General features: G+C 65.3%; 46 protein-coding genes and 1 pseudogene (2 of these 47 running past the window's edge). 18 read left to right on the top strand and 29 right to left on the bottom strand.

Annotation, left to right across the window (positions count from 1 at the left end):
- A protein-coding gene (locus ABLE85_RS09325; RefSeq protein WP_348792431.1) for a peptide chain release factor 3 crosses the window boundary here: on the bottom strand, positions 1–1,239 show its 5' portion. Its footprint begins 354 nt before the window's first position; 1,239 of the gene's 1,593 nt are visible here — the first part of the coding sequence; it begins with the start codon at positions 1,237–1,239; its stop codon lies off the left edge, out of view.
- A 181-nt stretch (positions 1,240–1,420) separates the two neighbouring features.
- Here ABLE85_RS09325 and dut point away from each other — a divergent pair, with 181 nt between their 5' ends.
- A complete protein-coding gene (gene dut / locus ABLE85_RS09330) occupies positions 1,421–1,894 on the top strand; it encodes a dUTP diphosphatase (RefSeq protein ID WP_348792432.1) in 474 nt (157 codons plus the stop codon).
- 120 nt (positions 1,895–2,014) lie between these two features.
- Here dut and ABLE85_RS09335 read toward each other — a convergent pair whose 3' ends face one another.
- Complete coding sequence (locus ABLE85_RS09335; RefSeq protein WP_348792433.1) at positions 2,015–2,509, bottom strand: universal stress protein; 495 nt, start codon at positions 2,507–2,509, stop codon at positions 2,015–2,017.
- Positions 2,510–2,531: 22 nt separating this feature from the next.
- Positions 2,532–4,031 carry an APC family permease gene (locus ABLE85_RS09340; protein WP_348792434.1) on the bottom strand — a complete coding sequence of 500 codons (1,500 nt, stop codon included), beginning with the start codon at positions 4,029–4,031 and terminating at the stop codon, positions 2,532–2,534.
- A 1,001-nt stretch (positions 4,032–5,032) separates the two neighbouring features.
- On the opposite strand from ABLE85_RS09340, the pseudogene ABLE85_RS09345 reads away from it, so the two are divergent.
- Positions 5,033–5,835, top strand: a pseudogene (locus tag ABLE85_RS09345) (isocitrate lyase/phosphoenolpyruvate mutase family protein).
- Here the strand turns inward: ABLE85_RS09345 and ABLE85_RS09350 are convergent.
- The gene (locus ABLE85_RS09350; protein WP_348792435.1) at positions 5,825–6,580 is read right to left on the bottom strand and encodes a sulfate transporter family protein; all 756 of its coding nucleotides are present in this window, start codon (positions 6,578–6,580) and stop codon (positions 5,825–5,827) included. The pseudogene ABLE85_RS09345 and the gene ABLE85_RS09350 sit on opposite strands and share 11 nt — an antisense overlap.
- 166 nt (positions 6,581–6,746) lie before the next feature.
- Here ABLE85_RS09350 and ABLE85_RS09355 point away from each other — a divergent pair, with 166 nt between their 5' ends.
- Together ABLE85_RS09355 and ABLE85_RS09360 are read left to right on the top strand one after the other, a co-directional pair.
- The gene (locus ABLE85_RS09355) at positions 6,747–7,739 is read left to right on the top strand and encodes an adenosine kinase (protein ID WP_348792436.1); all 993 of its coding nucleotides are present in this window, start codon (positions 6,747–6,749) and stop codon (positions 7,737–7,739) included.
- A gap of 1,220 nt (positions 7,740–8,959) precedes the next feature.
- A complete protein-coding gene (locus ABLE85_RS09360; RefSeq protein ID WP_348792437.1) occupies positions 8,960–10,729 on the top strand; it encodes an AIPR family protein in 1,770 nt (589 codons plus the stop codon).
- Positions 10,730–10,842: 113 nt separating this feature from the next.
- Here the strand turns inward: ABLE85_RS09360 and ABLE85_RS09365 are convergent, their stop codons facing one another.
- On the bottom strand, positions 10,843–13,128 hold the full coding sequence (locus tag ABLE85_RS09365) for an NADP-dependent malic enzyme (protein WP_348792438.1): 2,286 nt from the start codon (positions 13,126–13,128) through the stop codon (positions 10,843–10,845).
- A 180-nt stretch (positions 13,129–13,308) separates the two neighbouring features.
- Here ABLE85_RS09365 and mutS point away from each other — a divergent pair, with 180 nt between their 5' ends.
- A complete protein-coding gene (gene mutS, locus ABLE85_RS09370) occupies positions 13,309–16,002 on the top strand; it encodes a DNA mismatch repair protein MutS (protein ID WP_348792507.1) in 2,694 nt (897 codons plus the stop codon).
- Positions 16,003–16,011: 9 nt separating this feature from the next.
- Here the strand turns inward: mutS and ABLE85_RS09375 are convergent, their stop codons facing one another.
- Complete coding sequence (locus tag ABLE85_RS09375; RefSeq protein WP_348792439.1) at positions 16,012–16,983, bottom strand: small ribosomal subunit Rsm22 family protein; 972 nt, start codon at positions 16,981–16,983, stop codon at positions 16,012–16,014.
- Between the two features lie 17 nt (positions 16,984–17,000).
- Positions 17,001–18,263, bottom strand: a complete 1,263-nt coding sequence (locus ABLE85_RS09380; protein WP_348792440.1) for an Hsp70 family protein — start codon at positions 18,261–18,263, stop codon at positions 17,001–17,003.
- A gap of 190 nt (positions 18,264–18,453) precedes the next feature.
- Between ABLE85_RS09380 and ABLE85_RS09385 the strand changes: the two genes are divergently transcribed.
- Both ABLE85_RS09385 and murJ read left to right on the top strand, forming a co-directional pair.
- Positions 18,454–21,252, top strand: a complete 2,799-nt coding sequence (locus tag ABLE85_RS09385) for a [protein-PII] uridylyltransferase (protein ID WP_348792441.1) — start codon at positions 18,454–18,456, stop codon at positions 21,250–21,252.
- Positions 21,253–21,445: 193 nt separating this feature from the next.
- Positions 21,446–23,032, top strand: coding sequence for a murein biosynthesis integral membrane protein MurJ (gene murJ, locus ABLE85_RS09390; protein WP_348792442.1), 1,587 nt, complete (start codon positions 21,446–21,448; stop codon positions 23,030–23,032).
- A gap of 10 nt (positions 23,033–23,042) precedes the next feature.
- On the opposite strand, the gene ABLE85_RS09395 is transcribed toward murJ, so the two are convergent.
- Together ABLE85_RS09395 and ABLE85_RS09400 are read right to left on the bottom strand one after the other, a co-directional pair.
- Positions 23,043–23,357 (bottom strand): HigA family addiction module antitoxin, encoded by a 315-nt coding sequence (locus ABLE85_RS09395; RefSeq protein WP_348792443.1) that lies wholly within the window; start codon positions 23,355–23,357, stop codon positions 23,043–23,045.
- The gene (locus ABLE85_RS09400; RefSeq protein WP_348792444.1) at positions 23,332–23,613 is read right to left on the bottom strand and encodes a type II toxin-antitoxin system RelE/ParE family toxin; all 282 of its coding nucleotides are present in this window, start codon (positions 23,611–23,613) and stop codon (positions 23,332–23,334) included. The genes ABLE85_RS09395 and ABLE85_RS09400 overlap by 26 nt, the downstream gene beginning before the upstream one ends.
- 140 nt (positions 23,614–23,753) lie before the next feature.
- Here ABLE85_RS09400 and trpS point away from each other — a divergent pair, with 140 nt between their 5' ends.
- From trpS to ABLE85_RS09415, 3 genes are all read left to right on the top strand, one after another.
- Positions 23,754–24,821: a tryptophan--tRNA ligase gene (gene trpS / locus ABLE85_RS09405; protein ID WP_348792445.1), complete on the top strand. Its 1,068-nt coding sequence runs from the start codon at positions 23,754–23,756 to the stop codon at positions 24,819–24,821.
- 84 nt (positions 24,822–24,905) lie between these two features.
- A complete protein-coding gene (locus ABLE85_RS09410; RefSeq protein WP_348792446.1) occupies positions 24,906–25,397 on the top strand; it encodes a universal stress protein in 492 nt (163 codons plus the stop codon).
- A 106-nt stretch (positions 25,398–25,503) separates the two neighbouring features.
- Complete coding sequence (locus ABLE85_RS09415) at positions 25,504–26,076, top strand: NifU family protein (RefSeq protein ID WP_348792447.1); 573 nt, start codon at positions 25,504–25,506, stop codon at positions 26,074–26,076.
- 139 nt (positions 26,077–26,215) lie between these two features.
- On the opposite strand, the gene ABLE85_RS09420 is transcribed toward ABLE85_RS09415, so the two are convergent.
- Complete coding sequence (locus tag ABLE85_RS09420) at positions 26,216–26,836, bottom strand: L,D-transpeptidase (RefSeq protein WP_348792448.1); 621 nt, start codon at positions 26,834–26,836, stop codon at positions 26,216–26,218.
- Between the two features lie 259 nt (positions 26,837–27,095).
- Between ABLE85_RS09420 and ABLE85_RS09425 the strand changes: the two genes are divergently transcribed.
- Positions 27,096–27,596: an MmcB family DNA repair protein gene (locus ABLE85_RS09425; protein WP_348792449.1), complete on the top strand. Its 501-nt coding sequence runs from the start codon at positions 27,096–27,098 to the stop codon at positions 27,594–27,596.
- A 229-nt stretch (positions 27,597–27,825) separates the two neighbouring features.
- Here ABLE85_RS09425 and ABLE85_RS09430 read toward each other — a convergent pair whose 3' ends face one another.
- The 6 genes from ABLE85_RS09430 to ABLE85_RS09455 form a co-directional block, all read right to left on the bottom strand.
- The gene (locus ABLE85_RS09430; RefSeq protein ID WP_348792450.1) at positions 27,826–28,389 is read right to left on the bottom strand and encodes an ActR/PrrA/RegA family redox response regulator transcription factor; all 564 of its coding nucleotides are present in this window, start codon (positions 28,387–28,389) and stop codon (positions 27,826–27,828) included.
- A 90-nt stretch (positions 28,390–28,479) separates the two neighbouring features.
- Positions 28,480–29,808: an ActS/PrrB/RegB family redox-sensitive histidine kinase gene (locus ABLE85_RS09435; RefSeq protein WP_348792451.1), complete on the bottom strand. Its 1,329-nt coding sequence runs from the start codon at positions 29,806–29,808 to the stop codon at positions 28,480–28,482.
- A 39-nt stretch (positions 29,809–29,847) separates the two neighbouring features.
- Entirely contained in the window at positions 29,848–32,307 is a 2,460-nt protein-coding gene (gene hrpB / locus ABLE85_RS09440; protein ID WP_348792452.1) for an ATP-dependent helicase HrpB, read from the bottom strand.
- Positions 32,307–32,951, bottom strand: a complete 645-nt coding sequence (locus ABLE85_RS09445) for an ATP-binding cassette domain-containing protein (RefSeq protein ID WP_348792453.1) — start codon at positions 32,949–32,951, stop codon at positions 32,307–32,309. The genes hrpB and ABLE85_RS09445 overlap by 1 nt, the downstream gene beginning before the upstream one ends.
- A gap of 44 nt (positions 32,952–32,995) precedes the next feature.
- Positions 32,996–34,675 carry an ABC transporter permease gene (locus ABLE85_RS09450; RefSeq protein ID WP_348792454.1) on the bottom strand — a complete coding sequence of 560 codons (1,680 nt, stop codon included), beginning with the start codon at positions 34,673–34,675 and terminating at the stop codon, positions 32,996–32,998.
- A 43-nt stretch (positions 34,676–34,718) separates the two neighbouring features.
- Complete coding sequence (locus ABLE85_RS09455; protein ID WP_348792455.1) at positions 34,719–35,939, bottom strand: ABC transporter substrate-binding protein; 1,221 nt, start codon at positions 35,937–35,939, stop codon at positions 34,719–34,721.
- Positions 35,940–36,197: 258 nt separating this feature from the next.
- Here ABLE85_RS09455 and ABLE85_RS09460 point away from each other — a divergent pair, with 258 nt between their 5' ends.
- From ABLE85_RS09460 to phnN, 3 genes are read left to right on the top strand one after another with little or no spacing between them, the layout of a single operon-like run.
- Complete coding sequence (locus tag ABLE85_RS09460) at positions 36,198–36,905, top strand: DUF1045 domain-containing protein (RefSeq protein ID WP_348792456.1); 708 nt, start codon at positions 36,198–36,200, stop codon at positions 36,903–36,905.
- Between the two features lies 1 nt (position 36,906).
- Positions 36,907–38,046: an alpha-D-ribose 1-methylphosphonate 5-triphosphate diphosphatase gene (locus ABLE85_RS09465; protein WP_348792457.1), complete on the top strand. Its 1,140-nt coding sequence runs from the start codon at positions 36,907–36,909 to the stop codon at positions 38,044–38,046.
- Positions 38,043–38,669: a phosphonate metabolism protein/1,5-bisphosphokinase (PRPP-forming) PhnN gene (phnN, locus tag ABLE85_RS09470; RefSeq protein WP_348792458.1), complete on the top strand. Its 627-nt coding sequence runs from the start codon at positions 38,043–38,045 to the stop codon at positions 38,667–38,669. Before ABLE85_RS09465 ends, phnN begins: the two co-directional genes overlap by 4 nt.
- 134 nt (positions 38,670–38,803) lie before the next feature.
- Here phnN and ABLE85_RS09475 read toward each other — a convergent pair whose 3' ends face one another.
- From ABLE85_RS09475 to ABLE85_RS09505, 7 genes are all read right to left on the bottom strand, one after another.
- Positions 38,804–39,361, bottom strand: a complete 558-nt coding sequence (locus ABLE85_RS09475) for a GNAT family N-acetyltransferase (RefSeq protein WP_348792459.1) — start codon at positions 39,359–39,361, stop codon at positions 38,804–38,806.
- A 208-nt stretch (positions 39,362–39,569) separates the two neighbouring features.
- Positions 39,570–40,667 carry a DUF1513 domain-containing protein gene (locus tag ABLE85_RS09480; protein ID WP_348792460.1) on the bottom strand — a complete coding sequence of 366 codons (1,098 nt, stop codon included), beginning with the start codon at positions 40,665–40,667 and terminating at the stop codon, positions 39,570–39,572.
- Positions 40,668–40,669: 2 nt separating this feature from the next.
- The gene (locus ABLE85_RS09485; RefSeq protein ID WP_348792461.1) at positions 40,670–41,743 is read right to left on the bottom strand and encodes an imelysin family protein; all 1,074 of its coding nucleotides are present in this window, start codon (positions 41,741–41,743) and stop codon (positions 40,670–40,672) included.
- The gene (locus tag ABLE85_RS09490) at positions 41,743–43,224 is read right to left on the bottom strand and encodes a di-heme oxidoredictase family protein (RefSeq protein WP_348792508.1); all 1,482 of its coding nucleotides are present in this window, start codon (positions 43,222–43,224) and stop codon (positions 41,743–41,745) included. The genes ABLE85_RS09485 and ABLE85_RS09490 overlap by 1 nt, the downstream gene beginning before the upstream one ends.
- Positions 43,225–43,315: 91 nt before the next feature.
- On the bottom strand, positions 43,316–43,801 hold the full coding sequence (gene bfr, locus ABLE85_RS09495) for a bacterioferritin (protein WP_348792462.1): 486 nt from the start codon (positions 43,799–43,801) through the stop codon (positions 43,316–43,318).
- On the bottom strand, positions 43,767–44,078 hold the full coding sequence (locus tag ABLE85_RS09500) for a (2Fe-2S)-binding protein (RefSeq protein ID WP_348792463.1): 312 nt from the start codon (positions 44,076–44,078) through the stop codon (positions 43,767–43,769). The genes bfr and ABLE85_RS09500 overlap by 35 nt, the downstream gene beginning before the upstream one ends.
- A gap of 68 nt (positions 44,079–44,146) precedes the next feature.
- Positions 44,147–45,424, bottom strand: coding sequence for an imelysin family protein (locus ABLE85_RS09505; protein ID WP_348792509.1), 1,278 nt, complete (start codon positions 45,422–45,424; stop codon positions 44,147–44,149).
- 531 nt (positions 45,425–45,955) lie between these two features.
- Here ABLE85_RS09505 and ABLE85_RS09510 point away from each other — a divergent pair.
- A complete protein-coding gene (locus ABLE85_RS09510) occupies positions 45,956–47,197 on the top strand; it encodes an FAD-dependent oxidoreductase (protein WP_348792464.1) in 1,242 nt (413 codons plus the stop codon).
- Between the two features lie 27 nt (positions 47,198–47,224).
- Positions 47,225–47,944, top strand: a complete 720-nt coding sequence (locus tag ABLE85_RS09515; protein ID WP_348792465.1) for an MBL fold metallo-hydrolase — start codon at positions 47,225–47,227, stop codon at positions 47,942–47,944.
- Between the two features lie 824 nt (positions 47,945–48,768).
- Here the strand turns inward: ABLE85_RS09515 and ABLE85_RS09520 are convergent.
- A complete protein-coding gene (locus tag ABLE85_RS09520; RefSeq protein WP_348792466.1) occupies positions 48,769–50,214 on the bottom strand; it encodes an aldehyde dehydrogenase family protein in 1,446 nt (481 codons plus the stop codon).
- 255 nt (positions 50,215–50,469) lie between these two features.
- Between ABLE85_RS09520 and ABLE85_RS09525 the strand changes: the two genes are divergently transcribed.
- Positions 50,470–51,717 carry a TCR/Tet family MFS transporter gene (locus tag ABLE85_RS09525; protein WP_348792467.1) on the top strand — a complete coding sequence of 416 codons (1,248 nt, stop codon included), beginning with the start codon at positions 50,470–50,472 and terminating at the stop codon, positions 51,715–51,717.
- Positions 51,718–52,088: 371 nt separating this feature from the next.
- Complete coding sequence (locus ABLE85_RS09530; RefSeq protein WP_348792468.1) at positions 52,089–52,448, top strand: septal ring lytic transglycosylase RlpA family protein; 360 nt, start codon at positions 52,089–52,091, stop codon at positions 52,446–52,448.
- On the opposite strand, the gene ABLE85_RS09535 is transcribed toward ABLE85_RS09530, so the two are convergent.
- The 5 genes from ABLE85_RS09535 to ABLE85_RS09555 all read right to left on the bottom strand — a co-directional run.
- Entirely contained in the window at positions 52,432–53,496 is a 1,065-nt protein-coding gene (locus ABLE85_RS09535; protein WP_348792469.1) for a D-alanine:D-lactate ligase-like protein, read from the bottom strand. The two genes, ABLE85_RS09530 and ABLE85_RS09535, sit on opposite strands and share 17 nt — an antisense overlap.
- Before the next feature lie 117 nt (positions 53,497–53,613).
- On the bottom strand, positions 53,614–55,587 hold the full coding sequence (locus tag ABLE85_RS09540; RefSeq protein WP_348792470.1) for a beta-galactosidase: 1,974 nt from the start codon (positions 55,585–55,587) through the stop codon (positions 53,614–53,616).
- Positions 55,588–55,599: 12 nt separating this feature from the next.
- A complete protein-coding gene (locus ABLE85_RS09545) occupies positions 55,600–56,475 on the bottom strand; it encodes an SMP-30/gluconolactonase/LRE family protein (protein WP_348792471.1) in 876 nt (291 codons plus the stop codon).
- A complete protein-coding gene (locus ABLE85_RS09550; protein WP_348792472.1) occupies positions 56,476–57,108 on the bottom strand; it encodes a 2-dehydro-3-deoxy-6-phosphogalactonate aldolase in 633 nt (210 codons plus the stop codon).
- Positions 57,105–57,671: the 3' portion of a 2-dehydro-3-deoxygalactonokinase gene (locus tag ABLE85_RS09555; protein ID WP_348792473.1), read on the bottom strand. The gene runs 390 nt beyond the window's last position; the window shows 567 of its 957 coding nt (coding positions 391–957); its start codon lies off the right edge, out of view; its stop codon occupies positions 57,105–57,107. Before ABLE85_RS09555 ends, ABLE85_RS09550 begins: the two co-directional genes overlap by 4 nt.

The following is a 57,671-nucleotide window of genomic DNA, read 5'->3' on the forward strand; positions in this document are numbered from 1 at the left end:
CATCTGCTGCAGAGCTTCCTTGAGCTTCTTGGCCTTCATGGCGTCGCCCAGCCGCACGCGGCGCAGGATTTCCGGCGCGAAGTTCGGCACGCCGCGGAACAGGATCTCCTCGCCCTCGGTCAGCGTGTCGCCGATGCGCAGCGTGCCGTGGTTGGGAATGCCGACCACGTCGCCGGCATAGGCCTCGTCGGCGGTGATGCGCGAGCGGGCGAAGAAGAACTGCGGCGCCGACAGGCTGATCGGCTTGCCGGTGCGTACCAGCTTGGCCTTCATGCCGCGCTGGAGCGTGCCGGAGCAGACGCGCACGAAGGCGATGCGGTCGCGGTGGTTGGGGTCCATGTTGGCCTGGATCTTGAAGACGAAGGAGGTCATCTTCTCTTCCGTCGCCTCGACCTTGCGCGTATCGGCCTCCTGCGCGCGCGGCGCCGGGCCATAGTCGCCCAAGGCCTCGATCAGGTCGCGCACGCCGAAATTGCGCAGCGCCGAGCCGAAATAGACCGGCGTCAGGTGGCCCTGGCGGAAGGCTTCGAGATCGAAGGGCCGGCAGGCCTCGCGCGCCAGCTCCAGCTCCTCGATGAAGGCCGGGCGATCGTTGTCGGGCAAAAGGCCTGCGGCGCGGTTGGAATCGGGCCCGTGGACCAGCGTGCGCTCCTTTTCCTCGTCGCTACGGCGCACCGCGTTTTCGGCGAGATGATAGGTGCCGGCAAACGTCTTGCCCTGGCCGATGGGCCAGGTGATGGGCGCGGTGTCGAGCGCCAGCTTCTGCTCGATCTCGTCCAGAATCTCGTAAGTGTCGCGCGCCTCGCGGTCCATCTTGTTGACGAAGGTGACGATGGGAATGTCGCGCAGGCGGCAGACCTCGAACAGTTTCAGCGTGCGCGGCTCGATACCCTTGGCGGCGTCGATGACCATGACGGCCGCGTCCACCGCCGACAGCGTGCGATAGGTGTCGTCGGCGAAGTCTTCGTGACCGGGCGTGTCGAGCAGGTTGAAAACGTTGTCGCCATATTCGAAGGTCATCACCGAGGTGACGACCGAGATGCCGCGCTCGCGCTCGATCTTCATCCAGTCCGAGCGGGTCTGTATGCGGTCCTTCTTTGCCTTCACTTCGCCGGCGAGCTGGATGGCGCCGCCGAACAGCAGCAGCTTTTCGGTGAGCGTGGTCTTGCCGGCGTCCGGGTGCGCGATGATCGCGAAGGTGCGGCGGCGCGCGACCGCCTTGGCTATGTCTTCGGCCATGTCGTGATGATCCTGTTGTTGGCCGGGCTTATAGCGGCGACGCGGCGTCAAGTCGAACAGAAATGGCACGGGCCGCCGCAGATGCGCCTCAGATGCCAGAATGGCTCGCCTAGCCAAAACCGCCGCCTATGCATAGCTTGCGAATTGACGAACGCCGAGAAGCGGAGGATAGAACGCCGCCATGAACACGCCCTCCCAAAACTCCCCCATCGTCGGCGTCGTCCGACTTCCCGAAGCCAACGGCCTCGACCTGCCCGCCTATGAGACGGCCGGCGCCGCCGGCATGGACCTGCGCGCGGCGGTGCCGGACGACCGGCCGCTGCTCATCCTTCCCGGCCGGCGCGCCCTGGTGCCGACCGGCCTGATCTTCGAAATCCCCGAGGGCTATGAGGGCCAGGTGCGGCCGCGCTCGGGCCTTGCCTTCAAGCACGGCATCACCTGCCTCAACACGCCCGGCACCATCGACAGCGACTATCGCGGCGAGGTGAAGGTGCTGCTGATCAACCATGGCGACGAGGATTTCTACGTCGAGCGCGGCATGCGCATCGCCCAGATCGTCTTCGCGCCGGTGACGCAGGTGAAGCTGGAAGAGCAGAGCCTCGCCGGCTCTACCGGCCGCGGCGCCAACGGCTTCGGCTCGACCGGCAGCGCCTGACCGCCAGCTCCAGGCTATCCAAGATAAAAAGACCGGCTCCGACAGCGTCGAAGCCGGCCAATTCGCCTTCCGTCCCCCGACGCGCTCCCCGGTTATGAGTGCGCCGGCGCGACGAAAAGCCTAGTGCTGCCCCGTGGGACAGACGAGATGCACCGGAATGCGTGTGCGCGCGAGTACCCGATACGGCTCCTGGCTCCACATCATACTACGGATGAGCCAGGGACGGCGCGGATCGGCGCCCATGATGATGGCCTCGCACTTCTGGCGCTTTGCCTCGTTCAGTATGCTTTTGCGGGGATTGCGGGTAGTGACGATGTGACCATCGGCACTCACCCCCGCATTCTCCAGTTGCTCGATGGCCCAGCTGACGTTGTCCTGCTGCTCGGCCATCTCGCGCTTGCTGGGGCGCAGACCCGGATTGGGCAGGCCGAAGCCCGTGCCCCAGAGCCGCGCGATGGTCAGGACCCGGGCATGGCCGCCCTGGGCCCGCACCATGCGCACGGCCAGGTCGATCACATCCTTGCTGAACCTTCGCCCTTCCGAGGCGATCAGCACGCTGTGCGCGACCTGGGCATCACCCGCCGGCTGCGATCGTCCGAAAAGATTCCGGATCATGCGCCTTGCTCCTCAGTTGCCGTTACGCGGCCATCTCGGTGGAGACGTACCCGTCCCGGCGGTCTTCCCACTTCCGGTACCAGTAGAGCGGCAGATACATGAACGTAGCGCCGATGCCGAGGAAGTAGTAGATCGCCTGGCCGCCGATGTAGGAGTAGATGATGCCGCCGACCAGCCAAACGAAGAAGTACAGCGCGGCCAGAGCGAGCGCGATATACTTGAAATACTCCGGCAGCCGGAACGGGCGATGCACGTTGGGCCGGTCCTTGCGCAGCAGGTAGTAGGCGATCAGCACCGGCACGAACGAGCCGAGATACCCCACGTTGGAGAAGGAGTAGATCTCGATCGCACCGCCCATGAAGGCGATGAGCAGGCTGGCGCCGACATTGGTCATCATCGCGCGATCCGGCACGTGGTGCTTGTTCAGATGCTGGTAGAAGCGGGGGAACTGCCCGTCCAGCGACATCTGGTAGAGCGACCGCGAACAGCCCATCAGCGAGTTCAGCGCCGAGAGCACCAGGGCGATGATCAGCATGATCGCCATCAGCCATTCCATCACCGCACCGGCCACGCCGGGGAAGATGTTGCTGGCGAAGGTGACGAACATCGTCTTGGGGTCGACAAGCGCGGGGTCGGAGATGGCCTGCGCGCCCAGCACGACCACGAAGGAGATCGGCAGCATCGTGTAGACGAACACGCCGTAGCCGCCCTCTAGCGTCATCGCGATCTTGGCATCGCGGCCGGGATGCTTGCACTCGCCGATGTAGCAGGCCGCCGCCTCATAGGCGATCACGGTCCACAGCAGCGGGAATGCGTAAGCAATGTACATGACCCAGGCTGGATAGCCCCCGACGGGATCGAAGAAGCTGGTTCCGTCGAGATGCGGGAAGCCGGCAAGCTCGCTCCAGTTGGCGGCGTCGAGATTGAAGATGAAGCCGATCGACAGGAAGGTGAGCGGGATCATCGACAGCACCGCCAGGATCGTCGCCATCGAGGTGCCGAAGCGGATGCCCAGATAGGCCGGGATCGACAGGACAATCAGGCCGACGGCCGTGATGCCCAGCGTCCAGTACGGGATGAAGGTGCTGACCGGCGTGATGCCATGCGTGGCGTCCAGCCCGAACAGGTGGGTGATGTAGAACGACGCCAGGATCATGTTGAGCGGCGCCACCGGCATCCAGCCGACCCAGTACATCCAGGCCGTGACGCCGTTGACATGCGGCGCCAGCCGCGGCCAGCGGTCCTTGTAGGCCGGATAGGCGTAGGACGGCGAACCGCCGGTGCGCCCGGGCATCATCGCCGACAGCTCCGCCAGGAGCAGGCACAGCACGACGCCCGTCAGTGTGAAGAAGGTGATGAATGGAATGTAGGATGCGCCAAACACCGTCAGAAACGCCGGCGCAGCCCCGGTTACGAGAATGGTTCCGGCCAGACCGATGACGAAGGCTCCCCACCAATTCGTCCCGGTTTGAAGATTGCCCTGCTCGTATTCAAGGACGTCAATAGCCCCTCCTTGGCTCATTGTACGCCCTCCCCTACCGTTCCGGCCTGCATTGACGGGTCGATTCCGACCCGGCGGCCAGGTGCCGCCATGCAAGCGGCACGTTTTTGTTCAGTAGAAGTCATCGAGTTTCCTCCTCCTCTTGACTTGTATGTTTGTTGGACCGGTTTGTTTTTTGTCTACCTGGTCTGGTGGATGCCCGGGCTCTGTTGGCCACCGCCCGGAACTCCGAAATCATCCTTGTGCGACCGCCAACCGCAGCCATCGCCCGGATTCAGAAACAGCCGAGCCCGCAGCGCCCCAACGTTGTTGCGAGCACTCGAGCCGGGTTCGAAATCCGGCATTCCCCACGCATTTGCGCGATATCTGGTCAGCTGTCAGGCGCGTCCTGCGCCCCGCCGACCGGGGCCCTGCCGATGTCGTGAATTGTGCGATCTGATGTGTGGCCAGCCAAGCTATATGCGCCATGCCTGACACGATCAAAGTGGGATTCCAGGAGCCCCCAAGGGGTCTTTTCCTGCTTTTCTTGCTCTTCGCGGCGGCACGCTGGCTAGTGCATGACAACCGGTTCCAGCAAGCTATGGATGCCCACTTTCAATCTGTCATCCATTTCTCTCCTTCGATTACCTACGAGCGATCAATCAAAGAGCCACAGTGCGCCAGGTGAAACGGATTTCTCCGCCTGCCATTCACATTAAGAAAAAATATTTCACCTGATGCAATCAGGCCACAAGGACATTTCTATGTCAACAGGATATTGCGGCGAGAGCGAGGGCCGCGATCACTTTTTGATCACTCAGTTTAACCGGCTGAATTATATAGGTATTCTCATACCGCCCGCATGGAGACCCCGTCGGCTCGATGCCGCCAGGCCAGGCGGGCCGTAACGAGACCCGGCGGCGACGCTTGGAGAACAGCATCGCTGGCAGCAATCAACCGCGTTCCGATCGAATCGGATTTGCCGCGCCACATTCCGCCCGCTAGAATTGGCACCATTCGGTTCGAGCTGGGGGAACGTTGCAATGGACAAGGGCGCGGTCTTTCGCAGGCTTCACGAGGCGCCGGGGGCCTTCGTGATCCCCAATCCCTGGGACGTCGGCACGGCGAAATTGCTCGCCGCGGCCGGCTTCAAGGCCCTGGCCACCACCAGCGCTGGCTTTGCCTTTTCGCGCGGCTTGCCCGACGGGGGCGTACCCTTTGACATGATGATCGCGCATTGCAGGGAGCTGGCCGCAGCGACCAGCCTGCCGGTTTCGGCCGATCTCGAAAAGGGCAGGGCGACAGCCCGGAAAGCGCTGCCGAGACCATTTTCGCGGCCGGCGCCGCCGGACTTGCCGGCTGCTCGATCGAGGATTTTTCCGGCGACCCGGACAAGCCCATCTACGAGTTCTCGCATGCCGCCGAGCGGGTGACGGCGGCGGTGGAAGCCGCGCGGGCGCTGCGGCGCGATTTCGTCTTCACCGCCCGGGCCGAGAATTTCCTGCACGACCGCCCGGACCTCGACGACACCATCGCGCGACTGCAGGCCTTCGAGCGGGCGGGCGCCGACGTGCTCTATGCGCCCGGCATCACCGACATCGAGACAGTGCGCAGGATCTGCTCGGCGGTGTCGAAGCCGGTCAACGTGCTCGCGGTGCCGGGCTTCAGCGTCACCGCGCTTGCCGACGCCGGCGCCAAGCGCATCTCGCTGGGCTCCAAGCTGACGACCTACGCCTTCGGCATGCTGCAGAAGGCTTCGCGCGAGATGCTGGAGGAAGGCACGTTCGAATTTTCGCGCGACGGCGTCCCATTTGGCACCATGCAGGCCATGTTCTCTAGCCGGTGAGCCCTACCCCGGCTCCCACCGCCACCCGCTCGGGCCGCGCCAGTGAAAGCTCGCGCGCAGCGACGGCCTTGTGCAGATGCACCATCATGGCGGCGGCGAAGAGCGGCGTCAGAAGGTTGAGCAGCGGCACTGCGAGAAATGCCGCGATCACCAGCCCGGCCATGAACACCGTGCCGGCATATTTGCGCCGCAGCGCCTTGGCGTCCGCTTCAGGCCGAAAGCGCATGGCGGCGAATTCGAAGAATTCGCGGCCGAGCAGATAGCCGTTGACCACGAAGAAGGCGCCGATGTTGATGCCCGGCACCAGAAGCAGAAACAGCGCCAAAATGTTGGCGACGATGACCACGCCCAGAAATTTCAGCGTCATGACGATCGCCGGCACGATGGGCAGGGCGCGGCCGGGTGGATCGGCCGGATAGTCGGTGCGCTCGACCACTTCGGCGATGTCGTCCAGAAACAGGCCCGCAACCAGCGCCGTCACCGGCGCGATCAGCAGGGCCAGCCCAAGGGCCAGCCCGACGCCGGCGAAGATCGCCGCGATCAGCCCGAGCCAGCCGGCCCAGGCGGGAAAGCCGGGCAGGAGCGCGTCGATCCACGGCAGGGCGAGCGCGTCGAACAGCTTGTAGAGCCCGAACCACGACGCCACCAGCGCGAGCAGCGTGATGCCCAGCGTCTTCAGGAACACGGCGCGGAATTCGGGCGAAAACAGCCTGCCGGCGGCGGCACGGGCGGCGTCGAAGATCATCGGCGGCGTCTCCTTTCACGTCGGGGCCGTTGCCGCCCACAGATAGGCGGGCGCCGGCGCCCCCGCAAGAATGCGCTTTTGCAGCTTTGCAAAATCTGCCCGAACGGCTAGACCCGCCGGCGGCCTGCGTGCCAAAACCTATCTGCCCGGCTTTGCGGAGACCTTCATGAGCCAATACGACGTGCTTTGCATCGGCAATGCCATTGTCGACATCATTGCCCAGTGCGACGACGATTTCCTCGTGGAGAACCGCATCATCAAGGGCGCCATGAACCTGATCGACGCCGAGCGCGCCGAGCTGCTCTACAGCCGCATGGGCCCGGCCATCGAGGCCTCCGGCGGCAGCGCCGGCAACACGGCGGCGGGCGTGGCGAGCTTCGGCGGGCGCGCGGCCTATTTCGGCAAGGTCAGCCGGGACCATCTCGGCCGCATCTTCACCCACGACATCAAGGCGCAGGGCGTGGCCTTCGACACCAGCCCGCTGAGCGGCACGCCGCCGACCGCGCGCTCGATGATTTTCGTCACGCCCGACGGCGAGCGCTCGATGAACACCTATCTCGGCGCCTGCGTGGAGCTGGGGCCGGAGGACGTGGAGGCCGACAAGGCGGCGGGCGCGAAGGTCACCTATTTCGAGGGCTATCTGTGGGACCCGCCGCTCGCGAAGGAAGCCATCCGCCTCACCGCCGCCCATGCCCACGCCGCCGGCCGCGAAGTGTCGATGACGCTGTCGGACCCGTTCTGCGTCGACCGCTACCGCGACGAATTTCTGGACCTGATGCGCTCGGGCACGGTGGACATCGTGTTTGCCAATGAGAGCGAGGCAAAGTCGCTCTACCAGACCGAATCTTTTGACCAGGCGCTGGAGCTGATCCGCAAGGACTGCAAGCTCGCCGCCGTCACCCGCTCGGAGCTCGGCTCGGTCATCGTGCGCGGCGACGAGACGGTTGCCGTCGACGCCATTGAGATCGCCGAGCTGGTCGACACCACCGGCGCGGGCGACCTTTACGCCGCCGGCTTCCTGTTCGGCTACACCGCCGGGCGCAGCCTGGAAGACTGCGGCAAGCTCGGCTCGCTGGCCGCCGGCCTGGTCATCCAGCAGATCGGCCCGCGCCCGCGGCAAAATCTGCGCGAGCAGGCCGAGCAGTTCGGGTTGCTGTAGTTCGGCTCCCTGCCGCAAGCGCCGAGCGATATAGAATTCGCCCCCCCCACTCCGTCTCGGCTTTGCCGAGCCACCTCTCCCCCGATCGACGGGGGAGAGGAAACGCCGTCCGCGAGCTTGGCACCCTTCCTCTCCCCTTTTGAGGGGGAGAGGTGCCGAGCGAAGCGAGGCGGAGTGGGGGTAAGCCGTGCCCTATGAGATTGCTCTGCGCGCTTCATCCCGCCCTCGTGGTTCGAGGCTCCGTTCCGCTTCGCTTCACTACACACCTCACCATGAGGGCTACCGCTGGCGCCCGCCTCCCTCATTCTGAAGTGCCGCGCCAACCTCCCTCATCCTGAGGTCAGCGCAACTTCCCTCATCCTGAGGCGCTCGCCCGCAGGGCGAGCCTCGCCCTTCGACCGGCTCAGGGCACGCACCTATTCATCGCCACGCCCCGTTGCCGGTCTGGCTATTGTCCAAGAACCCTCCCCTTTTGCGGGAGTTCGGGAAGCGGGGCGCGAGGCCGGGCCTTCCGAGAAATTTTTATGCGGCGCGACCTCGCGACCCGCCGGCGATTTCTGTCCCCGTCCGTTCCGCTGCGACGAAATCCCTGAAGCCCTGCCGTTTCCGCAAAAAAAGCCTTTCGCGGACAAGCCGGGACTGCAGGGTTCCCGTCCTCTGTGCTCGTCCAGCACGCACGGGCCGTAGTACCCGCAGGGGAACCCTCGGACGGAGCCTCCCCGGGGCCATGGACCACGTTAGCCCACGACCGGAAGCGCCGGTTCCTCCCCACGCAATCACCGTCGCGACCGGCGTTCCCGCAGGAGAAACTGCCGGGAATTTTACGGGAAGGTTTTGGGGTGGGGGAGAAAGGCAGAGACGTTTTTGTCTGCGCCTCAATGTTTTCAGGCAGTTGGGGTTGGGATGGCGCCGGGTTTATCCACTCGGCTGCGGACGGCGCCGGCGCCACCTCCCCCTTGAGGGGAGGTCGCATCCGAGCGCAGCGAAGGATGCGGGAGGGGTCATTTCGGCCGCGCGCGGCTTGGACCTACCCCTCCCGGCCGCTTCGCGGCACCATCGAAGGAGAAGGAAAGCGTTGGCGCAACGCTCTGATCACGCGGCCTGGTCTGAAATGTAGCAACACCACGGAGTAAGAATGCCGACTTATTCGTTGACCCGGATACTTAATCAACGTCAACTTATCGCCTGCAACTCGATTCGGTTAATGTTAGAGGACCTTCATGAATCCTGTCATTCGTGCCCAATTGCGAGAGTTTTCTAAAGCCAACTCAATACTCACCGAAAATCAGGAGAAACAGTTTGAAATATATTCTATTTTCTCAATTTTGACAGGGCTCCTCGGCGAGAACATTGATGCCTATGACGCTCATTTGCAGGGCGATGAGTTCGGTCTCGATGGGACTGCCGTGATAATTCAGGGTGAGGCGGTTCGCAATCGTCAAGAAGCAGAAGAAAAACTAGCGGCAATAAATAACCCGTCCATCGAGTTTATTTTCTTCCAATCCAAAATAAGCACCAATTACGATTATGGTGACATTTCCAAGTTTTTCGACGCCATAACAGGCTTTTTTGACGGCGATCTCAAAGGTGAAAGTGACGCGATTGATGATCTCATCGGTGCGATGGAGGTCATATATGAAAGGGGCGTCGGAAAGCGCAATCCGAAGTTAAGCTGCTACTACGTTGCAACGGGCAACTATGAGCAGCCATACAAATTGGAAAAACTAAAAGATAATTTTCGGATCACTCTGCAAGAGCAAAACATATTCGACGCCGCCACAATATCCATTGAGTTTGTAGGCGCGCGCGAGCTTCAACAGTGGTATCGTGCGGCCGTCAGCGCAGTGGAAGTCGAAATAGATTTCCCGCGAAATGTTGTTATGCCAAACAATAATCACGTAGAAGAAGCTTACATCAGATATATAGATGCTAATAATCTATTGAAATTGTACTCGTTGAAAGACTCTGATGGAAATGTTTTAGGAATTAACAGGTCGGTTTTCTTCGACAACATTCGGGACTATGATTCAAAGTCAAAAATAAATTTAGGCATAAAAGCCGGCGTGAGGTCAAGCGGAGGGGCCGAATTTGTTTTTCGAAATAATGGAATAACTGTGGTATCAAAAAGCATTGATCGAACCGGAGACAAATTCCGCCTCGAGGACTTCCAAATTGTCAACGGATGCCAAACAAGCAACGTTATATTTGACCTCGTATACGGAGATGATGACGCGGGAAGCAATGGAAATACTGAATTGATTCAGGACATTCAGGTTCCGTTTCGCCTCATCGGATCAAAGGACGACGAATTTGTTTCATCGATTATCGTCGGAACGAACCGACAGAATCCTGTTAGGGACGAACAATTCTGGGCTCTTCGACCTTTTATGAAAAGCTTTGAAGAGTACTGTAGAAATCTGGACCCTGAAGAAATTATATATTTCGAAAGAAGAGATAATCAGTATAGAAATCAAAACGTCGAGCGAACCCGCGTTATGCAGCCGTCGGTCCTAATGAAAGCGGTGGCGGCTTGCCTGCTTTTCCAACCGCAGCGTGCAGCCAGAGACTATCGCGGCATTCTTTCCGAATACGAGGATTCTATCTTCCTCGATGATCACGATGTTCGCGTATATCATGCCGTCGCATATCTGTATTATCGGCTTGAGTTTCTTTGGCGGAACCAGAGAATACCGAATAGCTACAAGACGTTTAGGTACTACATTTTAGCGGGAATCGGCCTGCAAATGACTGGTGGCAAGCACGTGTTTGCGATGAAGAAAGGAAAATTGGCCAGTGTTGCAGAGTCAATTATCGCTCTATGTCGAGATGAAGAGGCCTTCAAAGCGGCTGTTGAGCAGGTAGTTTTGGTTATACAGGACCGACTGAAGGAAATGGGTGTCCTAAGTCAAGAACGAATTCGCGACACCATCCGCTCAGAGACATTTTCGAGTACATTCCGGGATCGTTTGATGGCGTTGGAGCTCGCATAAAGTGTCTCTCGGCCGAGAGCGGCCCAAGCTATTGGCCTCCGCCTCGCCCCGCTCGGCACCTCTCCCCCGCTTCACAGGGGCGAGGAACCGCGGCTTCGGCGTGAGACTCCCCCTCACGCTCCCGCCGTAAACGCCGCGATCGCCGCCATGTTGACGATGTCCGAGTCCTTGGCATTCAGCGGCACGATCTGGACCGGCTTGTTGAGGCCGACCAGTAGCGGGCCGATGACCGTGCAGCCGCCGAGCTCCTGCAGCATCTTGGTCGAGATCGAGGCCGAGTGGAATGCCGGCATGACCAGCACGTTGGCCGGGCCCGACAGGCGGCAGAACGGGTATTGCTGCATGAGGCGCGGGTTGAGCGCGACGTCTGCGGCCATCTCGCCGTCATATTCGAAATCGACGCGGCGCTTGTCGAGGATTTTTACCGCTTCCTGGATGCGCTCGGAGCGTTCGCCGGCCGGGTGACCGAAGGTGGAATAGGCGAGCATGGCTATGCGCGGCTCGTAGCCCATGCGGCGCGCGAAACCGGCGGCTTCCTCGGCGATGTCGGCGATCTGCTCGGCGTTCGGCATGTCGTGCACGGCCGTGTCGGCCACCAGAACGGTGCGGCCGCGGCAGAGCGCGATCGACACGCCGATGACGCGGTGGCCGGGCTTTGCGTCGATGGCGCGGCGCACGTCTTCCAGCGCGGTGGAGTAGTTGCGGGTGACGCCGGTGACCATGCCGTCGGCATCGCCCAGCGCCACCATGGCGGCGGCGAAATGGTTGCGGTCGTTGTTGATCAGGCGCTGGCAGTCGCGGAACAGGAAACCCTGGCGCTGCAGGCGCTCGTAGAGGAAGTCGGCATAGATGGCGTTGCGACGCGACAGGCGCGCATTGATGATCTCGATGCCGGGCTTGTCGAGGTCGACGCCGGCTTGCCGCGCGTTTTCCTTGATGACGTCGTCGCGGCCGAGCAGGATGGCGGTGCCGAGCTTCTGGTTCACATAGGACACGGCCGCGCGCATCATCTGCTCTTCCTCGCCTTCGGTGAAGACGATGCGCTTGGGCTGGCGGCGCACGCGGTCATAGATGCGTTGCAGCGTGGAGGCGATGGGGTCGCGCCGGGCCGACAACTCGTTGGCGTAGCGGTCGAGGTCGAGGATCGGCCGGCGGGCGACGCCGGTGTCCATCGCCGCCTTGGCGACGGCGACGGGAATCGCCGAGATGAGGCGCGGATCGAACGGCACCGGGATGATGTAGTTGGGGCCGAATTTCGGGCGATTGCCCTGGTAGGCGGCGGCGACGTCGTCGGGCACGTCCTGGCGGGCGAGATCGGCCAGCGCACGCGCCGCGGCGATCTTCATCTCGTCGTTGATGGTCGTGGCGCGTACGTCGAGCGCGCCGCGAAAAATGTAGGGGAAGCCGAGCACGTTGTTGACCTGGTTCGGATAGTCCGAACGGCCGGTGGCCATGATGGCGTCGGTGCGGATCTCGGCGACCTCCTCGGGCGTGATCTCCGGATCGGGATTGGCCATGGCGAAGATGATCGGGTTCTTGGCCATGGACTGGACCATGGTGGTGGTCAGCGCGCCCTTGGCGGAAAGGCCGAAGAACACGTCGGCGCCGTCCATGGCGTCGGCCAGGCTGCGGGCGTCGGTGACCACCGCGTGCGCCGACTTCCACTGGTTCATGCCTTCGGTGCGGCCCTGGTAGACCACGCCCTTGGTGTCGCAGAGGATGACGTTTTCAGGTGCAAAGCCCATCGACTTGACGAGCTCGATGCAGGCGATGCCGGCCGAGCCTGCGCCGTTGCAGACGAGTTTCGTGGTCTTGAGATCGCGGCCGGTGACCTCAAGCGCGTTGATGAGGCCGGCGGCGGCGATGATTGCCGTGCCGTGCTGGTCGTCATGGAAGACCGGGATGTCCATGATCTCGCGCAGGCACTGCTCGATGATGAAGCAGTCGGGCGCCTTGATGTCTTCAAGGTTGATGCCGCCGAAGGAGGGGCCCAGATAGCGCACGCAGTTGATGAATTCGTCGACGTCCGCCGTGTCGACCTCGAGGTCGATGGAATCGACGTCGGCGAAGCGCTTGAACAGCACCGCCTTGCCTTCCATCACCGGCTTGGAGGCCAGCGCGCCGAGATTGCCGAGGCCGAGGATGGCCGTGCCGTTGGAGATGACCGCCACCATGTTGCCGCGGGCGGTGTAGTCGAAGGCGCGGCTGGGGTCTTCGGCGATGGCCTTCACCGGCACCGCGACGCCCGGCGAATAGGCGAGCGACAGGTCGCGCTGCGTGGCCATGGGCTTGGTGGGGCTGATCTCCAGCTTGCCGGGGCGGCCCATGGCGTGGAAATCCAGCGCTTCCTGGGCACCGATGGACGGACCTGCGTTGTCTGATTTGTTGCCGGATGCCATGGTCTCGCGCGGTCCCTTCCCAAGCCGTTTTTTGTGGAGTGTTCGGGATTAAGGCTACACTTCGGCCCTGTAAACCGCCAATCAGGACAAAGCTCTTTTTTGGACGAGACAGTGAACGACGAAACGCCGATCCGCACCGAGGCAAGCACGCCGGCCCCAGGCAGCAGCGGCGCGACGCCGATGATGGAACAGTTTTTGGAGATCAAGGCGGCGAACCCGGATTCCCTGCTGTTCTACCGCATGGGCGACTTCTACGAGCTGTTCTTCGAGGACGCCGAGATCGCCGCCGCGGCGCTGGGCATCGTGCTCACCAAGCGCGGCAAGCACCAGGGCCAGGACATCCCGATGTGCGGCGTGCCGATCCATGCGGCCGACGACTATCTGCAGAAGCTGATCGGGCTCGGCCACCGCGTCGCCGTCTGCGAGCAGATCGAGGACCCGGCCGAGGCCAAGAAGCGCGGCTCGAAATCGGTGGTCAAGCGCGACGTGGTGCGGCTGGTGACGCCGGGCACCATCACCGAGGACAAGCTGCTGGCGCCGGCGGAATCGAATTTCCTGATGGCGCTGGGGCGCGTGAAGGGCGGAGCGGACACAAGAGGCGGGGAGCGCGCTAGCGCGACAGGGAACCAAGCGGGCAGCTATGCGCTGGCCTGGATCGAGCTGTCGACCGGCATCTTTCGCGTGGCCGAGACGAGCGCCGACAATTTGCTGGCCGATATCTTCCGCATCGACCCGCGCGAGCTGATCCTGCCCGAGCCGGTGTTTTATGATGCCGAGCTGAAGCCGGTGTTCGACCTTGTTGGGCGCGTGGCCAATCCGCAGCCGTCGAGCCTGTTCGACTCCGCCTCGGCGCCCGGCCGCATCGCGCGCTTCTTCGAGGTCGCGACGCCGGACAGCTTTGGCACCTTTTCACGCGCAGAGCTTTCGGCCATCTCGGGCGTCATCGCCTATGTGGAGAAGACGCAGAAGGCAGAGCGGCCGCCTCTGTCGCGGCCCGAGCGCGAGCAGTCAGGCGCGACGCTGTTCATCGATCCGGCCACGCGGGTCAATCTGGAACTCTTGCGCACCACCAGCGGCGGCCGCGACGGCTCGCTGCTGAAGGCCATCGACCGCACGGTGACAGGTGCCGGTGCGCGGCTTTTGGCCGACCGGCTGATGTCGCCGCTGACCGATCCGAAGGCCATCGCCCAGCGGCTGGATTCGGTCGCCTTCTTCCTCGCCGAGCGGCGGGTGAGCGAAGCTCTGCGCGCCTGCCTGAAGGGCGTGTCCGACATGCCGCGCGCGCTGACCCGGCTGGCGCTGAACCGCGGCGGCCCGCGCGATCTCGGCGCGCTGCGCTCGGGTTTTGAGGCGGCGCTGGCGATACGCACGCTGTTCGCCGAAGTCGAAGTTCCGGCGGAAGTCTCCGAAGCGCTGGAAGCGATTTCGGCGCTGCCCGTTGCCTTTGCCGAGCATCTCACCGGGGCGCTGGACGACGACCTGCCGCTCTTGAAGCGCGACGGCGGCTTTGTCCGCGCCGGCTATCATGCCGAGCTCGACGAAATGCGCGCGCTGCGCGACGAGTCGCGGCGCGTGATTGCCGGCATGGAGCGCGACCTGATCGAGGAAACCGGCATCCGCTCGCTAAAAATCCGGCACAACAATGTGCTAGGCTATTACATCGAGGTGACGGCGAACCATCAGGCGATCATGAACGGCACGGACGAGGCCAAGGCGCGCTTCATCCACCGCCAGACCATGGCCAACGCCATGCGCTTCACCACGACCGAACTGGCCGAGATGGAGACCAAGATCGCCAATGCCGCCGACCGCGCGCTGACGATCGAGCTTGCAGCCTTCGACACGCTGGTGGCGGAAGCAGTCCGTGAGGCCGAGACGATCCGCGCCGGTGCGGCGGCCCTTGCCTCGCTCGACGTGTCGGCAGCCCTTGCGGTGCTGGCTACCAGCGAGAACTGGTGCCGGCCGCAAGTGGACGACAGCCTCGCCTTCGAGATCGTCGGCGGCCGCCACCCGGTGGTGGAGCAGTCGCTGCGCGCGGCGGCCGAGAACGCCTTCGTCGCCAATGACTGCAACCTGTCGCCCGAAGGCGGCGCCAAGGCCGGCGCCATCTGGCTGCTGACCGGCCCCAATATGGGCGGTAAATCGACCTTCCTGCGCCAGAACGCGCTTATCGCCATTTTGGCCCAGATGGGTTCGTTCGTCCCGGCGGCAAGCGCCCATATCGGTGTCGTCGACCGGCTGTTCAGCCGCGTCGGTGCCTCGGACGACCTGGCGCGCGGACGCTCGACCTTCATGGTCGAGATGGTGGAGACGGCGGCGATCCTCAACCAGGCGGGCGAGCGCGCGCTTGTCATCTTGGACGAGATCGGACGCGGCACGGCGACCTTCGACGGCCTGTCGATCGCCTGGGCGGCGGTGGAATATCTGCACGAGAAGAACCGCTGCCGCGCGATCTTCGCCACCCATTTCCACGAGATGACGGCGCTGGCCGAGAAGCTGCAGCGCCTGCATAACGTCACCATGCGGGTGAAGGAGTGGGAAGGCGACGTGGTCTTCCTGCACGAGGTGGGCAAGGGCGCGGCCGACCGCAGCTACGGCGTGCAGGTGGCGCGGCTGGCCGGCCTGCCGGACGCGGTGGTGCAGCGGGCCAAGGACGTGCTGCACCAACTCGAGGCGGGTGAAACCTCCGGCAAGGCCGACCGCCTGGTCGACGACCTGCCGCTGTTCTCGGCGGCGATGAAGAAGGAACCGCCGGCGCCGGCGAAGGTCGATGTCGTGGGGGCGGCGCTTGCCGCACTCAATCTCGACGAGATGACCCCGCGCCAGGCGATGGAGGAGCTTTATCGGCTGAAGGAACTGGCGGCGCGGGGGTGATTTCGACCCTCACTCCGTCCACACGGCATCGCCCCAATCGAGCTTGCGTGCGGCCTTGAAGGTGGCGCCGTCGCGGCGGGTGAGCAGGCGGTCGCCGGCGGTGCCCTCGGCGTCGCACAGCTTTAGCCGCACCATGCCGCTTGAGGCATGCGGTGGCGCCAGCACTCGCGCCTCAAACACCTCGCCCGCGTGCCGCGAGGCGGCGACGTAGATGAATTTTTCGTCTTCCCACGGCACCTCGCCGCCCTTGGCCAGACGGTGCAGGCGCGAGCGGGCGACGCGGCGGGAGAAATGGCACCAGTCGGGCGCGACGAGCGGGCATGCCTGCCGGTGCGGACAGGGCGCGACGAGATGCGCGCCGGCCTCGATCAGCCGTGCGCGGACGCGCAAGATGCGCTGCCAGCCGGCCGGCGTGCCGGGCTCGACGATGACCAGCGTGTCGCCCGTCAGCGCCCATAGCCGGTCGACCAGCGGCTCGATCTTTTCAGGTGGCAACTCGTCCAGCACATAGGCGAGCGTAACGAGATCGGCGCGTTTTAGGTCCGGAAATTTCCCCATCACATCGGCGGCCAGGTAGCGCGCGGTGACGGGCTCGGCGTGGCGGGCGAGGTCCGCGCCCACGGCGCGGATGGCCGGGCTCGCCTCGACCAGCGTGGCATCCTCAATGCTGTCCCAGCAGTCGCGCGCCGCCCAGAACACCGTGCCGGGACCGGCGCCGACATCGATGAGGCTGCGCGGGCCGAAGTCCGCGCGGACTTCGGCAACGCTTTCAAGGCTGGCGCGCACCGCCGCATAGGTCGCCGGCAGGCGCGTCGCCAGATAGGCTTTTGCCGCCAGATCGTCCGACAGGTGCAGCCGCCCGTCGCGCGTCTCGGCGCGGTAGCGACGCGACAGCACCTCCGCCGCCTGCTTGAGCGTCGGCAGCGGCACGCCTTCGAGCGCCTTGTCGACCGCCTGGCGAAGGGCTGCGGGAAGTTCCATGCCTGCTAAAATCCCTCTCAGGCGGTGCCGAATTTGCGGGCCGCATCGAGCGACAGCCCGAGCCCGACCGAGCCGAACATATCGCCCTGCACCACCGTTGCACCCGGAAAAAGCGACAGCAGGCGGTTTTTGAGCATTGGAATGGCCGTCGAGCCGCCGGTGAGGAACAGCGTGGTGATGCGCTGGGCCTCGACGCCGGCGTCGGCAAGCGTCTTCTGCACCGTGTTCGCGACCCGCTCGACCGCCGCATCGATCGCCTCGTCGAGGCCGGCGCGCGTGACCGGCAGCGACAGCGTCTCCTCGGTCAGTTTCACGGTCATTGAGGTGTCGTCGCGGTCGGTGAGGTCGATCTTGGCGCGCTCCACCGTGCCGGCCAGCGCGTGGCCCTGGCGGTTGGCGACGATGTCGATCATGCGGTCAACCAGCTCAGGCTTTGCGGCCTCGTAGCGGATCTGGCGCAGGTCGGTCATGGCCTTCGGCGTATAGAGCATGTTGATGCGCTGCCAGGTGGCGAGGTCGTTGAAATAGCCGGCGGGCAGGTTGCGCTTGCCGTCCTTGGTTTGGGTCTTGTAGCCGAGCTCGGGCATCAGATGCGCGACCGACAGCAGCCGGTCGAAATCGGTGCCGCCGATATGCACGCCGGTGCTGGCGAGGATGTCGTCCTTGCGGTCGGCCGCGCGCGCCCGCTCGGGCGAGACGCGCACGATGGAGAAGTCGGAGGTGCCGCCGCCGATGTCGATGATCAGCGCCAGCTCCTCGCGCGTGACGCTCTGCTCGTAGTCGAGTGCGGCGGCGATCGGCTCGAACTGGAAGGCGATGTGCTTGAAACCCTGCGCGCGGGCGGCCGCTTCCAGCTGGTTCTGCGCGTCGCGGTCGGCGGCCTCGTCCTCGTCGACGAAATGCACCGGGCGGCCGAGCACGACGCTTTCGATGTCCGCGCCGACTTCGGCATCCAGCTGGTTCTTCAGGTTGGCGATGAAGGTGCCGATGATGTCGGAGAAGGCGAGATAGCGCGCCTTGATGCGCGTCTTCTCGTGGATCAGCGAGGAGCCCAGCACGCTTTTGAGCGCGCGCAGCAGGCGGCCCTCGGCATTCTCGGTGTAGTCGGCGATCGCGCGGCGGCCGAAATAGGTGCCGTTATCCTCGAAATTGTAGAAGACGGCGCTGGGCATGGCGACATGCTCGCCTTCGAGCGGCACCAGCTTCGGGCGGCCGCCGTGCATGTAACCGACCGTGGAGTTGGACGTGCCAAAGTCGATGCCACCGCTGATCGGTTTCATGGGATTTTCCTTGTGCGAGATGACGGCCCGGCGCGGGGGAGAGAGGCGGTTACACAAGCCGCGCGGCAATGTCGAGGCGGCCGGCCAATTTTTCTGCGCGACCAAAAAGCGCCGCAAACGCACGCCCCATACCCAGGGGGTGAAAAAAGAGCTATAGACGCCGCCCTGAAAGCGAGGCTTTTAATCAGGCATGGCGAAGATACCCCTGAAGCTCGACGAACTGATCGACGGTGCACAGCTGCGCCGCGATCTGGCGGCGCTGACGGACGAAACCGGCGGCGACGGGGCGAGCGCGGAAGTGCGCAGGCGCGTGCTGCAGCTTCTGAAGGAGCGCAACGCGGCCGGCCGGGCGGTGGTGGAACGCATGCTGCGCGAGGACGGCGGCGGCACGGCCTGCGCGGCCCGGCTCTCGCACCTGATGGACGAGATCATCCGCGCGCTCTACGACTTTGCCGCCACCCATGTCTATCACGCCCGCAACCACTCCTCGGCCGAGCGCATGGCGGTGGTGGCGGTGGGCGGCTACGGGCGCGGCACGCTGGCGCCGGGCTCCGACATCGACCTGCTGTTCCTGCTGCCCTACAAGCAGACGCCCTGGGGCGAGCAGGTGGTGGAGTACATGCTCTACATGCTGTGGGACATGGGCCTGAAGGTCGGCCACGCCACCCGCAACATCGACGAATGCCTGCGCCTGTCGCGGGACGACATCACCATCCGCACCGCGATCCTCGACGCGCGCTTCCTGTGGGGCGAGGAGAAGCTCTACCGCGAGCTGCTCACCCGCTTCGACAAGTCGGTGGTGAAGGGCACCGGCCCCGAATTCGTCCACGCCAAGCTCGCCGAGCGCGACGAGCGCCACGCCAAGGCCGGCGAAAGCCGCTATCTGGTCGAGCCCAACGTCAAGGACGGCAAGGGCGGCCTGCGCGACCTGCAGACGCTGTTCTGGATCGGCAAGTATTTCTACCGTGTGCGCAGCGGCGAGGAGCTGGTGAACAAGGGCGTGCTCACCCGCGCCGAATACAACCAGTTCCTGAAGGCCGAGGACTTCCTCTGGGCGGTGCGCTGCCACATGCACTTCCTGACCGGCAAGGCCGAGGAACGCCTGCATTTCGACATCCAGCGCGACATCGCCGAACGGCTCGGCTACACCAGCCATCCCGGCCTGTCGGCGGTCGAGCGCTTCATGAAGCACTACTTCCTGATCGCCAAGACGGTGGGCGACCTCACCCGCATCTTCTGCGCCGGGCTGGAGGAGGAGCAGGCCAAGCACGTGCCGGGCCTCAACCACCTGTTCCCGACCTTCACGCGGCGCCAGCGCAAGCTCGCCGGCACCAGCGACTTCATCGTCGACAACCACCGCATCAACGTGGCCGACGACCAGGTCTTCGTGCGCGATCCGGTGAACCTGCTGAGGCTGTTCTGGTTCGCCGACAAGCACGGGCTGGAATACCACCCCGACGCGCTGAAGCTGCTCACCCGCTCGCTTTCGCTGGTCGACAAGACGCTGCGCCGCAACAAGGAAGCCAACCGGCTGTTCCTCGACGTCCTGACGTCGGACCGCAACCCCGAGCTCAACATGCGGCGCATGAACGAGGCCGGCTTGCTCGGCAAGCTGATCCCGGATTTCGGCCGCATCGTCGCGATGATGCAGTTCAACATGTATCACCACTACACGGTCGACGAGCACCTGCTGCGCTGCATCGGCGTGCTGTCGGAGCTGGAGCGCGGCGGCGGCGAGAAGATCCATCCGCTCTCCCATTCGCTGATGGAAGGGCTGAAGAAGAAGCGCGAGGCGCTTTACGTGGCCGTGCTCCTGCACGACATCGCCAAGGGCCGGCCAGAGGACCATTCCGAGGCAGGCGCAAAGATCGCCCGGCGCATCTGCCCGCACATGGGCCTGTCGCCCGCCGACACCGAGACCGTGGCCTGGCTGGTGGAGAAGCATCTGGTCATGTCCATGACGGCGCAGACGCGCGACCTCAACGACCGCAAGACCATCGAGGATTTCGCCGACGTGGTGCAGTCGGTGGAGCGCATGAAGCTGCTTTTGGTGCTGACCGTCTGCGACATTCGCGGCGTTGGGCCGGGCGTGTGGAACGGCTGGAAGGGCCAGCTCCTCCGCACGCTCTATTACGAGACCGAGCTGCTTTTAACCGGCGGCTTCTCGGAAGTCTCGCGGGCGCAGCGCGCCGGCGAGGCGCGCGAGGCGCTGGCCGCCGCCCTCTCGGACTGGCCGGAAGCCGATCGCAGGCGGCTCGTCGACCTTCATTACGAAAACTATCTGCTGGCCGTCGACCCCAGGGACCAGGTCCGGCACGCCAACTTCATCCGCGTGGCCGACGTGGAGGGACGCAAGCTCGCCACCATGGTCAAGACGCACGAATTCGAGGCGGTGACCGAGATCACCGTGCTGGCGCCCGACCATCCGCGCCTGCTCTCGGTGATCGCGGGCGCATGCGCCGCAGCCGGCGGCAACATCGTCGACGCGCAGATCTTCACCACCTCCGACGGTCGCGCGCTGGACACAATCCTGATCAACCGCGAATTCGACCGCGACGAGGACGAGCGGCGGCGCGCCGAGCGCGTCGGCCAGCTGATCGAGGACGTGCTGGCGGGCCGGGCCTGGCTGCCCGAGATGATCGAAAAGCGCGCCAAGCAGAAGCGCGGCGCCAAGGCCTTCCGCCGCGAGCCGCGGGTGGACATCCGCAACACGCTGTCCAACCGCTTCACGGTCATCGACGTGCACTGCCTCGACCGGCCGGGGCTGCTGTCGGAGATCACGGGAGCGCTGTCGGACCTGTCGCTCGACATCGCTTCCGCCCACATCACCACTTTCGGCGAGAAGGTGATCGACACCTTCTACGTCACCGACCTGACCGGCCAGAAGATCGACAACCCGACGCGGCTGCAGGCCATTCGCGACAGGCTGCTGGCGACGCTGCAGGGCGAGGCCGCCCAGCGCGGCGCCAAGGCCAAGGCGACTGTGTAGTGGAGGCCATGGATTCGAATTTCGCAGCCGAGTCTGCCCTGCCTTTCCCTCATGAGATCGGGGCGAGGTGGTTTGCGAAGCAAACCGGAGAGAGGGCTGCGGCCAGCGTCGAGCGAAGCTCGCTGTTCGTTACCCCTGCACGGCAGCAAGTCAGCCCAACAACACCATTCGATCAAAACGGATCGTCGCACGCATGAGCCTGGTCAAAAAATTCGCCACCGTCGCATCCGGCACGCTGATGAGCCGCCTGTTCGGCTTCGTCCGCGAGATGCTGATGGCGGCGGCGATCGGCACCGGGCCGGTGGCGGACGCCTTCTATGCGGCCTTCCAGTTTCCCAACACCTTCCGCCGGCTGTTTGCCGAGGGGGCCTTCAACGCCGCCTTCGTGCCGCTCTTCGCCAAGGAGATCGAGGCCCACGGCACGGAAGGCGCCAAGCGCTTTTCGGAAGAAGTGTTCGGCGTGCTGTTCACGGCGCTGCTGGCGCTGACCATCGTCATGGAACTGGCCATGCCGCTTCTGGTGCGCTTTCTCATTGCGCCGGGCTTCTCGGACAACCCGCAGAAACACGACCTGACGGTGGCGCTCGCCACCATCATGTTCCCCTATCTCATCTGCATGTCGCTGGCGGCGATGATGAGCGGCATGCTGAACTCGCTGCGCCGCTATTTCGCCGCCGCGATCGCGCCGGTGTTCCTCAACATCATCCTGATCGCAGTGCTGGCCAATGGCTGGTACAGGGGCCATGACAGCCTGGCGGTCGGCTATGCGCTGTCCTGGGGCGTGCTGGCGGCGGGCATCGTGCAGCTTGCCATCGTCTGGATCGCGGTGCGCCATGCCGGCATCTCGATCGGCTTTCGCCGCCCGCGCCTGACGCCCAACGTCAAGCGGCTCCTGATCCTTGCCCTGCCGGCGGCGATCACCGGCGGCATCACCCAGATCAACCAGCTCATCGGCACGGCCATCGCCTCCGGCCAGAACAGTGCCGTTTCCTCGCTGGCGCTTGCCGACCGCGTCTACCAGCTACCGCTCGGCGTGGTGGGCGTTGCCGTCGCCATCGTGCTGCTGCCGGAACTGGCGCGCGCGCTAAAATCCGGCAACCTCAAGGAAGCGGCCAATCTGCAGAACCGTTCGGTCGAGTTCACGCTGTTCTTGACCCTGCCGGCGGCAGCCGCGCTGCTGGTGATGTCGGAGCCGATCGTGCGCGTGCTCTATGAGCGCGGCCAGTTCGCGGCCAGCAACAGCACGCCGACGGTTGCAGCGATCCTCGCCATCTTCGGCCTCGGCCTGCCGGCCTTCGTTCTGATCAAGGCGTTCACGCCCGGCTATTTTGCCCGGGAGGACACGCGCACGCCGATGATTTTTGCGGCCGTCTCGGTGGCGGTGAACATCTCGCTGGCGCTCGCCCTGTTCCCGACCATGGGCGCGCCCGGCATCGCCACTGCCTCGGCCGTGGCCGGCTGGGTCAATGCGGCCATGCTGCTTGCCGTACTGATCCGCCGCGGCCACTGGGGCGCCGACATTCCGCTCCTGACCCGCATTCCCCGCCTGGTCCTGGCGGCGGCCGTGATGGCCGGCGTGCTCCATATGGCGGTGGCCAGGCTGGAGCCCTACCTCGCCTCCTCCGCGCCGCTCCATACGCAGGCGCTGACGCTCGCCGTTCTGGTCTCCGCCGGGAGCGTGATCTATTTCGCCGTCGCCTTCGGCATCGGCGGCGCCAGCCTCGGCATGATCCGCCGCAACATCAAGCGTGGCGCGGCAAGCTCGCAGGCGGGGGAGTAGGCGCGCCGCTTCAGGCGGCGTGCGGTTGGATTTTTGAAAGTTCGTCGCCAAGGCGGCGCTTCTGCTCCATCAGCTCGAAGTCGTGTTGCAGGCCAAGGAAAAAACCCTCGGAGACGCCGAAATAGCGAGCCAGCCGCAGGTCGGTGTCGGCGGTGACGGCGCGCTTGCCCAATACGATCTCGTTGATGCGGCGCGGCGGAACACCGATGGCACGCGCCAACGCATTCTGGCTCAGCCCCATGGGTTGAAGAAACTCGGACAGCAGGATTTCGCCGGCATGGGGGTTGTGGAGCAAATCTTCAGTGGTAGTCGGTGATTTCGACATTGCTCGGCACTCCGTCGCTCCAATGGAAGCAAATGCGCCATTGGTCGTTTATCCTAATCGAGAATTGGCCCTTCCTGTTGCCTTTCAAGGCTTCGAGGCGATTGCCCGGTGGAATTTTCAGCTCATCGAGGCGGCGCGCCTGATTGAGTAGCCTGAGCTTGACCAGGGACTTGTCCTGTATGCCCGGCGGAAGCTTTCGGCTTCGAACGCCGTTCCAGATCTTTTCCGTCTCGACGTCGGCGAAGCTCCCGATCATGATCTACCCTATAACGCATAACGTCATAGGGATCAATCAGGTGCGATACAGGCATCTTGCTCTCGCCCGCGCCATCGTTCATAAGCGCGCATCGATTTTCGCCGCGCGCGAAACGGCCCTCCACAAGCCACGAGGACATCATGCACGAATTCAAGCCGCTCGTCTTTTCCGGCGTCCAGCCAACGGGCAATCTCCATCTCGGCAATTATCTCGGTGCGATCCGCAAATTCGTCGCCCTGCAGGAAACCAACGACTGCGTCTATTGCGTCGTCGACCTGCACTCGCTGACCGCCCAGCTCGTCCATGACGACCTGGCTGGCCAGACGCGCTCGATCACCGCGGCCTTCCTGGCATCCGGCATCGACCCGAAGAAGCACATCGTCTTCAACCAGGCCCGCGTGCTGCAGCATGCCGAGCTTGCCTGGATCTTCAACTGCGTGGCGCGCATCGGCTGGATGAACCGCATGACGCAGTTCAAGGACAAGGCCGGCAAGGACCGCGAGAACGCCTCGCTCGGCCTGCTCGCCTATCCGAGCCTGATGGCGGCTGACATCCTGCTCTACCGCGCGACCCATGTGCCGGTCGGCGAAGACCAGAAGCAGCACCTGGAGCTGACCCGCGACATCGCCCAGAAGTTCAATAACGACTTCTCCGCCCGTATCGCCGAGCTCGGCCTCGGCGTCGAGATGATGATGGGCGAGGAGAAGGTGAACGGCTTCTTCCCGATCACCGAGCCGATCATCGGCGGCCCGGCGGCGCGCATCATGTCGCTGCGCGACGGCTCCAAGAAGATGTCGAAGTCGGACCCCTCGGACCTTTCGCGCATCAACCTGACCGACGACGCCGACACGATCTCGAAGAAGATCAAGAAGGCCAAGACCGATCCGGAGGCTCTGCCGAGCGAGGTCGACGAACTTGCCAGCCGCCCCGAGGCCGAAAACCTGGTCGGCATCTATGCCGGCCTCGCTGACATGTCGAAGCAGGACGTGCTCAAGGAGTTCGGCGGCCAGCAGTTCTCGGTGTTCAAGCCGGCGCTGGCAGATCTCGCGGTCGAGAAGCTCTCACCGGTCGCCGACGAGATGCGCCGCCTGATTGCGGACCCCGGCTACATCGACAGCGTGCTGCGCGACGGCGGCGACCGTGCGCGCGTGATCGCCGAAGGCACGATGAAGAGCGTGCATCAGATCATCGGCCTGCTCAACAATTGAGCCTTTCCGACCTGACCGCTTGCCGAGTTCCGGCGCCAATGGCAGATTGCGCCGGAACAGGCGGGCCCTCAGCAAGGTTGGAACATGGTCTCTAAGCGTCTCAGTCGCGAAGCCGGACACCGACGCAAATTTTTGGCGATCATTGACGATACGCCGGAATGCGAGCGCGCGGTGGCCTATGCCTCCTACCGCGCCAAGAACACCGGCGGCGGCGTGGTGCTGCTCTACGTGATCGAGCCGAGCGACTTCCAGCACTGGCTGGGCGTCGAGAAGATCATGCGCGAGGAGGCCACCGCCACCGCCAATGCGGCGCTGGACGGCTATGCCGCCAAGGTGCGCGAAAAGCTCGGCATCGAGCCGGAACTGGCGGTGCGCGAGGGCAAGCCCGCCGAGCAGATCCACCAGCTGATCGAGGAGGACCAGGACATCGCCATCCTGGTGCTTGCCGCCGGCGCTTCAAAGGAAGGGCCGGGGCCGCTGGTCGCCTCCATCGCCGGCAAGGGCGCGGCTTTTCCGATTCCCGTCACGGTGGTGCCGCAAAATCTGTCCGACGAGGACATTGAAAGTCTCGCCTGAGCTCATCATCTGTCAGACACGGCCGGCCGGTTTCGCTTGAACATCGGCGACGCAGGGCCTATTTAGAACCATTCCAAACTACCCAGACACGCACGGAGATGCGGCCATGTTCATCCAGACCGAGGCGACCCCCAATCCTGCAACGCTGAAATTCCTGCCCGGTAAGGAAGTGCTGACGCAGGGCACGGCCGACTTCCGCGACCCCGAAGCGGCAGCACAGGCCTCGCCGCTCGCCGGACGCCTGTTCGAGATTCCCGGCGTGACCGGCGTGTTCTTCGGCTACGACTTCATCACCGTCACCAAGGACGGCGGCCCCGACTGGCAGCACCTGAAGCCGGCGATCCTGGGCGCGATCATGGAACACTTCATGTCGGGCGCGCCGGTGATGGCCGCCGGCAGCCATGCCGCCGCCGAACATGCCGACGGCGAGTTCTACGATGAGGAAGACACCGAGATCGTGGCCACCATCAAGGAACTGCTCGACACCCGCGTGCGCCCAGCTGTGGCACAGGATGGCGGCGACATCACCTTCCGCGGCTATGAGAAGGGCACCGTGTTCCTGCACATGAAGGGCGCCTGCGCCGGCTGCCCCTCGTCGACCGCGACACTGAAGCACGGCATCCAGAACCTGCTGCGCCACTTCGTGCCCGAGGTGGAGCACGTCGAACAGGTCGCCTGAGCCGCATCCCCTGGAGTTTGCAGACAACAAAAAACCGGGCCCATAAGCCCGGTTTTTCATTGCGACGCCCTTGTTGCCGAGACGGCTCGCGTAAAATCTTTTTTTCCGAGGCTCCCGCGACGCGAGGGGGCCAGGACGGCTAAATGACGATCACCTTGGCGCCGACCTCCGCGCGATTGTAGAGATCGATGATGTCCTGGTTCATCAGGCGGATGCAGCCCGACGACATGGCCTTGCCGATGGAGAACCATTCGGGCGTGCCATGCAGGCGATAGCCGGAATCGCCGTTCTTGTTGAACAGGTACATGGCGCGGGCGCCGAGCGGGTTCGTCAGGCCGGGCGGCATGCCGCCGCGCCATTTGGCGAGTTCCGGCTGGCGCCCGACCATCGCCGAAGGCGGCGTCCAGGTCGGCCATTCGCGCTTGACCGCGATGCGCGCGGTGCCATGCCATTCGAAGCCCTCGCGGCCGACGCCGATGCCGTAGCGCACCGCCTTGCCCTCGGGCAGCACGAAATAGAGGAACTTGTTGTCGGTATCGACAACGATGGTGCCCGGATTCTCGGGCGTGTCGTAACGCACGATCTGGCGATGGTATTTCCTGTCGACCTTGCTGATCGGGATGGGCGGCAACTGGTAGCCGGCATCCGCCCGCGCGCCATAATCGGACGAGAACATCTTGAAGGTGCCATCGCTGGTACAACCAGCGACGCCAATCGCAAGTGCAAGACTTGCGGCGACGAAAAGTGTCTTCATGCGCATAAGAATATCCGCAGCTCCGATCCCGACCACATCCGGCCCGAATCAGGCCGCTTTTTCGCCGTTATTTGTATGTGAGCATTTTGTTGCTTGCCAAGTGCTTGGTCGGATCAAGTAGGGCCGGATGCAAGCAAGGGCCGCGCTGCTATGGCTTTTCGGCAACAGTAGGCATGGGTGGTCACTGCGGCCCAGGAAGCGTCACTAGGACAGGTGGCTGCAAAAACGGGTTCAAAACGAGAACATAACGTGGCATGGTGCGGCCATGCCTATCGTTTCCCCCCTCCCCGCCAATCCCCTCGTCGACGGGCGCCAGTCCGAGCGCGCCATGATCGTGCGGCGCGGCGTGCAGCGCCTCCTGATGCAGATGGGCGCGCATGTGCTGCCCGAACTGTCGCTGGCAACTGGCCGGCGCGCCGACCTCGTAGCACTTACGCGCAAGGGCGACATCTGGATCATCGAGATAAAGTCGTCGGTCGAGGATTTTCGCGTCGACCGCAAATGGCCCGACTACCGGCTGCATTCGGACCGCTTCTTCTTCGCCACCCATCCCGAGGTGCCGGCGGAGATCTTCCCCGAGGACTGCGGCTTTATCCTTTCCGACGGCTACGGCGCGGAAATCCTGCGCGAGGCGCCGGAGCACCGCATTGCCGCCGCCACCCGCAAGGCGCTGATGCTGCGCATTGCACGCGCCGGTGCCGCCCGCCTGCTGGCGGCCGAGCTTGCTGGCGTTTCGGTGCCAGCGTTGGATGGGGAAAGCGAGTAGGGCTGCTACCCTCTCGCAAGGACAGTGCAATTGCCTATGGCGCGGATTACCCCCACTCCGCCTCGCTTCGCTCGGCACCTCTCCCCCTCAAAAGGGGAGAGGAAGGGTGTCAAGCTTGCGGACGGCGCTTCCTCTCCCCCGTCGATCGGGGGGTCCCAAGGACGGGCGAGACCCGTGGCTCGCCCCGGAACGGTGGTTTGCGAAGCAAACCGGAGTGGGGGTCGAAGGCTTACCGCGGCGCGCGCTTGGCCAAGATGCGCTGCAGCGTGCGGCGGTGCATATTGAGCCGGCGCGCGGTTTCCGAGACGTTGCGCTCGCACATCTCGTAGACCCGCTGGATGTGCTCCCAGCGCACGCGGTCGGCCGACATCGGATTTTCCGGGGGCGCGGCGCGTTCGCCGGAGGTGCGCGTCAGCGCCGCGAACACGTCGTCGGCGTCGGCCGGCTTGGACAGATAGTCGACAGCGCCGAGCTTCACGGCCGTGACGGCGGTGGCGATGTTGCCGTAGCCGGTGAGGATGATGGTGCGGGCATCGGCTCGCTTCTCGCGGATCGCGGCGACCACGTCGAGGCCGTTGCCGTCGCCCAGCCGCATATCGACCACCGCATAGGCCGGCGCATTGGCGCGCGCCTTTGCGACGGCTTCCTCGACGCTTTCGGCGGTCTCGACCTGGAAGCCACGCAGCTCCATGGCGCGTGCAAGACGGGTCAGGAACGGCTTGTCGTCATCCACGATCAGCAGAGAGGTGTCGCCGCCGGTAATGCTGCCATCAACCACTTCGTCGCCGTTCATAATCGTCTGGTCCGTTCTATCTGTTTTTGCTGCTTGTTTTGCGACCAATATAGGCGTCAAGAGCGCATTTTTCCACCCATAGGGCGGGCGTCAGGCGGTGTCGAACATGGAGGAGGCCGCAGACCTCGGATTGAGGAAGACGTCGTGCGGCCATTCGATCCTCACGACGGCCCCCTTGCCGCGTTCATTGGCGTTGGAAAAGGTCAAAGTGGCGCCGGAGCGCTCCAGCAGCGTCTTGGCGATGAACAGCCCAAGGCCCAGGCCCCCGCCCTGCTCGCCGCCGCCTTGCCGCGTGGTCATGTAGGGCTCGCCGATGCGGTCGATGATCTCGGGCGGAAAACCCGGCCCGTCGTCGATGATCTCGAAGATCACGTCGCGCTCGTTCCAGCTCCAGCGGATGGTGACGGTGTTGACGGCGAAGTCGACGGCATTCTCGACCAGATTGCCGAGGCCGTAGATGACGCCCGGGTTGCGGTGGCCGACCGGCTCGGGGCCGACCTGTTCGCCCGGCTCCAGCTTGATGGCGATGCCGAAATCGCGGTGCGGGGCGATCACCTCCTCCACCAGCGAGGTGAGCGGCAGGCGCGCCAGATGCACCTCGCTTTCCGACGACAGGCTGGTGAGGCGCTTGAGGATCTGGCGGCAGCGTTCGCTCTGCGTGCGCAGCAGCGTGACGTCCTCGTGGAACTTCGGATCCTTGCCCAGCGCGCGCTCCATCTCCTTGGCGACGAGGGTGATGGTGGCCAGCGGCGTGCCGAGCTCGTGGGCGGCGGCCGCGGCCAGCCCGTCCAGCGCCGACAGGTGCTGCTCGCGCTGCAGCACCAGCTCGGTGGCCGATAGCGCATTGGCGAGCAGCCGCGCCTCCTCGGCCACGCGCCAGGCATAGATGGCGGTGAAGGCGATGCTCGACACCACCGCCACCCACATGCCGGCGACATAGAGGAACGGCATCGCAAGCTCGGTGCCGGCAAACCAGGGCAGCGGCAGGTGGAAGAAGGCGAGCAGCGTGGTGAGCGCCATCACGAACACGCCGAGGATCGCGGTGAGGCTGAGCGGCAGCGAGGTGGCGGAAATGACCACCGGCACCGTCATCAGCAGCGAGAACGGGTTGGTGAGCCCGCCGGTCATGTAGAGCAGGCCGGCAAGCTGCAGCGCGTCGAAGGTGAGGATGCCGAGCGCGGGCAGCGGCTGCAGCCGGTGGGCGGCCGGAAAGCGGAAGGTGAGCAGCAGGTTCAGCCAGGCCGAACAGGCGATCAGCGTGAAGCACAGGCTGACCGGCAGCGGAAACTGGAACCAGTAGGCGATGACGACGACGGTAATGCTCTGGCCGATAATGGCCAGCCAGCGCAGCCGGATCAGCGTGTTGAGACGCAGGCGTGCGGTCTGCAGGAAGTCGGGCATCTTCTTTGTCTTGACCATGAAGGGTTTATGCGCCGGACAGGCACGGAGCGCCAAGCGCTATTTGACGCGGGGTTTTGCCCGCGCCGTAGCCTGCGCCGACAGAGGATCGTCGGGCCAGACATGTTTCGGATAGCGGCCGCGCATGTCGGAGCGCACATCGGCCCAGGAGCCGCGCCAGAAGCCCGGCAGGTCGCGCGTGGTCTGGATCGGCCGGTGCGCTGGCGACAAGAGCTCCAGCGTCAGCGGCACCGTGCCGCCGGCGATGGACGGATGCTTGTCGAGGCCAAAAAGTTCCTGCACGCGGATGGCCAGCACCGGCCACTCGCCCTCATAGTCGATCGGCACGCGGCTGCCGGAGGGCGCGTCGAAATGGGTGGGCGCCAGCGCGCCCAGCTTGCGCTGCAAATCATGCGGCACCTGGGACAGCAACGCATCGTGCAGCACGCCGGCGCCGATGCGGGCAAAGCTGGCCTCGCCGGTGAGGAAGGGCAGCAGCCAGTCGTCGAGCGAGGCGATCAGCGCCTCGTCCGACATGTCGGGCCAAGGCGCGCCGAGGCCGGTGTGCAGCCATTGCAGGCGATGGCGCAGGATCTCGGCTTCCTTGCCCCAGTTCAGCAGCGACAGGCCGTGTGCCTTCAGCGCCTCGATGATGGCGCGGTCGGCGTCAGGACCGGAAGGCGCCGGCAGCATGCGCTCGGAAAGGGTGATGGCGCCAAGCCGCACCGTTTCGCGCACCCGCACCGCGCGTTTTTCAGGGTCGAAGGCGCTTTCCAGCTTCTTTTCGATGTGGTGGCCGAGCACGGAGCGAATCTCGGCCTCGGAGACGGGAGCGGCGGCGGCGATGCGCGCATTCTGCGCCTTGCCCTGCATGTCGGCCACGACGAGAAATGTTTCGCCGGCAAGCGGATCGGCGGCGTCGAGCATCGCGCCGCTGCCATTAGCGAGCACAAAGCGCCCGCGCTCGCCGCGCGCCTTGGCGACGCGGTCGGGCCAGGCGCGGAGGAGAAGGACGCCCGCCGCTTCCGGCGCGGAGGCTCGGCCGCCACCATTTGCAGCCCGCGCCAGCCGCTCCGCCAATTGTCTCGCCGCCACCGCACGCGGCGATCTTTCGCACATGAACCGCGACAGCCGCCGCTCCAGGTCGACGCTGTCCCCGCCAAGGCCGCGCTCGGTGAGCAGCACGGCGAGCTGAGCGGCTTCCAGCCCCTGCCCTTCCCGCGCCGCCTCGGCCACCATATGCGCGAGCCGCACCGGCAGAGCCAGCTTGCGCATCGCCGCGCCGGCCTCGGTCAGCCGGCCGTCGGCGTCGATGGCGTCGAGTTCGGTGAGCAGCGTGCGCGCCTCCGAGAGCGCGGGCGCGGGCGGCACGTCCAAAAAGGCGAGGCTTGCCGGATCGGCGACACCGAAGGCGGCACAATCGAGCATCAGGCCCGACAGGTCGGCCTCGAGAATTTCCGGGGGCGTGAAGGCGGGAAGTGCGGCCGTCTGCTCGGCGCGCCAGAGGCGGACGGCGACGCCCGGTTCGGTGCGGCCGGCACGGCCCGCACGCTGATCGGCCGAGGCGCGCGACACGCGCACCGTTTCCAGCCGGGTGAGGCCACTGGCCGGCTCGTAGCGCGGCAGGCGCGACAGGCCGGAATCGATCACCACACGCACGCCGTCGATGGTGATGGAGGTTTCGGCGATCGCGGTCGCGAGCACCACCTTGCGGCGGCCGGCAGGCGCCGGCTTGATCGCAGCGTCCTGCGTCTTCGCATCCAGCATGCCGTAGAGCGGCACGATGTCGGTGTCGGCACCGACGCGGCCTTCGAGGCGTTCGCGCGTGCGTTCGATCTCGCGCTGGCCGGGCAAGAAGGCAAGCACGCTGCCGGGCTCGTCGGCCAGCGCCTCGCGCACGGCCCTGGCCATGGCATCCTCGATAGGCGTGCCGGCCGGCCGCTCCTGATAGCGAACATCGATGGGAAAACTGCGACCTTCGCTTTCGATGACCGGCACGTCGCCGAGCAGGCTGGCGACGCGTGCGCCGTCGAGCGTGGCCGACATCACCAGCAGCCTGAGCTCGGGCCTCAGCGCGCCCTGCACGTCGAGCGCCAGGGCAAGGCCGAAGTCGCCGTCAAGCGAGCGCTCGTGGAACTCGTCGAAGATCACCGCCGCGATGCCCGTCAGCTCGGGATCGTCGAGGATCATGCGCGCCAAAATGCCTTCGGTGACCACGAGGACTCTTGTCCGGGCCGACTGCTTGCGCTCCATGCGCATGGCATAGCCGACCGTACCGCCGGGCTCCTCGCCCAGAAGCTGGGCCATGCGGCGCGCGGCGGCGCGGGCGGCCAGGCGGCGGGGCTCGAGCAGCAGGATCTTTCCGTCGCCCAACCACGGCGCATCGAGCAGCGCCAGCGGCACCAGCGTGGTCTTGCCAGCACCTGGCGGCGCGACCAGCACCGCGCTCGACTTGGCTGCCAGCGCATCGGCAAGCGCCGGCAGAACGGCTGTGACGGGAAGCTCGGGTAAGCTCGGCATTACTCGGCCCCGATCCGGATGACGGCGCCGCCGGCTGCTTCGGCGTCCGCCTCGTCATGCGTCACCAGCAGAACCGGCAGGCCGCCGTCGCGAGCCTTGGAAAACACCAGCTCCCGCATCTGTCCGCGGAGGTTTGCGTCGAGCTTGGAAAAGGGCTCGTCCAGCAGCAGCATGCGCGGCGAGGACAGAAGCGCCCGCGCCAGCGCAACCCGCGCCTTCTGCCCGCCCGACAGCGTGTCGGGGTCGCGCCCGGCCATCCCGGCGAGGCCGACGCCTTCGAGCGCGGCTTCGGCCAGCGCCGTGCGCGCGGCCTTGCCCTTCACCGCTTCAGGAATGGCGAAGACGAGGTTGCCGCCGACCGACATATGCGGAAACAGCAGCGGGTCCTGGAACAGGATGCCGGCATGGCGATCCTCGGCCGGCAGGGCGGTGAGCTCTACATCGCCGGAGAAGACGCGGCCCGACGCTTCGAAGGCCGGCGGCAAAAAGCCGCCGATGTAGGCGAGCAGCGTCGATTTTCCCGAGCCGGACGGCCCCATGACGGTGAGCACTTCGCCGGGCGCGACGCGATGCGTCACCGAAACGAGCGTTTGCCCGTTCAGCGCGATCGTCACGTCGTCCAGAAAGAGCCCGTTTTCGGCCATCACCCCAACCGGTTTTTGTCCTCTCGCGCCCGTCGCGGAGGCTGTCACACCCGCATGGCGCGGCGGTGCCGGAATATCAGCGCGGGCACGACTGTTGCAACCGCAAAGCCGATAGCTGGCAGGACCATCTGCACGAAGGCGTAGACGCCGATGATGCGGCGGTTGCCGCCAGATGCCAGTGCCACCGCCTCGGTGGTGATGGTTTCCAGCCGGCCGGCGCCAATGAGGACGGTGGGCAGGTAGAGCCCGATGGAGACGGCGAAGCCGACGGCGGCGGCCACCAGAATGGCCCGTAAAAGCATCGGCAGGCGAATGGCGATGAGCGTGCGCGTGCGCGACTTGCCGAGGCCGGCGGCGACGGCCTCGTAGCGCGGGTCGAAGGCGCGCCAGGGGTCGGCCAGCGACAGGAACACATAGGGCATGACGAAGACGAGATGCACCAGCACCAGCGCCGGCAGGCTGGCGACCGTACCGGTGAAGACGAACAAAAGCTGCAGCCCAAACAGGAAGGCGACCTGCGGCACGATCAGCGGCAGATAGATGAGCCACATGGCGCGGCGGCCGGCGATGCGGCCGGTGCGGTTCTCGTTAATGAGGCAAAGCACTGTGAGTGCCACAGCAATCAGCGTCGACAGCGTGGCAACCAGAAGCGTGGTGGCAAGCGGGCCGGTAATGCGCGGCGCCGCGGCGATCCAGCTTTTCAGCGCAAAACTGTCCGGCAGCACATTGGGGAATTGCCACAACCCTGCGACCGACCACAGCGCCAGCGTGGCCAGGCCGGCGAAGGTGAGCAGCGCGGCAAGGGACATGCCGGCAAAGGCGGCGCGGCCTGCCCACGCATCGCGGCGAAAGCGCAAACCACGCGCGCAGGCATGGTCGCGCAGCCATGCGCCCAGCCGCTCGAAGCCGATCCAGACGAGAATGGCTACGGCCGTCACTGCCAGCTGCAGCAGCGCGCCGGCGGAGGCGAAGAAGCGCATCGACAGTTCGGGATCGTTCATCCAGTGCAGGAGCCGCACGGCAAGCGGCGCGGGCGTGGTGGGCCCGAGGATGACGGCGACATCGACCACCGAGCTCGAAAAGGCGATGACCGCGAACACCGCCAGCCTGATCTGGCGATAGAGCGGCGGCCAAACGCCGTAGATAAAGCCGGCGATGCGCCCATAGCCAAGCGCGGCCGCCAGCCGTCGCGTGCGAAAAAGATCGATCTGCGGCAGGGCCGCAAGCGCGATGAGCAGCAGGAAGGGAATTTCCTTCATCACCAGCCCGGCCATCATCGACAGGCCGAGCGGGTCGTTGACGATCAGCAGGTCGGGCGGCTGTTGCCAACCGGTGAGACCGGGCGAAACCAGCCGCGCGATCATGCCCGACGGCGCGATGAGGAAGGCCAGCCCGAACGCCGCCGCCGCATGCGGCACCGACAGGAGCGGCGACACCAAATGCTGGATGCGCGAAAAAGTCTTGGTCCCGGCAAAGGCGGCGATGAAAAAGGCGACCATGCCCAGAGAGACAATGGTGGTGATCAGACCGGGGACGAGGCTGAGCAGCATCGAGGTTGCAAGGCCGGGCTGGGCAAGCAGCTTTGCCACATGCGCCAGAGTGAAAGCCTCGCCACCCAGTGCCGGCAGGTAGCCGAAAGCCGGCAGCAACGTGCCACCAAGCCCGGCAAGAATCGGCCCGGCGAGGAGCAGGATCGCCAGCGGCGGGCCGAGCCGGGCTAGCATGCGAGGTTGTTGCGGGTCGGCAAAGTACGGCCCTCCGCTGCGATCAGTCGCCCACTCCGTAACGCCGCTTCCATTCCGCCTCCAGCCGGACCATCCAGCTCGGATGCGGCTCGTCGATGGCGGGGCCGAGCTCGTCCGGCTTCAGCGTGGCAACCCCAAGATCGAGCGCTTCGAAACGGGCGCGGTCGGCGGCGTCGAGCTTGGCCATCGAAAGCACCGTCGGGTCGCCCCACACCTTCGCGTCCTGCTTGCGCGCCTGCGCTTCGGGCGACAGCAAAAAGTCGGCCGTCACCAGCGCGCCGGCCTTGGCCGCGGCGTTGTAGGGAATGGCGACGAAATGCGTGTTGGCGAGCGTGCCGGCCGGGAAGGTGAAGGAGCGCACCGTGTCGGGCAGTTCGCCATTGGCAATGGCGCTGGAGGCCTCCGAAGGATTGAAGGCGAAGATGATGTCGAGCTCGCCATCGGCCAGAAGCTGCTTCATCGCCGGATAGTTTTGCGGATAGGCGCGGCCCGCGCGCCAGAGCACCGGCTTGAGTTCGTCGAGATAGGCGAAGAGCGGCGCGGTGACCTTGTCAAACGAAGCCTCGTCGACCGGCTTCTGCAGCACCGAGCGGTCGGCCACCAGCTCGGACAGCACCTGCTTGAGGAAGGACAGGCCCATGAAATCCGGCGGCTGCGGATAGGAGAAGCGGCCGGGATGCGCCTTTGTCCAGGCGAGCAGTTCCTTGGCCGATTTCGGCAAGCCGGTGGGATCGGTGCGCGCGGTGTCGTAGAAGAAGACCAGCTTGGCCATGCCCCAGGGGCTTTCCAGCCCGTCCACGGGAACGGTGAAGTCGGTGCGGATGGTCGGCTTGTTGTCGACATCGACATATTTCCAGTTGGGCAGCTTTTCGGCCCAGCCCGGCGACATCAGGAGATCCTGTCGCTTCATGGCGGCAAAGTTCTCGCCATTGATCCAGATGAGGTCGACGGTGCCGTTGTCATTGCGACCGGCGGCCTTCTCGGCCACCACCTTGGCGACCGCATTGGCGGTGTCGTCGAGCTTCACCTGGACGAGCTTCACGCCGTAGCGCTTCTGCAGCTCGCCGCCTGCCCATTCGAGATAGGCGTTGATGTTTTCGGAGCCGCCCCAGGCGTTGAAATAGACGGTCTCGCCCTTGGCCTGCGCCAACACCTCGTCCCACTTGGCAGCATCGGGATTGCCGGCCAGCGCCTGAAGCGTCAGCGCGAACAGCGATGCGGCAGCCAGAAGCAGTCGATTCATTGCAGTCCCCCTGTCCAATTGGCATTTCCCGCAAGCGATTGAGCATTCTGGGCGAAAGCCGGTCAATGGGCCTGGGCTGCTGCACGCCCTCACTTCGCCGTGAAAGACGACGAGTTGGAGAGTTATGCAGCCGCCGGCCCTTCCCCATCGACGGATGACTTGCAACGACTTGTCTGATATTTCCGACAAATCATTCGGGCTTTCGTCAATCCGTCATGCAAATCGCCTAAGGCATCGCTGCAGGAGAGGATAACACCGATGCGTTATGCGATCTATTTCACCCCCGGCCCCGACGATGCGCTGACCCGCATCGCGGCGAACTGGCTCGGCCGCGACCCTTTCACCGGCGCCACCCATGAGGCTCCGGCGAACGGACATCTGTCGGCGACCGAGATCGCCTTCCACACCGCCGCCCCGCGCCGCTACGGCTTCCATGCCACGCTGAAGGCGCCGTTCCGGCTGGCCGAGGGCGAGAGCGAAGCCGCGCTGGACGAAGCGATGGCGAACTATGCCGCCACGCTCGAGCCGGTGGTACTGCCGCGCCTCGTGGTGGGGCAGATCGACGGCTTCTTCGCGCTGGTGCCCAGCGGGACTTCGCCCGAGCTCAATCGATTCGCCGGCGACATCGTTGCGGGTTTCGAGCGCTTCCGCGCGCCGTTGACGGAAAGGGAAATCGAGCGCCGCAACCCCGACGCGCTGAGCCAGGTCGAGTTCCAGAACCTGTGCCAGTGGGGCTATCCCTACGTCTTCGACACCTTCCGCTTCCACATGACGCTGACCGGCCGCGTCGGCGCCGAAGAAGCCCACCGGCTGCGCGCGGCCATCGACGACATGTTTGCCGAGGAGCTCGACCGCCCCTTCGCCGTGGACGGGCTGGCGCTGTTTGTCGAGCGCGAGCCCGGCGCCCCCTTCATAGTACATTCCCACTATGCGCTCGGCCGCCAGACCGAAAGAAAGAAAGCCTGAGATGACGACCGAGACGACATTGACCAATGCCCGCATCGTGCTTGCCGACGAGATCGTCGACGGCTCGGTGCTGATCCGCGACGGCAAGATCGCAGACATTTCGGCCGGCACCACCCGCGCGGGCGAGGACATGGAAGGCGACTATGTCATCCCCGGCCTGGTGGAGTTGCACACCGACCACCTCGAAGGCCACTATGCGCCGCGCCCGAAGGTGCGCTGGAACCCGATTGCCTCGGTGCTGGCCCACGATGCCCAGATCGCCACGGCCGGCATCACTACGGTGCTCGACGCGCTGCGCGTGGGGCTGGACATCGATTCGGACATCACGGCCGTCGACATGCGCAAGCTGGCCGACGCCATCGAGGACAGCGTGCGCAACGACCGCCTGCGCGCCGACCATTTCATCCACCTGCGCTGCGAGGTTTCGGCGCCCGACTGCCAGAGCGGCTTCGAGCTGTTCCGCGGCGACGAGCGCGTGCGGCTTGCCTCGCTGATGGACCATGCGCCGGGCCAGCGCCAGTTCGCCAGCTTCGAAGCCTATGCCGTCTACTACATGGGCAAGATGAAGATGACGGAGGAGCAGTTCCGCGCCTATTGCGAAAAGCGCATGGCGCAGTCGGCCGCCAATTCCGCCCCGAACCGCGAAGCGATCGCCGCCGCCTGCCAGGAGCGCGGCATCGTGCTGGCAAGCCATGACGACGCCACCACCGCCCATGTCGACGAAGCGATCGCGCAGGGCATCCGCGTTGCCGAATTCCCGACCACGCTGGAGGCGGCGCGCGCTTCCAAGCAGGCCGGGCTTGGCGTGCTGATGGGCGCGCCCAATGTGATGCGCGGCGGCTCGCATTCCGGCAACGTCTCGGCGCGCGAGCTGGCCGAAAACGGCCTGCTCGACATTCTGTCCTCCGACTACATCCCCTTCAGCCTGATCCAGTCGGCCTTTTTCCTGGGCGAAGTGGTGGACGCGATCTCGCTGCCGCAGGCGGTGGCCATGGTGTCGAAGACGCCGGCCGAGGCCGTCGGCCTCACCGACCGCGGCGTGATCGAGGCTGGCCGTCGCGCCGACCTGGTGCGGGTGCGGGTGGACGAGCACGTGCCGGTGGTGCGCACCGTGTGGCGCGAAGGGCGCCGCGTGGCATGATGGTCTCGGCCCTCATCGAACGCGAGCAGGCAAGCAGCGCCTTTCCTGTTCGCAGCGGCGTGTTCATCGCCGTGGTCGGCCCGAGCGGGGCCGGCAAGGACACGATCATGGCCTATGCGCGCGAGCGTTTCGCGGGCGAGGACAGCGTCGAATTCGTCCGCCGCGTGATCACCCGCCCGTCCGACGGCGCAACGGAAGATCATGACACGCTGGCCGACGCCGCCTTCCTCGAGGCCGAGGCCGATGGCGCATTCGCGCTGTCCTGGGAAGCGCATGGGCTGAGATATGGGATTCCGGCCAGCGTCGACACGACCATCGCCGACGGCCGCGTGGCGATCGCCAATGCCTCGCGCGGGGCTATCCCCGCGCTGCGGGCACGCTACGAGAATGTCGCCGTGGTGGAGATCACCGCGCGGCCGGAGATTCTCGCCGAGCGACTGGCCGCACGCGGTCGCGAATCGCGCGGCGAGGTGCTGGCGCGCCTCGCCCGCGCGAGCGCGGTGGAGCTGTCGGGACCAGGCGTTTCCACGATCGACAACAGCGGCGAGAAGGAAATCGCCGGCGAGCGCTTTGTTGCGATCATCCGCAAGGCGATCGCCTTCGCCGATGTGGGGCGGTTCTAGCCGCCGGTCCCTGCGCTGGGGCATGTACAAGAGTGCAAGTTCGGCGTTCGCGGCCGAAATTGCACTTTTTGTCGTCAGGCCGCCTTACGCAAATGATGGCAGCAGCGGCTTCGGGTGGCGGGAACCGCTCCAGGTCAGGGCAGCCGCGTCTGGTGCCTCTCTCTCCAAACGTCCTTCTTCAGGCGAAAGCACATCCAGGCAGCAGGCGCTCCGGACAAGTCGACGGTCGCATCGTAAATGTGTTCTGCACCCAACTTGGCCGTCGCCTTTTGCGAGCGGACATTGCTCGGAGCGATGTGAAACCAGACTTCGGGAAATTGCTCAAATGCGTGGTCGAGCATCAGACGCTTGAGCTCGAGGTTCGTTGTGCCACCCCAGTAGGCGTGGTTGAGGAAAGTGAAGCCGATTGCGATGCTGTCGGGTTGGTCGGGCGACACGTAGTAACGTGAGCAGCCGATGATCTGACCGGTCTGCTGGTCGATGATGACGAGCGTAGTCCCGCTTTCCAGCAGAAAGAGGAAGTAGGGCTCAAACACCTCTTTCTTGTGGCGATCTTTCGCGGGATGCCCTGCCCATATTTGCGGGTGGCTTGCCGCAGAATAGAGACCTGCGAAGTCGTCGTGCTTCAAGGGCCTGAGACGAAGCGTGTCGCCAACCAGTTCAGGTTGAAAGTCGAAATCTGGCCGGGACATGCGAATTTTCCGGTTGAGAGCATCACCAACATCAAACCTGATACACTTCAGGTGGCGATGCGGCTTGTGCCAAGGCTGCGCAGGGCAAATGCCAATGGGTGCACCGGGCGCGTTCCATATCGGCATTGGCGAGCAGAACGACAGCTTCCGGGGACCGGACCGGCGGGAATGTCCCCCCTCCGCCCCAAACGGACGCCCACTGAATCTCCTAGCCGATCCGGAGCATGTGGTTGTCCCAGACATAGTCGGGCTCGCGCACATCGCCGCCGTCGGGGCCGAGAATATCGCCGGTGCCGGTGGTGGCGCGAAAACCGGCATGGTCGGGCGCAAGGCCGCAGACTTCCTGCACGTCATGGCGGGCGATGACCTTGCCGCTGGCCGCCTCGATGACGGCAAAGACATTCCCCTCGGGGGACGACACCGCCACAGTGCCGGCATCGGGGTTGGCGGCGACCGAGCCGATGTAGTTGCGAAAACCGGCGAGAACGTCTTCCGGCATGTCGAGCAGCTTGAGGTCCCTGCCGCGCCGGGCGCTGCCGACCAGCAGCGGCTTTTCGGTGGCTGGGCCCCTGTGCTGGCACCCGAACCAGACTGTGCCGGAAGCGTCGGCGTCCATGTGGCGGATGGAGAGTTGGTGCAGCGCCGGCGGCAGCTCATGACGCTCCAGCAGGTCGCCGGAAATGCGGTCGACGAAGACCAACGACGGCTTCATGGTCGGCAGGTTGAGCTCGGCGCGGCCGAAATCGGGATGGGTCTCGATGCCGCCATTGGCGATCGCCAGCGTGCGGCCGTCGGCGAGGAGCAAAAGCTCGTGCGGGCCGACGCCATAGGTGGGGAACTCGCCCAGCCGGCGCAAGCCGTCGCGCGCGTCGTAGATGCCGACCACGCCGGCGGCATTGTCGTAGTCGTTCTCGGTGACGTAGAGCAGCGCGCCGTCCTGCGAGAACACGCCATGGCCGAAGAAATGGCGGCCGGCAATGCTGTTCACCGTCAGCGGCTCGCGGCGACCGGTGTGGTCGAAGACGACGAAGAAGGTGCCGGGCTGGCGGGCGAAGACCGCCGACTGGCCCGAAACCGGATCGAAGGTCACGTCGTGGCCGCGGTCCGGCAGCGAGACCAGATGCAGCACCTTGCCGACTTCCGACAGCACGGCCGCGCCGAAGGTGCCGTCGCGCTTCTGATAGGCGGTGGCGAAGACCGCATCCGTTGCAAGGGTGGCTGCCCGCGCCTGCGGCGTGAGCGCGGCGAAGAAAGCCGCGCCCGCAGCCTTGAGAAAATCGCGGCGGTCGACCAGCGGCGCGCGCACGGTCAATCCCCGTCGAGCGAGGAGAAGCCGGCGCTCAGGCCAAGCGCGTCGGCAAAGCGGATGCCGAAGAGCTCGCTGAGGCTCGAGGTGACGATGCCGAGATAGGCAAGCTTGCCGCGCCGGGCCGGATCGGCCAGCACGTCGGCCAGCGGCCCCCTCGCCGCTTCCGCCGCGCCGATGGCGTTGCCGAACTCGAAGCCGATGGAGCCGGCGATCCAGCGCTCGTCGGCGCCCAGCGGCTCGCCGAGGCCGGAGGCTTCGAACAGCGCCTTCATGCCCGCCATGTTGCCGGCGAGCGTGTCGGCCGTCTTGGCCGAGCGCCAGAACAGCGCCTGTTTCGGCTTGTCTTCTGCTTCCGTCTTGCCGAGGAAGCCGCCCAGCCGCACGTCCCGGTCGAGCTCCAGGCCGTTGACGAAGATCTTGAACAGCGCGCTCAGCGCCTCGTTGCCGTTGCGATAGAGGGCGTTGCCCTCGCCCGGTGTCGCCCAGGTTTTCGCAAAGCCGTCGGGCGCGTTCCAGGCGACCTCGACCTCGCCGGCCATGTTGTCGAGATTGGCTGCGACGGCCGCGCCGAAGCCGCAGCGATGTGCACCCTCGGGCCCGGCAAGCGTCTCGGCACCGGTGCCGAACAGCACATATTCGAGTGCGCCGAGCCCCTGCATGGCAACGCTCTTGGTGGCGAGCCCGGCCGGGTCGGATGCGCTTTCGTCGCCGGCTTCGATTGCCGCCTGCACCTGCTTCAGACCGGTGCTCTTGCGGTCGGGCCAGAACAGGACGCGCTCCAGCCGGTTCTGCTCGGTGATGGGACCGACGCGAATGATTTCGGCCCGCGACCAGGCGTCCACCGTGGCGCCGAAGGCTTTTCGCGCGGCCTCGAGATTGGCCTCGGACGGCGCGGCGCAGAGCGCCTTGGCGCCCGACGCCATCTGCGCCGTGGCCGCGTGGAAATCGCGATAGGCGGGCCGCACAAAACCGTCGATCGCCTTGCCGATGATGGCCGGCGCGTCGAGTTCGGCGGCGTGGGCGGCGGGCTGGGCGAGAACCAGCGCGGCGGCGGCGAACAGGGAACGAAGCATCACAGCGACTCCAGAAATTTCACCAGCGCCTCGCGTTCCGGCTTGGGAAGGCCGGCAAAGCGGTCGCGCGCGGCTTGGGCCTCGCCGCCATGCCACAGGATCGCCTCGGTGAGGTTGCGGGCGCGGCCGTCATGCAGGAAGAAGGTGTGGCCGTTGACCACCTGCGTCAGGCCGATGCCCCACAGCGGCGGGGTGCGCCATTCGCGGCCGGTGGCGTCGCCCACCTGCTGCCCGTCGGCCAGTTCCTCGCCCATGTCGTGCAGCAAGAAGTCGGAATAAGGCCAGATGAGTTGGAAGGACTGCGCCTTGTTGGGCGTGTCGCGCCGGGTGACGAATTTCGGCGTGTGGCAGGACACGCAGCCGATCTCGTAAAACACCTTCTTGCCGGCCAGCACTTCCGGCTTGTCGATGTCGCGGCGCGCCGGCACGGCGAGGTTCTGGGAATAGAAGGTGACGAGGCCGAGGATCGGGTCGGGAGCCTCGGTGTCGCCGAGCCTCTCGTGGACCCCGACGGGCATGGCGAGGCATTCGGTCTGCGCCTCGGTGCAGTCGCCCCAATGTTTTGGATTGTCCGGCGTGGAGATGCCGAGATCGCCGGCGAAGGCTTCGGCTGACTGCTGGCGAATGGTGGGCACCGAGGCCTTCCAGCCGAAGCGGCCGAGCGTGAGCTCTCCCGTCTTGGGATCGCGGACGATGGACGGTTTTCCCGCCACGCCGTCGGCGTTCTTGTCCTCGGCATTGGCGAAAATGTCGGCGGGGTGGATCTGCTCGATCAGGCCGAGACCGATCATCGGCGGCGTCACCCGCGGCGATAGCGTGGTCGAGGGATGCATCGGACCATAGCCAAGGTCGCTCACCGAATAGCTCGGCCAGCGCAGCACCATGCTGGTCCCGTCGGCCAGCCGGACCGGGACCTGCTGGTAGGAAATGACCATCTTGCCCTCGGCGCGCAGGCCGGGAACCGCGAGGTCCTGAAACTGGTGGCCATAGACCGGGTCGGGGAAATTCAGCACTTGCCTGTCGGCCAGCGCGGCCTTCTCCGCCTCGGTCTCGGCCGAGCGGGCAAGGCGCAGGAACATGGACGTGGCGTCGGGATTGCCTTCCGGCGGGTGGCCGCGGCCGTCCTTGAGGTGGCAGCTCTGGCAGGCGCGGGCATTGAACAGCGGCCCGAGTCCGTCGGAGGCCTGCGTTGACGACGGCGCCGACACCCAGAGCTTGGTGAAGAAGCCGTTGCCGATCTTGAAGGTGCCTTCTTCCTCGAAGGTGATGTTGGCCGAGGACTGCGAGAAGGAATCGCGGTTGACCTGCTTGCGCGAGGTGCCGGCCCCGCCCTGCATCAACTCGAACGGCTCGGGCTTGGAAAAATCGGTGGTGGGCCGGGTGATTGCGATGACGCGCGCCAGATCCTTGCTGCTGAGGTCGCCGCGCGAGGTTGCAAGGCCGGCGGGCTCGGCCTCGCCGGCGCTGGCCGTTGCCGCGATGAGCGAGGCGACCAGACCCGCGAGCAGGCCGCCTGTCTTGATCAAGAAGGAAGGGGTGCGGCGCGTCGAGGCGCGCCGCCTGTTGGAATGACTATTTCGCTTCGTCTCCCGAGGCGGCATTGAGCAATCCATATTTTTCCTCGCCGATCTGCGCCAGCAGATCGAGCTGGGTTTCGAGGAAGTCGATATGACCCTCCTCGTCCTTCAGCAATTCTTCGAACAATTTCATGGTCACGTAGTCGCCAAGCTGCTGACAGACCTCGCGCGACTTTTTGTAGGACGTGCGCGCGTCATATTCGCCGGCGAGGTCGGCCTCAAGCACTTCCTTGACGTTTTCGCCGATGCGCAGCGGCGCCACCGTCTGCAGGTTGGGATGCCCTTCTAGGAAGATGATGCGCTGGACGATCTTGTCGGCGTGGTGCATCTCCTCGATGGATTCCTCACGCTCCCTCTTGGCCAGCTTGTCGTAGCCCCAGTCCTCCAGCAGCCGGTAGTGGAGCCAATATTGGTTGACGGCACCGAGTTCCAGAAACAGCGCTTCGTTAAGCCGCTCTATGACCTGCACTTCGCCTTTCATTGCTTCTGCTCCCATATTGGTCGCGCAGTTCCCTTACGCGATCCAGGTGTGAAACGATATCGGCCTCGTTCGTTGCCGAGCTGCGATGATAATGCTCGGTGACCCGAATGATCGTTTCCACCACATTTGGAAAGCAGCCGCAACAACGACCGCGCTTCTGGAGGTAATGATAGACCTTCGCCGGCACGATAAGCAGCCAGGGATCGGCCTCAAGGAGGTCGATGATCGCCTCCTCGACTTCTTTCTCCGTTATCAGGTTACAGTGGCATACAAGCATGTCTTGCCTTGGTTGCTGGCGGCGCCCCTTGGCGCCGCTTGGCTAGGAACGGCCCCGCGCGGGGAGCCTCATTGGAAAACCTTGTCGGGAGCGTCCAGGCTGTCGGAGCCCTCGAAGGCGATGTTGTCGAGCTTGAGCGCCGCGACCGCGCGCTCGATGGACTTGGTCTGGTCGACCAGGGCGTCGATGCCGGCCTGCACGGCGGCGTTGCCTTCGGCATTGCCCTCGCCGATCTGCTGGTCGTAGGCCTCGCCGTTCTCGGCACGCTGGGCTATCGCCTCCATGGCGGCGACGGTGGCGTCGAGCTTGCCCGTGAGCTCGGCGTCGACGGCCGGATCGGCGGCCTTGACCAGTTCCGACAGCGACGCGCCTTCGACGACCGAACCGTCGATGCGCGTGTAGCTGCCGAGATAGGCGTTTCGGATGCCGACGGCGTCATAGAGGTGCGAATTGTGGGTGTTGTCGGAGAAGCAGTCATGCTCTTCCTCCGGATCATGCAGCAGAAGGCCGAGCTTCATGCGCTGGCCGGCCATCTCGCCATAGGACAGCGAGCCCATGCCGGTGAGGATCGCCGACAGACCCGCCTTCTCGTCGCCATCAGCCAGAGCCTTGCGGGCCGCGCCCTCCGGGCCCCAGTTGGCGACCATCTCTTCGAGGTCGCTGACCAGCAGCTTCGAGGCCGAGGCCAGATACTGCGCGCGGCGGTCGCAATTGCCGCCGGTGCAGTTGGCGAGGTCGTAGTCGGTATGGGGCCGGTTGCCGGCGCCGGGGCCGGTGCCGTTCAGGTCCTGGCCCCAGAGCAGGAACTCGATGGCGTGATAGCCGGTGGCGACATTGGCCTCGATGCCGCCGGCCTCCTGCAGCGTGCCGGACAAAAACTCCGGCGTCAGTTCGGAGGCGTCGACCTTCTGGCCGTTGATCTCGATCGACTTGTTGGCGATGACATTGGCCGTATAGAGCACGTTGTCATCGGACTCGGTGCCGTAGCTAGCGTCGACATAGTCGATCAGGCCCTCGTCCAGCGGCCATGCGTTCACGCGGCCTTCCCAGTCGTCGACGATCGCGTTGCCGAAGCGGTAGACCTCGGTCTGCTGATAGGGGACGCGCGCGGCCTTCCAGGCGGTGCGGGCGGCTTCCAGCGTTTCCACCGAGGGCTTGGCGATCAGCGCCGACACGGCCTCGTCGAGCTTCTTGGCCGTGACCAGCGAATCCTCATACTTGGCCAGCGCAACGTCGGAATAGGTGGCGATCACCGCCTTGGCGTCGGCCTCGGCCCGCGCCGGCAGAACGAGGACCGCCGCCGCCATTGCCGTGATTGCCGCCAGCCGCCCGCCGCGCGCCGCCATCGTGGAAACCTTCATCCGCCCTCTCCTCAATGAATGCTGGCACGCGCCGCGCAGGCTGCGGGAGCATCCCCGAAACCACAGCCGTCGTGACCGTTAAAATCTTGAATTCGCAGCGACATCAGCAGGCCGTCTCACAGCCTGCAGTCTGCTGCATAAAGGCCGCGCGCGAGCGCGACTTGAAAAAACCAGACACCGAATTCCTCCAATCGAACGGGTTCAAGGCCCAAACATCAAAGGTTACGCCCTCGGGCGCGCTGCCATAAAGCGCACACGGGCACGAGGAGTCAACAAAAATCCTGATTAAAAGCTATATAAATCAATAGTTTAGAATAATTCTAAACTAACAATGTCAAGTTTATGGCTTTTTGCCGGCAATCCGGTGCCCTTACGGAAGGTCCCGGTCGCTGCGTCTCGGCTTGACACCGGCATGTCTCAGGTGCGACCCAAATGCGAACCGTAGCGTCGGAACAAGACGACTTGCCCGCCGCTCGGAACCTTATTGTGGCTTCGAAGAAGCAAGGCCAAAATCCCATGAAGAACGGCGTTGTCATTGTCGGTGCGGGTCATGCCGGGGTGCAGGCTGCAGCCAGCCTGCGCGAAGAAGGCTATGACGGGCCGGTGACGCTCGTCGGCGACGAGAACGAGCTGCCCTATCACAAGCCGCCGCTGTCCAAGACCTTCATCAAGGATCCGGCCGCGCAGCCGCAGATGCTGCGCGCCGAGATTTTCTACGCCAACAACCACATAGACTTGCGGCTCGGCGCCTCGGTGGAGCGCATCGACCTTTCGGCGCGGCGGCTGGAGCTGGCTGGCGGGGCAACGCTGCCCTTCGACGCCGCGATCCTGGCCACCGGCTCGCGCCCGCGCGAACTCAAGCTGGCCGGCGCCGAACTCGCCGGCGTGCTGTCGCTGCGCTCGGTGGCCGACGCGCGCGCCATCCGCGAGCTGAGCGCGGCGATCGAGGACGTCGTGATCCTCGGCGGCGGCTTCATCGGCCTCGAGATCGCCGCCACGCTGCGGCTCGGCGGCCGCAACGTGACCGTGGTGGAAGCGCAGGACCGCCTGCTTGGCCGCGCGGTGGCGCCTTCCATCTCGGCGCATGTGCGCCAGCGCCTCGAAACCATGGGTATCCGGGTCCTGACCCAGACCACCATCGAGCGGCTGGAAGGCGACAATGGCCATGTCTCGGCCGCCCTCAATTCTCATGGCGAGCGGCTGCCGGCGCAGATGGTCATCGTCGGCATCGGCGTGGTGCCCAATGTCGAGCTGGCGCAGGCCACCGGCCTGACGCTGTCGAACGGCGTACGCGTGGACGGGCAGCTGCGCAGCTCGCGGCCAGAGATCCTCGCCATCGGCGACGTCGCCAACTACCGCCACCTCTTCTCCGGCGCCGACGTGCGGCTGGAATCGGTGCAGAACGCCACCGACCAGGCCAAGCTCGCCGCGCGCACCATCACGGGCCATGACGGCCACTATGACAGCGTGCCGTGGTTCTGGTCCGACATCGGCGACATGAAGCTGCAGATGGTCGGCCTGGCCGGCACCAGCGACAGCACCGTGGTGGTGGGCGACGTGGTCGACAACAAGTTCTCCGTCTACCACTATTTCGGCACCCGGCTGATCGCGATCGAATCCGTCAACCGCCCGGCCGACCATATGCTCGGCCGCAAGATGCTGGGCGCCGGCTTCTCGCCGCATGCCGAAACGGTGACCGCCGGCGCCGACGCGCTGAAGGCTGCCTTCGCCGAAGCGCAGAAGGAAGCGGCCGCTTAGTCCCGACGCGGCTGGGGAGGACGGCCGATGACAGACGACTGGTTCGTGAAGAAGCCGATCGACCGGCAGATCACGCTGGTGACGGAGCCCTATGTCGACTCCTTCTACAGCGCCAATATCTGGCTCGTGCGCGGGGCCGAGGCGGATCTCGTGGTCGACACCGGCATGGGGCTGAGGCCACTACGGCCCGTGCTCGACCTGACGCCGGGCAAGCCGGTGCTGGCGCTCGCCACGCATATCCATCTCGACCATGTCGGCGGGCTTCACGAGTTCGAGCACCGGTTGGGCCCGCGCCAGTCGGCCGAAGCCTTTGCCACCATGCCCGACGAACTGACCTTCGCCGACGAATACCGCGAAATCGAGCAGCCGGTGACGAGGCTCCCCTCCCCCGGCTGGACGCCCGCCGACTACCGGCTGACGCCCGCGCCGCTGACGCGCATTCTTGACGAAGGCGACGTGATCGACCTTGGCGACCGTCGCTTCACCGTGCTGGAACTGCCCGGCCATTCGCCCGACGGCATCGGCCTGTTCGATGAGAAGAACGGCGTCTTCTTCGGTGGCGATGCGATCTATGACGAGGAGCTGCTCGACGACATTCCGGGATCGGACAAGGCCGTCTACCGGCGGACCATGGAGCGCCTGAAGACGCTGCCGATCCGCATCGGCCACGGCGGGCACGGGCCGAGCTTTGATGCAAAACGCATGCGCGAGATCATTGACGGCTATCTGGCCGGCGCGGGGGCATGAGCTGGGCGGCGTTGGCCAGGACAAGCGAAGCGCTGATGCTTGCATCCAGCTTGGGCTTCTCCCCTGCACTGGACTGCCGATTGAGAATCCGAGGCATGGGTCCCCGGAACCTCCGCACTTCGCTGCGCTCGTGCTCCGGCCCGAGGACGACGGAAATTTGGGGGCGTCCCCCGCCAATCTGCGGGGCTGAACGCCGTCCCGCTAATCTGCGCGGTTGCACGCGGCATCAAAGATTTGCGCCGCCGCGCCCCTTCCCGTCATCCTCGCGCCCCGAGCAGTGAGCGAAGCGAGCGGCGAGGGGCTGCGGGGTCCAGGCCTCGACGGTCGCGCAATCAGAGCCGTCGACGGGATTCGACCCGAGGACGACGGAAGTTTGGTGTCGCCCCCGCGAATCTCCCATGCGTGGGTTCAGTTCAAGTTTCACCCTGCCCCAGACTGCCCGTTGGGAGTCCGAGGCATGGGTCCCCGGAATCTCCGCACTTCGCTGCGCTCGCGCTCCGGCCCGAGAACGACGGAGGTTTGGGGGCGTCCCCCGCCAATCTGCGGGGTTCAGCGCCGTCCGGCCAATCTCCGGGGGGCACGTGACGTCAAAGATTTGCACCGCGGCGCCACCCTTCCCGTCATCCTCGCGCCCCGAGCAGTGAGCGAAGCGAGCAGCGAGGGGTTGCGGGGATCCAGGCCTCGACGGTCGCGCGACCAGAGCCGTCGACGGGATTCGGCCGACACAGACCGCGTCAATTGCCGTCCGTGATCCCCAACCAAAACAAAAATGCCCCGTCAAACGGGGCATTTTCTTCCTGTTGAGCAGAGCCCCGCCAGAAGGCTCAGGCCCCGGTGTTCCAGCCGGAGATCGACTTCACTTCAAGAAAGTCTTCGAGGCCCCACTTGCCGCCCTCGCGGCCGAGGCCCGACTGCTTGTAGCCGCCGAACGGGCTGCCCGGGCCGCGCGAGGAACCGTTGAGCTGCACCATGCCCGAGCGCAGGCGGCGCGCCACGCGGTGGGCGCGCTCCTGGCTGCCGGTCTGGATGTAGCCCGACAGGCCATAGGGCGTGTCGTTGGCAATCGCGATGGCCTCTTCCTCGGTGTCGAAGGGGATCATCGCCAGCACCGGGCCGAACACCTCTTCCTGGGCGATGCGCATGTCGTTGGAGACATCGGCAAAGATCGTCGGGCGCACGAAGTAGCCGCGATTGAACCCTTCCGGACGTCCGGTGCCGCCGGCGACAAGGCGCGCGCCTTCCTTGATGCCGACCTCGATCAGGCCCTGGATCTTGTCGAACTGCAAGGCGGAGATCACCGGGCCGATATGGTCGCCATCCTCGGAGGGGTTGCCGACCGCCGTCTGCTCGGCAGCCTCGCGGGCCACCTCGACGGCCTGGTCGTAGATCGAGCGTTCGACCAGCATGCGCGTGGGCGCATTGCAGGACTGGCCGGTGTTTTCGAAGCAGTGGGCCACGCCGCGCTTGACCGCAGCCGTCACGTCGGTGTCGGCAAAGACGATGTTGGGCGACTTGCCGCCGAGCTCCAGCGTCACGCGCTTGACCGTCTCGGCCGCCGCCTTGGTGACGGCGACGCCGGCGCGGGTCGAGCCGGTGAAGGACATCATGTCGATGCCGGGGTGGCGCGACATCGCCTCGCCCACGGTGGGGCCATCGCCATTGACCATGTTGAACACGCCGGCCGGGAAGCCGGCCTCTTCCATGATCTCGGCAAAGACGATGGACGACATCGGCGCGATCTCGGACGGCTTCAGCACCACGGTGCAGCCGGCGGCGAGCGCCGGCACCACCTTCAGCGTGACCTGGTTCATCGGCCAGTTCCACGGCGTGATGAGGCCGCAAACGCCGATCGGCTCATGCACGATGCGGTCGTTGGGGGCGATCTCGCTGAGCTGGTGCTCGAATTCGAATTCCTTCAGCGCGCGGATGAAGTTCTTGATGTGGCTGGCGCCGACGGCGGCCTGCGATTCCGTGGCGAGCTTGATCGGCGCGCCCATTTCGCTCGAGATCGCCTGCGACATGTCGGGCAGGCGGCGCTTGTAGGCGGCGAGCAGCTTTTCGAGATATTCGAGGCGCACCTCGCGGCTGGTGCGGCTCCAGCTTTCGAAGGCCTTGCGGGCGGCGGCAACGGCCTTGTCGACATCGGCGGCCGAGCCAAGCGAGATGACGGCGAAGGGCTGCTCGTCGGCCGGGTTGATGACCTCGAGCTCCCGGGGCGTAACCGGCGCGGTCCAGCGTCCGTCGATGAAGAAATCGGTCTTGCGCAGCATAAAACTCTCCTTTGCAACGGCAGTCTTGGCAGACGTAGCGCTTTGCCGCCCGTCTTTCCGCGATGATTACGACGAGATTGGTTGCCCAATAAGTAGCAACGAAGACGAGGCCATTCAAACCGGACGCGACCGGAAAACGACTAGGCCAGCGCCAAGCAATCCTGCCGGGCGATTGTCAGGATACTTTTCGCCTTGGGATTGCACTGTCACAAACTGCCTGTATAAGTCCGCTCCCTTTCGAAGCGAGCAACCGCCATGTCCATATCCGGCTCCCGCCGCAAGGCGGCCATCGCCTTCATCCTCGTGACCGCGGTGCTCGACGTCGTGGCGATGGGCATCATCATTCCGGTGCTCCCGTCGCTCATCGAGGAATTCGCCGGCTCGAATGCCGAGGCAGGCTGGATCAACGGCGTGTTCGTGGCGCTGTGGGCGGGCATGCAGTTCGTCGCCTCGCCGATCATCGGCTCGCTGTCTGACCGATATGGCCGCCGTCCGGTGATCCTGCTTTCGACGGTGGGCCTGGCGGCAGACTATGTGCTGATGGCCGTGGCGCCGAACCTGTGGTGGCTGGCGCTCGGCCGCATCATCGCCGGCATCACCTCGTCCAGCTTCACCACGGTCTTTGCCTATATGGCCGACATCACCGCGCCAGAGAACCGCGCGCGCGGCTACGGGCTGATCGGCGCGGCCTTCAGCGCCGGCTTCGTGGCCGGGCCGCTGCTGGGCGGCGTGCTGGGCGAGATTTCGCCGCGCGCGCCGTTCTGGGTGGCGGCGGCTATGAGCGGGCTGGCCTTCCTCTACGGGCTTTTGATCCTGCCGGAATCGCTGGCGCCGGAAAAGCGCATGAACTTCTCGTGGAAGCGCGCCAACCCGTTCGGCGCGATGATGCTGCTGCGCTCCCACACCGAGCTCACGGGCCTCGCGATCGTGACCTTCCTGCTGCACTTCGCCCATCATGTCTTCTCGGCCGTCTTCGTTCTTTTCGCCGCCTACCGCTTCAACTGGCACGCCTGGGAAGTGGGCATTCTGCTGGCGATGGTGGGCGTGCTCGACATGATCGTGCAGGGGGTGGTGGTCGGCCCCACGGTGAAGCGCTTCGGCGACCGCGCCACCATGGTGTTCGGCCTGTTCGGCGGCGCCATCGGCATCGCCTGGATGGGGCTCGCGCCGACGGGCCTGCTGTTCACGCTTGCCATGTTCCCCAACGCGCTGTGGGGGCTCGCCATGCCCACGATCCAGTCGCTGATGACGCAGCGCGTCTCCGAATCCGAGCAGGGCCAGCTGCAGGGCGCCAATATGAGCGTGGCGAGCATTGCCGGCGTGATCTCGCCGCTGTTCTTCGGCGCGGTCTATTCCTTCACGCTGAAGGAGGGATCGTGGCTGCCCTATCCGGGCGCTTCGTTCCTGATCGCTTCCTTCGTGCTGCTGTGCGCCGCACTGCTCGGCTGGGCCGTGGCACGGCAGGCCACGAAGCGCGAGGAAGAGGCAGACGTCTTGCCCTGACGCGCTTGGCGCGCACGACCAATCCCGAAACGGCCCGCGGATAGATAACGCCGCCTCGCGCCCGCGCGTGAGGCCGGCGCGTCTTGTCCTTCGAAGATCGATGTCCGGCGCGCCCGGACAGAAACCTACGACCGATGGCTTATCCAAGTATAGGCTGCGGGGCCAAACTTAGCCGAATAACCGAATAGGTTAACGCAAGGCTAATCTGCTATATGATGCAGGTGTTACGAAACAGCGCAGTCGTCTGACAAACTGTTTCCAAGAGACTCCAAAGTTGTCCTGCGGCCACCGAACCGCCTTAGTTCGCCGCGTTTGGCGCCTCATTTCGTCCGTACCCGCTTGGGCACCGATTAACGGAGCCTAACCGAAAGATGAAGAATTTTCAGACTGCGGTCACCGCGGTCACGGTGACGGCCGGCCTGATGATTGCCGCCTCCACCGCAACCGCCTCGGCCCAGTGCGGCCGCGCCTCCTGGTACGCCCTCACCTCCAAGACGGCGTCCGGCGAGCGAATGAACCCTTCCGCACTGACCGCAGCCCACCCCAGCCTGCCATTCGGCACCAAAGTCCGCGTCACCAATCAGAGCAACGGCCGCAGCGTCGTGGTGCGCATCAACGATCGCGGCCCCTTCGTGCGTGGCCGCGTGCTCGATCTTTCGAAGGGAGCCGCGCAGCAGCTCGGCTTCGTCAGTTCGGGCCAGACCGCGATCTGCCTCAACCGCGAGAGCTAAAACGTCTGGCCGCCGTCTCGGCCACCGCCTCGGCCAACCCCAGCCCCCATTGCGCCTGGCAATAGGCGCGAAAATCGAAGCAGGGAAGGCCGGGGCAGACCTCGAACTCGATGAGGTGGACGGTGTCGTCCGCCTCCACGCGAAAATCCATCGAAAAGACGTCGCGCAGGCCTAGCGCCTGCATCAGCCGGCTCGCGGAGGCACCGATGCGTTCCGCCGCCAGCGGCTGGCTGGCCGCCACCGGCACGAGCTCCGGCTCGGCATAGGTGCCTGCCGCCCTCGCCTCGGCGCCCGTCTCGCCATAAAGCGCCAGACTGTCCTCCATCGTCTGGAAATCGCCGCCGGAGTCGACGAAGAAGGTGCCCAGCGCCTCCACCCCCGCCTCGGGCTGCACGGCGAGGAAGCTCGTCCGCACATTGCGTCCCGCCACATAGGGCTGGACCACGACATCGTCGCGATAGGCGGCAAAGACGCGCCGGCTGAGATCCAGCGCATGCTCCAAGGAATGGCAGCGCGAGTCGGAAAAAATGCCTATCTTGGCGCCGAGCCGGTTCGGCTTGACGAAATAACCCGAAGCGGAAGCCGGCGGCTCCGCCAGCCACTCGCCGTTGCGCGCCAGCCCGGCCTCGGGCACCGGAAGCCCGAGCGCGCGCAGCACGGCGCCGGAGCGGAACTTGTCCTGGCACAGCGCGAAGAGCGAGTCGTCGGCGCCGAGCGTTGGCAGTCCGTTCAGCCGCGCCAACGCCGGGCCGGCGCCGCCGCGGAAATAGGCGATGCCGTCGGTGATCGTCCAGACAAGGCTGCGCTCGGGATCGCGGCCAGCGAGCACTTGCGGCGCGTCGTCCAGCGTCACCGGATCGAAACGCAGGCCGCGCCGGGCGCAGGCCTGCGCCATGGCGTCGAATTCCGGCTCGATATCGGTCGACTGCGCCAGATAGGAGGCGATCTCGGCGGCGCGGGTGGGCGGGCTGCCCTCGGCCACCAGCCGGTCGAAGCAGGCGCGCTCGGGCTCGTAGACGAAAAGCAGCGTCGGCGACTGGTCCGTCATATTTTTCTTACCCCTCGACCGGCTTCAAGGCTTCTGCCGGTTGATTGAGCTTCGCATCATCGCCGCAACGGGTTTTGCGCGAAATCGACCTCGGCCAAGCCCTGCTGCGACATCGGCCTAACGTCTGAACGCCGCCACGCCGCAGGGCGGCAGGATCTCGGTGCCCAGCAGCAGCGTGCGCCCCTCCGTCCACTGCGTTACGTCGACCGGTTCGTGCCCATAATTGAGGATGTAGCGGGTGGGGCCGTTGTCGCGGATGCGGATGTCGCGCGGCAGGCGGTGGACGGCCATGCCGGCCTTGCCGCACAGATGCTCGACCACGCGCGCCGCATAGGCCGCGTTGGGCTGGCCGGCGAGATAGTGGAACTTTTCCGTGGCGTCACAGCAGAAGGCCGGCTCGCCGTCCTGCGTGGTGTGGATGACGCGCACGTCCTCGCCCAGGGACAAAAATTCGCGCCAGGTTTCGAAGGCGCAGACATTGGCCGACTCGTCGATACCTACGGCGAAAGGCGGCGCCAGCGTCTCGGAGCGCCGCACTTTTAGATGCATGCGCGCCTGAAGCCCCTGCCCCGGCGGCAGCGTGTCGGGGATACGGAAATCCGGCGTGCGCGAGCCGGTGCGCGGGCCGGCCACCACCACCTGCCCGTCCGCGCCAAGCGCATCGGCAAGGTCGTCGGACAGCGAGAACAGTCCCGGCAGCAGCACCAGCCCGTAGCCTTGCACCGCGTCGGCGCGCGGCGGCACGATGTCGACCGAAATGCCGAGCGCGCGCAGCGCCCGGTAGAACAGAAGCACCAGCCGCAGATAGTCGAAGGATTTTCCCTGCGGCTGGATCTGCCACGCCCATGCACTTTCATAGTCGAAGACGATCGCCGCCGCAGCCTTGGTGGTGGCGACCACCGCCCCTGTCGCCTTGATCTCGCGCGAAACCGCACTGACCACGTGATAGGCCTCGTTGGGCGTTGTGTCCGGCAAGAGCAGTGCCTCATGCATCTGCTCCTGCCCGAAGGGCGCCTGACGCCAGCGGAAATAGCTGACCACTTCCGCGCCCGCCGCAAAGGCCTCCCACGCCCAGAGCCGCACCGCGCCCGGCGCGGGCGCGGGATTGTGCGGCGCCCAGTTCACCGGGCCGGGCTGCTGCTCCATCACCCACCAGCGCCCGCGCCCGCAGGCGCGATAGAGATCATGATGGAAGGCCTGCAGGTCGGGGTCGCCGACGCGCATATAGCGCTGCTTGCGCTCGGGGTCGGTCGTATCGCGGTCGAGGAAGCCGAGCGGATAGGAATCCCACGACGCCGCATCGAGATCGGCCGAGACGGCAAAATGGTCGAAGGCCAGGAACGAGCCCATGAAATTGTGCAGGATCGTGCGGCCCGGCGAATGCTTGCGGATGATGTCGGTCTGCAGCCGGTTGAAGCTGACCACCTGGTCCGACGAATAGCGCTGGAAATCGAGCCGGTGGGCGGGTGCTGCCTCGGTAACGGTGAGATTGGGCAGTTCGACCTCGTCGAAGGAGCGATATTCCATCGACCAGAACACCGTGCCCCAGGCGCGGTTCAGCGCATCGGGCGACTGGTATTTTTGCGAGAGCCAGTCGCGAAAACCGGCAAGTGCCGCCGCCGAATAGCTCTCCACCGTATCGTGGCAGCCAAATTCGTTGTCGGTCTGCCAGGCGGCAACGGCCGGGTGCTCCCCGAAGCGCTGGGCAAGGGCTGAGACGATGCGGGCGCATTCGCGCCTAAAACCCTGGTGGCTGAAGCAATAATGTCGGCGCGAGCCGAATTTGCGCACGCGGCCCTCGGCATCGACGGCCAGCATTTCGGGCATCTGGTCGACCAGCCATTTGGGCGGGGTGGCGGTGGGGGTGCCCAGCACCACCTGCAGTCCCTCGCCATGCAGCGTGTCGATGGCGCGCGCCAGCCAGTCGAATTCGTAGCGGCCGGGCTCCGGCTCCAGCCGCGACCAGGCGAACTCACCGATGCGGACGTAGGCGATGCCGGCCTCGCGCATCATGCGCGCATCGATGGCCCAGCGTTCGGGCGGCCAGTGTTCGGGGTAGTAGCAAACGCCGAGTTTCTGGCCGGTGGTCATGGCGGTTTTTTCCTAGATCAGCACGCGCGGTTCGAAACGTCCCTTCACCGGCAGGTCGAGCAGCAGGGTCATACCCGCCTGCGGTTCGGCCTTGCGCGCCGCCTCGTCCATATGTTCCCAGGCGCTGGTGACGGCCAGCCGACCGGCATTGGTGCCGATAAAGGCCGGGCAGGACGGCTGGCGGGTGGGCAGGGAAATGGTGCGGATCCGGCGACCATCAGGCGAATAGGCGTCCAGGCAGGCCGCGCCCCAGCGCGCGTTCCACAGAACGCCCTCGGCATCGACGACTGAGCCGTCGAGCCCGCCTCGCTGGCCGCTGTGATCGAAGAACAGTTGCTTTTCCCCATTCGGAAGACCCGTCTCGGGATCGCAAGGGATGCGGTAGAGATGGTTCACCATCGTGTCGGTGTAGTAGGCGGCCGTGCCGTCCGGCGAAAAGCAGATCGAATTGGGGATCGAAATGTCGGCGACCAGCTTGCGCAACTCGCCCTTGAAGAACCAGTAGATCGAGCCCGCGCCGGTCTCGGCCTTCTTGCCCATGGTGCCCATCCAGAACGCGCCGCAGGGATGCACGCGCGCATCGTTGGAGCGGGTGACGGGATTGTCGGCCTCGATGGCGAAATAGGGGGTGATCGCGCCGGTCTTCACGTCGCGCAGGCTGAGGCCGTTTTCGCCGAACAGGAGTTGGTTGCCCTCATTGACGACCGCCAGCGCGCTCATGATCTCGGGCAGGTCGCGGGCAATCGTCTCGCCGCCGCCGATCCGCTTTTCGAGCAGTTTTTGGCCCAGAATGTCGAACCAGAACAGCGTGTCGGTGCCGGGATCGTAAGTCGGTCCCTCGCCCAGATGGCAGATGTGATCCGACAGGATCGAAACGCCTACTTCCATTCATTCCTCCCCGAAAACCGCATCATAGGCGCGGACCGCAGCCTCTGCGCGCTCGCGCACCATAGCCGAGGTCATGCCCGGCTTGAACAGGCTGGAGCCGAGGCCGAATGTGCGCACGCCGACCCTTTTGTAATCGGAAAAATTCGCCTCGGAGACTCCCCCCACCGCGCCTACGATCGCATCCGCCGGCAGCACCGCGCGGATGGCGGCAATGCCGGCAGGTCCGAGCACGCTTGCCGGAAAGAATTTTAGCGCCGATGCGCCGAGCCGCAGCGCCTGCAGCGCCTCCGTAGGCGTGAAGACGCCTGGCATGGTGACCATGCGGTGATGGTTTGCCCGCTGCATCACTTCAGCATCGATGTTGGGGCTGACCAGCAGGCGGCCACCCGCGTCGTGCAGGCGATCGACATCCTGCAGTGTGAGCACTGTGCCGGCACCAACCAGCGCATTGGGCAGCAGGCTCACCAGCGCTTCGATGGAGGCGAAGGGATCGGGCGAATTGAGCGGCACCTCGATCGCCTCGATGCCGGCCTCGAAGACCGCACTGCCGATCCCGGCCGCCTCATCGGGCTTGAGCCCGCGCAATATGGCGACAAGGCCGCGCCTCAGTTTGGGAAATGGAATACCGGTCATGCCGTGGCCTTATCCTTTCTTTCGACCATGCCGAGCTGCCGGGCGGCTGCGAACAGCCCGGCGCGCACGGCGGCATCGCCATCGGCGATGCGAACCTCATGACCAGCCAGTTCCAGCGCGGCGCGATAGAGCGGTGCCAGAGCGGCGGAGCCGACGAGCGTGACCGGCTTTTTGTCCGCCGCCGCGAAACGGCGCGTGGCCGAGGCGATCTCTGCTCCAATCAGCAGGCCGGACAGCGTGGCTGCCGAGTCCTGCGGCGAAAGCCCGGCCAGCAGGCCGGCGGCGCGGATGCGGAAAAGCTGCGCGCCGATATCGCCGCCCTGCGCCAGGGCCTGCATACAGGCCTGGCGAAACGGTGTGGCGTCGGGCGAGATGGACTTGTCGGCGCCGGCCACCGAATGGCGCAGGATCGACTGGCTCGACAGCAGCGAGAAGAGTTCGCCGGTCAGCCAGGTGCAGAAGCCAACAGCCGTGCCGTCGCGCAGCTCGACCCATTTGGAATGCGTGCCCGGCATGCAGACGAGATGGCTGCCCGAGGCAAGCGCGGTGATGCCGGCAAGCTG

The sequence above is a fragment of the Mesorhizobium sp. KR1-2 genome (assembly GCF_040045035.1).
Taxonomy (GTDB): domain Bacteria; phylum Pseudomonadota; class Alphaproteobacteria; order Rhizobiales; family Rhizobiaceae; genus Pseudaminobacter.

Coding starts and splice junctions, on each gene's coding strand:
- dut (WP_348792432.1), top strand. CDS start 1,421: ATGAACACGCCCTCCCAAAACTCCCCCATCGTCGGCGTCGTCCGACTT.
- ABLE85_RS09335 (WP_348792433.1), bottom strand. CDS start 2,509: ATGATCCGGAATCTTTTCGGACGATCGCAGCCGGCGGGTGATGCCCAG.
- ABLE85_RS09340 (WP_348792434.1), bottom strand. CDS start 4,031: ATGAGCCAAGGAGGGGCTATTGACGTCCTTGAATACGAGCAGGGCAAT.
- ABLE85_RS09350 (WP_348792435.1), bottom strand. CDS start 6,580: ATGATCTTCGACGCCGCCCGTGCCGCCGCCGGCAGGCTGTTTTCGCCC.
- ABLE85_RS09355 (WP_348792436.1), top strand. CDS start 6,747: ATGAGCCAATACGACGTGCTTTGCATCGGCAATGCCATTGTCGACATC.
- ABLE85_RS09360 (WP_348792437.1), top strand. CDS start 8,960: ATGAATCCTGTCATTCGTGCCCAATTGCGAGAGTTTTCTAAAGCCAAC.
- ABLE85_RS09365 (WP_348792438.1), bottom strand. CDS start 13,128: ATGGCATCCGGCAACAAATCAGACAACGCAGGTCCGTCCATCGGTGCC.
- mutS (WP_348792507.1), top strand. CDS start 13,309: ATGATGGAACAGTTTTTGGAGATCAAGGCGGCGAACCCGGATTCCCTG.
- ABLE85_RS09375 (WP_348792439.1), bottom strand. CDS start 16,983: ATGGAACTTCCCGCAGCCCTTCGCCAGGCGGTCGACAAGGCGCTCGAA.
- ABLE85_RS09380 (WP_348792440.1), bottom strand. CDS start 18,263: ATGAAACCGATCAGCGGTGGCATCGACTTTGGCACGTCCAACTCCACG.
- ABLE85_RS09385 (WP_348792441.1), top strand. CDS start 18,454: ATGGCGAAGATACCCCTGAAGCTCGACGAACTGATCGACGGTGCACAG.
- murJ (WP_348792442.1), top strand. CDS start 21,446: ATGAGCCTGGTCAAAAAATTCGCCACCGTCGCATCCGGCACGCTGATG.
- ABLE85_RS09395 (WP_348792443.1), bottom strand. CDS start 23,357: ATGTCGAAATCACCGACTACCACTGAAGATTTGCTCCACAACCCCCAT.
- ABLE85_RS09400 (WP_348792444.1), bottom strand. CDS start 23,613: ATGATCGGGAGCTTCGCCGACGTCGAGACGGAAAAGATCTGGAACGGC.
- trpS (WP_348792445.1), top strand. CDS start 23,754: ATGCACGAATTCAAGCCGCTCGTCTTTTCCGGCGTCCAGCCAACGGGC.
- ABLE85_RS09410 (WP_348792446.1), top strand. CDS start 24,906: ATGGTCTCTAAGCGTCTCAGTCGCGAAGCCGGACACCGACGCAAATTT.
- ABLE85_RS09415 (WP_348792447.1), top strand. CDS start 25,504: ATGTTCATCCAGACCGAGGCGACCCCCAATCCTGCAACGCTGAAATTC.
- ABLE85_RS09420 (WP_348792448.1), bottom strand. CDS start 26,836: ATGCGCATGAAGACACTTTTCGTCGCCGCAAGTCTTGCACTTGCGATT.
- ABLE85_RS09425 (WP_348792449.1), top strand. CDS start 27,096: ATGCCTATCGTTTCCCCCCTCCCCGCCAATCCCCTCGTCGACGGGCGC.
- ABLE85_RS09430 (WP_348792450.1), bottom strand. CDS start 28,389: ATGAACGGCGACGAAGTGGTTGATGGCAGCATTACCGGCGGCGACACC.
- ABLE85_RS09435 (WP_348792451.1), bottom strand. CDS start 29,808: ATGGTCAAGACAAAGAAGATGCCCGACTTCCTGCAGACCGCACGCCTG.
- hrpB (WP_348792452.1), bottom strand. CDS start 32,307: ATGCCGAGCTTACCCGAGCTTCCCGTCACAGCCGTTCTGCCGGCGCTT.
- ABLE85_RS09445 (WP_348792453.1), bottom strand. CDS start 32,951: ATGGCCGAAAACGGGCTCTTTCTGGACGACGTGACGATCGCGCTGAAC.
- ABLE85_RS09450 (WP_348792454.1), bottom strand. CDS start 34,675: ATGCTAGCCCGGCTCGGCCCGCCGCTGGCGATCCTGCTCCTCGCCGGG.
- ABLE85_RS09455 (WP_348792455.1), bottom strand. CDS start 35,939: ATGAATCGACTGCTTCTGGCTGCCGCATCGCTGTTCGCGCTGACGCTT.
- ABLE85_RS09460 (WP_348792456.1), top strand. CDS start 36,198: ATGCGTTATGCGATCTATTTCACCCCCGGCCCCGACGATGCGCTGACC.
- ABLE85_RS09465 (WP_348792457.1), top strand. CDS start 36,907: ATGACGACCGAGACGACATTGACCAATGCCCGCATCGTGCTTGCCGAC.
- phnN (WP_348792458.1), top strand. CDS start 38,043: ATGATGGTCTCGGCCCTCATCGAACGCGAGCAGGCAAGCAGCGCCTTT.
- ABLE85_RS09475 (WP_348792459.1), bottom strand. CDS start 39,361: ATGTCCCGGCCAGATTTCGACTTTCAACCTGAACTGGTTGGCGACACG.
- ABLE85_RS09485 (WP_348792461.1), bottom strand. CDS start 41,743: ATGCTTCGTTCCCTGTTCGCCGCCGCCGCGCTGGTTCTCGCCCAGCCC.
- bfr (WP_348792462.1), bottom strand. CDS start 43,801: ATGAAAGGCGAAGTGCAGGTCATAGAGCGGCTTAACGAAGCGCTGTTT.
- ABLE85_RS09500 (WP_348792463.1), bottom strand. CDS start 44,078: ATGCTTGTATGCCACTGTAACCTGATAACGGAGAAAGAAGTCGAGGAG.
- ABLE85_RS09505 (WP_348792509.1), bottom strand. CDS start 45,424: ATGGCGGCGCGCGGCGGGCGGCTGGCGGCAATCACGGCAATGGCGGCG.
- ABLE85_RS09510 (WP_348792464.1), top strand. CDS start 45,956: ATGAAGAACGGCGTTGTCATTGTCGGTGCGGGTCATGCCGGGGTGCAG.
- ABLE85_RS09515 (WP_348792465.1), top strand. CDS start 47,225: ATGACAGACGACTGGTTCGTGAAGAAGCCGATCGACCGGCAGATCACG.
- ABLE85_RS09520 (WP_348792466.1), bottom strand. CDS start 50,214: ATGCTGCGCAAGACCGATTTCTTCATCGACGGACGCTGGACCGCGCCG.
- ABLE85_RS09525 (WP_348792467.1), top strand. CDS start 50,470: ATGTCCATATCCGGCTCCCGCCGCAAGGCGGCCATCGCCTTCATCCTC.
- ABLE85_RS09530 (WP_348792468.1), top strand. CDS start 52,089: ATGAAGAATTTTCAGACTGCGGTCACCGCGGTCACGGTGACGGCCGGC.
- ABLE85_RS09535 (WP_348792469.1), bottom strand. CDS start 53,496: ATGACGGACCAGTCGCCGACGCTGCTTTTCGTCTACGAGCCCGAGCGC.
- ABLE85_RS09540 (WP_348792470.1), bottom strand. CDS start 55,587: ATGACCACCGGCCAGAAACTCGGCGTTTGCTACTACCCCGAACACTGG.
- ABLE85_RS09545 (WP_348792471.1), bottom strand. CDS start 56,475: ATGGAAGTAGGCGTTTCGATCCTGTCGGATCACATCTGCCATCTGGGC.
- ABLE85_RS09550 (WP_348792472.1), bottom strand. CDS start 57,108: ATGACCGGTATTCCATTTCCCAAACTGAGGCGCGGCCTTGTCGCCATA.